We start from the raw sequence: 57,671 nt of genomic DNA, 5'->3' as shown, positions 1-57,671 counted from the left end.
CGCTGACCTCGGCACCGATGATCGGCGTCAGACGCTCCACGGTAATGCTGTGGTAAGGCGCACGCACGGCGCCGGCGATTTTCTCGATAGCCTTGAGAGCCAGTTGATCCATGTCCCCTCACCTTCCTGTTATTGGCATGGCTTTTCTTCACCATGACCGTTGTTCGATAGCGGGCTGGCGCGCCCATGAAAAGCGCGCTTGAGACGCCTTCAGCCCAGTCCCGATTCAAAGTCCGAATTGATCATCTCAGCCATCACGTGCGCCCAGGGCGCTGCGACAATGCCGTAGTGGTCGGTGTCCAGTGGCTGCCAGCTCAGCGAGTGCGGCAACAGTTGTTGCCAGGCACGCCGCAGGTCCGCCAGTTGCCAGGCGGTGCCGATACCATAAGGGTTGGGGCGCGTGGCAATGAACAGCCGTGCCTTGGTGTCAGGCAGTTGCGCGGGCCGATACTCGACCATGCTCGCCATGTTGTTTCGGCAGCAGACGGTCAGGCTGTGCAGATAACGTGACGTATCGTTGACCAGGCCAGCAGTTGGCACATCGGGTCGCCGCGCAGAAAACTCCCGCTTGAACACCTGCTGAATCTGGTCTTCGTCAATCTGCGCAAGCTCCAGACCGGCGTCCGGCGCAGGCGGATCGATCAGATACAACAGCGGTTGCCGGTGGTCCGTCGGTACGAGGCTGCACATGGCCTGCGCCACCCAGGCACCGAATGACCAGCCCGCGAGGCGCCAGACGCTGCCCTGCGGACAATGCGCCTGTAGCGCCTGCAGATACAGGCGCGCACGCTCGACAAGGCTGATATTCGGCAACTCCGGCAGACGCAGGGCCGGATCGGCGATGACCCACACACCGAGATCAGGATGCAGTGCCGCGACCATCTCGCGGTACGCCTGAACATCGCCACCCACAGGGTGAATCAGGTACAGGCGTTCACGGCCTGCGCCTGCGTGCCACGGGTCGATACGTACGGCGACATCCCATTCATCGTCAGCTTTTGCCTCATCTGTTTCACTCGACTGCACCAGCATCAGTACTTCACGCAGACTGACCGTGGGGCTGAATTGCGAAAGCTGCAGCACCTCGCCGGTCGCGGCCTGCAACTCATCGATCAGGTCCAGCAAGGTCAGCGAATCGGCGCCCAGTTCATACAGGGAAGCCTCCTCGTCCAGCGACGGAACACCCAGCCACTTGCACAGGCAATCCTGTAAACGTTCGCGAAGATCGGTGTCCGATTGCCCGGCAAGCTTGATGTCGGTCGGGGAAGAAGCGGCGCCGTGACGAAGTGGGTAAAACTGCCGTGCGGTTTCGAGTCGGGTGGTCGAAATCAGCAGCTGCGGCAACTGGGCGCCCAGCGCGGCGTCGAACACCTGACCGCCCTCCTGCGCCGTCAGGCCGACTGCCAGATGCTGCTGGTGAGCCGCATCGCCGACGCCTTCGGCCGCAGCCATGCCGATGTCTCGCCAGATGTCCCAGTTGATGCTCAGGCGCACACACGTATCGGCGGAATCGGCGCGGTAGTGGGCGAAACCATCGAGCACCGCGCTGGCCGCTGCATAATCCACATGACCGGCGCCGCCAAACAGCGCCGACATCGACGAGCAATACAGCACGAAGCCCGGCGTCATCTGCTTGACCAACTCTTCAACCGCCAGCATACCGAGGGTCTTGCTGGCCATGGACGCTGCCAGCGTCTGCGCATCACGCTGACGAATCAGGCTGCCTGCACCGGTTCCGGCAGCATGAATCACGCCGTCGAAACGCCCGTAACGCTGGCGCAACGAGTCGAGAACGGCGGGCCAGCGCGCCAAGTCAGCGATATCCGCTGCGATCAGGTCGATGCGTGAGCGGTAGCCGAGCAGGTTGTCCGGGCAATTGCCGCTGCGCGACAGCACCACCAGACGGCGTTGGCTGGATTGCAACAGGTGTTCGCCTAACGTGCGACCGATACCGCCAGTGCCGCCGAGCAGCAGAAACGTGCCGTCGACGGGCAACAGATTCGAAACGGTTGCAGGGGCCACAAGCGGACTGGCCTGGAGCCTGGTTTGCCACAGATAGTCGTCACGAATGGCCATACGCCGAGGCAGCAAAGCCGGATCGGCCAGCAACGCCGCCAGCGGCCGCGCATAAAGACTTAGCCGTGGCTCGGGAAGGTCAAGCCAGTGGCAGCGGATCGGGTATTCCTGCGGTGCAACCTCAGTGATCCCTGCCAGCGCGGCCAGCTCGGGGCGCTGTACGTCACCATTGACCGGGCAGGCTTGCCAGGACAACAGCCAGAGGCGCAAAACCATCGTTCGCGGAGTCTGGCCCCAGGCCTGCAACAGCGCGCAAACGGTATCCAGACACGCCCATTGCCCCGCCGCCAGACTTTGTTCGTTGACGGCCCCGCTGACCGACAATGGCAGGGCGTGCAGCCAGTCGAGTTCGGTCAGCGGGGCTCTTTGCGTCAGTTCGGCGATCAGCCGTGAGAATGCCGAACTGTCCAGCGGGTCCAGCTCGTAGCGGTCCGGTCCGAGCCGCTGGTAGCCATTGCCGGCGCACACTTCAATGACCTGCCGATACACTTCACTCAAACAACCGAGCACTGTGCTGTCCAGGCGCTCCTGGCTGCACACCACCAGCATGTCCCGGCGCAGGCCGGGCATATTCTGATTCAAGCGGCGCACACGCTGCCATTGGCGCTGATGGAACCAGTCGGCAACGGGCTGTCGCTCGGCCGTCTGCACCGCAGTCGCCGGCGGCTCGACTCTCGCAGAGGTCTGAAAGCGGAACGTTTGTAGGTCAAAAGTCGAGGGTGGCAAGTCCCAGGGCGGCGGCGCAGAGCGAGCCGGCCAGTTGATATCGACGCCTTCATACCAGGCGTCCAGCAGTACCTGCGGCGTCTGTTCGCGACCATCGATGCGCGCCCCTGTCGGGCTGACTCGTTTGATGGCATCAGGTTGCATGCGCAGGGCCTGACCCGGCTGACAGATCGTCGCGAAACGCCAGGGCAAGGCCCGTCGACCACGTTGCAGATGGCGCAGCAGCGCAGGCTGCTGTTGCGGATGAGCGCCGAGCCACGCCTCGATGGCCGCCATGTCGCGCTGCAATGCCGACCGGCTGTGCGCCGAGAGCAACAGGCATGGGGCGACGTCTTCGGCGATGGCTGCCTGCGCCGGTGGCGCAGCGACAATCACATGCGCGTTGGTGCCGCCGATGCCAAAACTGCTGACACCGGCCAGTCGCCGACGGCCCTCGGGCCACGGGCGCGAGGTGGTGGGTATGTAGAACGGCGAGTGCTCAAGGTTAATCTGCGGGTTGATACGACCGAAGCCGAGATTGGGCGGGATCACGCCATGAAACACTGCCAGCGATGCCCGAATCAGACCGACGACACCGGCCGCCGCACCGAGGTGGCCTATCTGGCTTTTCACCGACGCCAGTGCGCAGCTCGCCGCAGGTGCATCACCGAACGCCTTGTTCAGGGCCGCGACTTCAATCGGGTCGCCCAGCAGGGTACCGGTGCCGTGAGCCTCGATGTAACCCATATCGGCACCGCAGATACCGGCCTTGCGCAGCGCCTCGCTGATCACTGCGCTCTGCCCCGCCACCGACGGCGCGGTATAGCTCATTTTCGTCCGGCCATCGTTATTCAGTGCAGAGGCTTCGACCAACGCGTAGATACGATCGCCATCGGCCTGGGCACGGGCCAGCGGTTTGAGCACTACCACGCCATACCCACTGGCACCGATGGTGCCGCTGGCGTCGTCACTGAACGGACGACACAACCCGTCACGAGAAAATATGTGTTGCGGCCGATACCGGTAGCCGTCGGTCAGGATCGGATCGATCAGTACACCTGCCGCCAGCATCACGTCGCTGTCGCCCTGCCGGAGCATGCCGGCGGCAAGATGCACCGCAATCAGCGAACTGCCACAGGCGGCCTGAACACTTAGCGCCGGACCGCTGAGGTCCAGATGATAGGCGGCCTTGGTGGCCAGAAAATCCTTGTCGTGATGCAGTGCCATCTGGAAACCGTCCGGCAGGTCGCCGTCAGCACTTTCGCGCAGCATTTGCTGGAAATAGGTAGTTTCGCCGCAACTGGCAATCAGGCCGATACGTGGCCCCTCGGCATGCGGTGTGATCGCCGCATGCTGCAACGCCTGCACACAGGCCATCAGCAGATGCCGCTGTTGCGGGTCCATCAGCCGCGCTTCCTGCAGGCTGATGCCGAAGTATTCGGGATCGAAATCCAGCATCCCGTCCATCTGGCTGCGAGCGCCGACCAACCCATCGGCGGCATCAAACAGCTCGATACCCCGTTCGTTGCCCTGCACCATCGCCCAGAACCCGGCGAGATCGCTGGCCCCCGCGACATTCACCGACATGCCAATGATTGCCATGGGCTGTTCGCTGACTTCGGCTTGCCGCGCACGCTCGGTCGGCACCGACGGCGCGGCAGACAGGTGCTGCGCAAGGCGGCGCACAGTCACATGTTCGAACATTTCCGACATGGCCACCGGGTACGCCAGCGTCTCGTTGTAGCGCGCATGCAGGCGCATCAGGCCAAGGCTGGTGGCGCCGGCTTCGAAAAAGGTCTGCTCCGGTTCGATCTCGCGCCCGATCACCGCGACGAACAGTTCACTCAGTTGCTGTTCAAGCGGGGTCAGAGTGATCGCCGTGACCGACGCGCGAGGCCGCTGCAAGGGCTCGCCCAGTTCGGCCAAGGCCTTGCGATCGATTTTGCCACTGGGCGTGCGCGGCCAGCGGTCCAGACGCCGATATTGATCAATGCGCACATGAGCGGGCACGTGCAGCGCAACCTGACGATCCAGGCCCCGGATATCGGGCGTAGCCCCCTCGATCTGCAGCCATGCGCACAGGCGCGGCGGTTCGCCTTGCATGGCAACCACCGCATTGCTGACCGACTCGACCTGCATCAGCGCAGCTTCGATCTGTCCGAGTTCGAGGCGCTGGCCACTGATCTTGACCTGCTGATCATCACGACCGATGTAGTGCAGGCAGCCCTGCGCATCGGCACGGACCAGATCTGCGGTGCGATAGAACAGTGTTGTTCCGCGTTCGGGCATCTCAAGCTCGACGAAGCGCGAAGCATTCAAGGCCTGATCAGCGAGATAGCAGCGTGAAATCATCGGCCCCGCTACCAGCAGATAACCCTGGCAGCCATGTGGCAGCGGTCGATCATGCTCGTCGACCACCAGCAGGCATGCATTGCTGACGGCATGGCCGATGGGGGCGCGCAATGGCCATTCTTGCACATCAGCCGGCAAGCGCCAGGCGCTGACAACGTGGGTTTCGGTCGGACCGTAATGGTTGAACAGGCGGGCCTGCGGCATACCGGCAAACCAGTTGTTCAACGCGTCGGTACACAGCAATTGCTCGCCCGCCGTCACCACCTCGCGCAGCGCCTGTGGGTAGATCCGATGGCTGACAGCGGTCTGTGCCAAGTGCTGCAGAGCCACGCAGGGCAGAAACAGCCGTTCGATACGCGCCTGCACCAAGTAACTCAACAACGCCGAGGCGTCCTGTCGCCAGCGGGGGTTGATCAGGTGGAAGCAACCGCCGCCGCACAGGGTGCTGAAAATCTCCTGAAAGGAAACGTCGAACGACAGCATGGAAAACTGCAGAGTCACCGATTTTGCCGGTAAGTGTCCCTCGGTGCGCTGCCAGTGCAGCAGGTTGCAGAGGGTCCGGTCCGGGACTTGTACGCCCTTTGGCGTGCCGGTCGAACCCGAGGTGAACAGCGTATACAGCGGTCGTTCACCTGCATGACGGCGACGCTCGAACGATTTATCCGGAGCACCCAGATCAACCCTGTGGCGAGGCACCTCACCACCGTCCAGCGCCGCCAGTGCGGTCTCGGTCGCCGAGCTGTACAGAAGGCAGCAAGGCCGGGCCTGTTGCAGAATCTGCCGTTGCACCGCCAGTGGATAGCCAGGGTCAAGCGGCACCGCGGTGACATTGAGTCGGCTCAGCGCCAGCAACGCCACGATATGCTCGACGGAAGCATCAAGGTACAGCACCACCTGTAACGGCGTATTTTGCCGATCGGGCAGCAGCTCGCTCAGGGTGGCCGCCAGCGTTTCGGCCAGCGCATTCAATCGGGCGTAACTGATGCAGCGCTGATCGGCGACCAGTGCCGGGGCATCCGGCGTGCAGTGCACCTGATGCTCGAACCAGTCGGCCAGCGTGTTGAACGGCGGCTCATCGCTAACGCCCTGACTGGCAGCAGGCAGGCTGAAACGCCAAGGCCTGAGCACATCATGCAGGGTCGCTGCAGGGTTGCTCGTTGCAGGGCTGTCCAGCAGCAAATCGATGCCACGCTGGAACACCTCGTGAATGGCCTGCATCTGCGGTGCATCGAAATAGCTGCACTGGTATTCCCACCAGCATTCCAGTTGCGACCCGCCATCGACCACCAGCAAGGTCAGCGGACACTTGGCCTGCAGGCTGTCGGCAAACTCCAGAGTGGCATTCAAAGCGCTGTCGGACAGGCGCGCATAGTCGGTATTTTCCAGGACGAACATGAAATCGAACAGCGCACTGCCGGACGACAGGCGCAGGTCTTCGACCAGATCCGCCAACGCAACGTCCTGCAAGGCCAGCACTTCGCGCACCACGGCCGTCTGAGCGCGCAACTGATCGCTCAATGCCCTGCCGTTATCGAATGCAACCGGGATCAGCACGGTGTTGGCAAACATGCCCGGCGCATCCTCGAACTCGCGTAACGGACGGTTCGCTACCGGACTGGCGATTCGTGGACGCTCGCAGCCGGTCACGGCGTACAGGCTCCAGGCGAAGGCGCTGAACAGTACCTCGTAACGGGTCAGCCGCTGCTGACTGCAAAACCGGTCAAGCGCCCGGCTGCGTTCGGCGCCCAGCAGCTGACGGTCCAGCCTCGCCTGCGGGCTGGCCGGGCGGGACGGCAACAGCGCGGGCGATGGGGCTTCGAGCCGGCGGTGCAGTGCGGCCAACGCGCGACGCTGATCGCGGTAATGCGGATCGATACGCCATTGCCGTTGCCACAGGGCAAACACCAGCGTACTCAGCGCCGGCGCCGGCTGGTCGCTTGCCCGCCCCTGCAACGCGTCGGTGTACAACTGTGCCAGCTCATCGAACAGCAAGTTCATTGACCAGCCATCGACAACGATGTGGTGCAGATTGATCAGCAGTCGACAGCTGCCATCGGCGAATGGCAGCAGCCAGGCCTTGCACAAGGTAGCTGCCGACAGATCGAACGGTGTGTCGAACACCAGTGCCGCAAAGCTGCGCCAAGTGTCTTCGTCGAACGCTCCACGCGCAAATACCCGACATTCGGCGCCCTGCTCGGCAACCACCTGTTGCAACCCTTCAGCCCCAGACACGAAGGCCATGCGCAACCCGGGGTGCCGCGCTATCAGTCGTTTCACCGCCTCGGCCAGTTCGGCAACCTGAACACCTGCCGCCAGATGCAGAATGAGCGGCACGTTGTAGGCGGTCGATTCGGGGGCGCGTTGCTGTATCAGCCACAGGCGGCTTTGTTCGGCGCTGGCAGGTGATTGCTTGGGCGTGCTGATGGCCGGTGCGGGAGGATAGGCCAGCGCGTTGACCTGTTCGGCGCCAATACGCTCGGCCAGTGTCGCGAAAGGTTCGGCCAGTAAATCGGCAATCGCTATTTCCCGATGCCAGTGGTGGCGAATCGCAGAACGCAGGCGCATTGCTTTGAGCGAATCGCCACCGCTGGCAAGCCAGTCGTCCTGCCCGCCCAGTGCCGGTTGAGCCAACAGCGAGCGGGCCTGGGTCAGTAACCAGTCCAGAACGGGCGATTGCTCAGCGCCCGTGGTTGCCCCGTTGGCCGGCCGCCATGGCTCCAGCGGCTGCGCCAACAGCGCCTGTTGATCAATCTTGCCATTGGCGGTCAGCGGCAGGCGCGGCAGCAGAAACAGCTGGTGCGGCCGCATCCACGACGCCAGACGCTCACGCAGATGCTCCTCCAGGCTGCGATAGTCCAGCCCGTCGCGTGGCACGATGAAGGCAAGCAACTGGTGATCCTCGGCCGCCTGTCTGCGCGTGCAGACATGCACCTGGGCAACACCCGGATGCTCCAGCAGGCGTTGTTCGACCTCTCCCGGTTCAATCCGAAAACCGCGTACTTTTACCTGACGGTCCACCCGCCCCAGATATTCGATCAGTCCTTCGGCGTTGACCCTGACCAGATCGCCGGTTCGATAATGCAACGCTGTACCGCCGTCGAGCGCGGACAGACGGACGAAACTGCGGGCAGTCTCATCGGCCCGCTGCCGGTAGCCACAGGCCACCCCGCTGCCGCTCAGGTACAGCTCGCCTGTTTCTCCGGCTGCCACCGGGCTTTGTCTGGCGTCCAGTACGTGGGCGAAGGTGTCCGGCAATGGCCGGCCAATCGGTACTGCATCACCCGCGAAATCACGGGGAATTGGCCAGGACACGGCAAAGGTGGTGCATTCGGTGGGGCCGTAAACGTTGAAAATCCGGCAGCGGCTTTCGGGGTTGGCCTGATACCAGGCGCGGACGGCGGCGGCGCTGACTTGTTCACCGCCGATCAGTACCTGGCGCAGGGTCGAGAAACAGTCGGAGCACTCGGCGCTGAGGGTGTTGAACAGCGACACCGTCATGAACAGGGTATCGACCTGCTGCGCTTCCAGCACTGCGCCCAGACGTTGTGCGTCCTGCACATCGGCGTCCGCGATCATGACGCAGCAGCCGCCATTGAGCAGCGGCGCCCACAGTTCGAAATTGCAGGCATCGAACGCCGGGTTGGAAAGGCAGGCGAAGCGCTCCGCCTGCTGAATATCGATATAGCCGCCGGGCTGGGCAAGACGCAGCAGACCGCGTTCGCCGACTTCCACGGCTTTGGGCGTACCAGTGGTTCCCGAGGTGTAAAACAGGAACATCAGCTCGGCAAATATATCGCGGACCGGCTGCGGCGGCTGATCGGGGTTATCCAGCAACGTCTCGACAGATGCATGCCAGACTCCCGCCGCTACCGACATTTCAGGCTCATCGCTCAGGGTTACCAGCCCTGTACAACCGGCATCGGCCAGCATCAACTGGCGGCGTTGCAGCGGGCTCGCGCGATCCAGCGGCACCACCACACCCCCCACTTTCAATACGCCCAGAATGGTTGCCACCCATTGCCAGCAGCGCGGCAGGCACACGGCAACCGAGTCGCCGGGGTTGACGCCTTGCAGCAACAGCCCGCTGGCAATTCGCTCGCTGGCACTGGCCAGTTGCGCATAGTTCAGGCGAACCTGTTGATCCAGCACTGCAAGGGCCTGCGGGGTATGGCGCACCTGTTCGGCAAAGCGCGCGAGCAGCGTTGCCGGGGTCTGGTTCTGGGGCTCGCCATCGTAACGGCTCATCAGCGCGCCTCCTGCGAATCGAAACGTTGCAGCTCTTGCCTGAGTGTCTGCGAAACCCGATGCACCTCGGCGCTTTCCAGCATGTCCCAATGCCCGCCATGCACCAGCCTGGCTCGGTAACCGTCGCTGGCACGTAGCCGCCAGAACCGGCGCAATTCGTGCAACTGCTGACGACTGAACCCTTCACGCGCCTGGATCAGCACGATGCGCCCGGCCTGCGGCTCGCACTCGTAGGCCGCCATGGCCAGGCGGTTGTGGTTATACAGATGAAAGTAGCGCTCGACCTGAGCGTCTTCGATACCGGGATACATGCCATTGAAGCGCACCAGCTTGTCGCGGAACTCGGCCATGTCCACCGTACCGATCTGCTCCCGGAACCCAGCCTCCTCCGAGCCCTGCGTGTCGAGCAGCACAACCGTGACCTGCCGATGGCCTGCCGCAGTCAGGCGCCTGGCCATTTCATACGCCACCAGGCCGCCGAACGACAGCCCGGTGAGAATCAGCGGTTGCGTGATCAGCGCAGCGATACGTTGCAGGTAGGCCTCGGCCATGGCTTCGACAGTCGGCTCGGTGCTTTCCCCCGGGTTCAGCCCCGGTGACTGCACACCGTATACCCCGATGTGTTCAGGCAGCTCTTTGGCCAGCGACAAGTAGCAGAAGGCCGTGCCGCCCGCAGGGTGAATGCACACCACGTTGCGCTGTCCCGCACCACGGCGGAACTCGATCAGGTTGCTCTGCGCGGCAGCCAGACTGGCACCGGTACGCAACCAGCCGCCCAGCGCTTCGATGGTCGGGTGGGCGATGATGACCCGGACCGGCATCTTGACCGCGAACGTCTGACCAATCTGGTAAGCCATCTTGATCGCCGCGATCGACGTTCCGCCGACGTTGAAAAAATTGTCGCGAATACCGATTTGCGGCACCAGCAACAGGTCCTTCCAGATTTGATACAGCGCCAGCTCAATGTGGTCCCGCGGGCTGCCGAGATTGACCTGCCTGGCGACCAGATCCTGATCAGCCAGCGCGGTCAGCGCCTGGCGGTCGATCTTGCCATTGACTGTCAACGGCATGGCATCCAGCCATAAGTAGGCACTGGGCAATACCGCTGTGGACAAGGTGGTGGCCAGATGTGCCCGCACAGCCGACTCATCCGGCGCCTGATCCACCACGCAGCAGGCCACCAGCCGCTGGGTCTGCGCGCTGTCGCCAACCATCAACACCACGCTGGCGCGGACGCCCTGAAACAGATCGAGCCGCGCTTCGATTTCACTCAGCTCAAGACGCATACCGCGCAGCTTGACCTGAAAATCATTGCGACCGAGAAACTCCAGCTGGCCATCCGCACGGTAACGCGCCAGATCGCCGCTGCGATACAACCTGTCACCGACAATGAAAGGATTGTCGATGAAGCGCTCGGCGCTGAGTTCGGCCAGGCCCAGATAGCCGCGTGCAACGCCAAAGCCACCAATGTGCAACTGCCCGCTGACGCCGACCGGCACGGGTGAATCATGCTGATCAAGTACGTAAAAACGCGTATTGGCGATAGGTCGCCCGATCGGCAACTGGCGCTGCGGGACCTCGGCTCCGGGCTCCAGCGTCCAGATGCTGCTGATCACCGTGGTTTCGGTCGGGCCATAGACGTTGTGCAGACGGGCATGTGGCAGCCGCTCCTGAAACAGCCGCGCCAGTGCAGGCGACAGTTCGCCGCCCCCGCTGAAGACATCTTTCAGCCCTCGACAGTCGCGGACTTCGTCGGCTTCCAGAAACAACTGCAGCATGGCTGGTACGAAGACCATAGCCGTGACCTGCTGCTCGCGCACCACCTGCGCCAGATAGCCCGGCTCGAAATGCCCACCGGGCCGAGCGATGATCAGGCGCCCACCGGTGACCAGCGGCCAGAATGTCTCCCAGGCCGACGCATCGAAACCGAACGGGATCTTGTGCAGCATCGTCCCGGACTCGCCACAGAACTGCTGACACCACAGCAGCAGATTGCTCAGCCCGCGATGGGTCACCATGGCCCCTTTGGGCAGGCCGGTGGTGCCGGAGGTATAAAGCACATAGGCCAGGTGTTCGTCAGTCACGCCCACGTGTGCGGGTTGAGGATTGTCCGTCGGGCAATCGGCCCAGAGCACGGCGTCGGCCTGCAGGTCGACGATGGGTACCTCACGGTTTGCCCCTTGCAGCGCCTGACGCAGGATGGCTCGCGTGGCTCCCAAGGTCAGCACCGCCGCAGGACAGGCATCATCGAGAATGTGGCTCAGGCGGCCTTGCGGGTAATCCGGGTCCAGTGGCACGTAGGCACCGCCTGCCTTGAGTACCGCGAGCAGCGCCACCGGCAGCTCCAGCGAGCGCTCGATGCAGACAGCCACGCGCACATCCGGGCCGACGCCCAGTTGACGCAGGTGATGAGCAAGCCGGTTGGCCTGGCAATTCAGTTCACGGTAACTCAACGACTGACCTTCGAAGACCACCGCGCAATCGTCGGGCCGGCGTGCGACACGCGCTTCGATCAGACGGTGCACGCATTCGATGGGCTGTGCCAGCGGTGCCGGGCAGTTCCACTGGTGCAGCATTTGCTCGCGCTCGGCGTCCGCCATCAGCGCCAGTGCACCGATCGGTTGCTTGGCATCGGCAGCAACCTGCTCGAGCAAGTGCCGGTAATGCCCGCTCAGACGCTCGATGGTCGACCGGTCGAAAAGATCGGTGTTGTACTCCACCAACAGGTGCAGCAAGCCGTCGCGCTCGACCCACTCGAAGGCCAGGTCGAACTTGGCCGTGGCGCTGCCCGTGCCATATGGCGTCATGCTCAGCCCCGGCATCTGCAACGTCGCACCCGGCGTGTTCTGCAGCACCATCATCACCTGGAACAACGGTGAATAGGCGCTGTCACGCGGCGGGTTGAGCGCCTCCACCACCCGGTCGAACGGCACATCCTGATGGGCGTGCACCGCCAGCAGCGTGGCGCGAAGCTCGCGCAGCAATTGGGCGAATGTCTGCTGCGGATCAAGACGCTGACGGATGACCTGGGTATTGACGAAATGCCCGATAAGCGGCTCGATTTCGGGACGGCTGCGGTTGGCGAACGGCGTGCCGATGCACAGGTCCTGCTGCCCGCTGTGCCGCCATAACAGCACTGCCAGCGTACCCATCAGCACGTTGAACAGCGTGCCTTGGGTTTGTCTGCCCAGCGCACCGAGTGCACGCAGGGTGGCGCCGTCCAGCGATGAACTGAACGTTGCACCGACGTAGCGCTGTACAGCAGGACGCGGTCGGTCAACGGGCATGTTCAGGCAGGCGGGCGCGTCGGCCAGGGTGTGCCGCCAAAAATCGAGTTGGGTCTCAAGCGCTGCGTCGCTCAGGCGCTGTTGCTGCCAGCAGGCGTAATCCGCGTATTGCACAGCCAGCGGCGCCAGGCTGGAGGGCTGCCGGAGCAGAAAGTCCGCGTACAAGGTAGCGATTTCCTGTGCGATCACGCCCATCGACCAGCCATCGGCAATGATGTGGTGCACGCTGTACAGCCACAGATATTCGTCGTCAGCCAGGCGCAGCAATGAAGCACGCAGCAAGGGGCCACTGGCCAGATCGAACGGTGTCCTGGCGTCCCGCTCGACCGCGTTGCCGACGTGCTCTTCGCGTTCTGCCGGAGTCAGGTGTCGCAGGTCGGTGACCGGCAGCAATAATGTAATGGCCGGGTGTATTACCTGGCGCGGCTCGCCATCAACGCTGCAAAACGTGGTGCGCAAAATCTCATGACGTACGATCAGCCCGTTCAGAGCCTTCTCCAGCGCGCCCACGTCAAGCGAGCCTCGCAATGTGACCGCCGATGGCACGTTATAAAACGCATTGCCCGGCTCCATCTGGTCGAGAAACCACAACTGGCGTTGCGAAAACGACAATGGGCAGGCGCTTTGATCGGCCGCACGGCGTGTGATGGCGGTCGGGTCCGTGTCGCTCAACAAGGCAATCAGTTCGGCCTTGTGCTGCTTGAGCGCTTGCAGCATTTCGTCGTCGAGAAACCCCTTGGGGGCCTTGCAGCGCAGCTTGTCACCGTCTGTTTCGAGAACCACGGCATGACGTCCGAACAGCTCCAGCAATTGATAGGCATTCATATCTCTATCTCCTCCATGTCGCTGTCGTCGTCCGCAAGTTCAACCGGTGCGCGTGCGAATGCTTCTACCTGAGCCCTATGTGCTTCATCGGCCGTGCGTAACCCGCCGACCATCGAGTAGATCAACAAGTGCTCCGCGCCCAGATCGAACAATGCAGGCAATTGTTGCTCTTCGAGAGAGCCCATGCCGCACAGACCAATGCCCTGCTCGACGGCGGTCATGGTCAGCAATTGCGCCATGCCCCCCGCTTCGATGTGACAGAAATCGCGACTGCGCTCGCCGTACAAAGGGCGGATCGCCGCCATGTCGGCCACGAAGAACAATGAGAACGCGGCGTTTTCGTAAACCGGGCGGTTGACGAAGTAGTCGTAGGTGTCGGGGTCCAGCGCGCCGCTGTCCAGCGCCAGCAACCGGTGCAGCAACGGGTCATAGTAATAGGCACCGCCGGGTACACTGCTGACCCGCTGGGGTTTGACGTACAGGTAGGCTTGAATCGGGTAGGCGCCGCCAGCCGACGGGAACTGATATTTCACTTCATCGTCCAGCGTTCCTTGCGCAAGCGCAGCCAGCAGCCCGGCAAAAGCATCGCTCGGGACTGGCCGCGAGGCATATTGGCGTACCGATCGGTAATCGCTGAACCGCCGGATAAACTCCGCATCGCCAGGGCGAGGCAGCTCTATCGCAGGCGTGCTTGCGTCGAAGCGCCGGCGGCCATGCTGATCGGCCTTGAAACGGGCGCGCTGCTGCGGGTCCTCCAGCACCTGTTCGGGCTTGTCGGCCTTTTGCCGGACGCTATCGAGCGCAGTGCCTTCGGCCCGATTCTGTCGATACAGCGACAGCAGATTGAGCAGCGTCGGCTGCGCCAGCAACTGCCCGACATTGGGCCGGAACTGCAACTGGCCGGACAACGCGTTGCTGATCCTGACGATATCAATCGAAGTCGCCCCCAGATTCAGCAGGTTGGCGTCGGCAGCAATTGCAGGACGTTTGAGCACGTCCTGCACAATGGTCACCAGTTGTTGCTCGTCTGCCCCCTGCACTTGCAGCGCCGGGCCGGATGCCTCAATAGCCGATGGCTCAGGCAGGCGCTTCTTGTCGACCTTGCCGTTTGACGACAACGGCCACTCCAGCACAAAGGCGAACGACGACGGCACCATGTAGGCAGGCAATTTGTCCGCCAGGTACTGCGTGAAATCAGTTGCCTGCAACGACGGATCGGCCTTGAGCACATACCCCGCCAGACGCTTCTCGCCCAGCGTGTCGCCCAGCACACGAACCACCGCGCTTTGCACGCCGGGATGGCGATTGAGCGCGGCCTCGATTTCGCCCAGTTCGATACGATGGCCCTGGACCTTGACCTGGGTATCCTCACGCCCCAGGAACTCGATATTGCCATCTGGCAGCAAACGTCCCAGATCGCCGGTACGGTAAAGTCGCTCGCCGGTCAACGGGTGACAAAAGAAGCTCCCTGCGCTGAGTGTTTCATCGCGCCAGTAACCTTTGGCCAGCCCGATACCTGCAATGTACAACTGCCCCGCAACCCAGGTCGGCCGCACCTGCAAGGCATTGTCGAGCACGTAAAAGCGTTGCTGATCGAGCGCCTTGCCATACGGAATGCTGCGCCACGCCGGGTCGATGGTTTGCAGCGGGTATTGAATCGACCAGATGGAGGCCTCGGTGGCGCCGCCCAGACTGATCAGTCGCAGTGCGGGCTGCAAGGCCCAGGCGCGCTCCGGCAACGTCAGGGGAATCCAGTCGCCCGAAAGCATCGCCACACGCATGCTCGATGGCAATGCGCCCTGCCCGCCTTCGACGTACTCCAGCAACATGCCGAACAGGGCAGGTACCGAATTCCACAGGCTGATACGATGCCGCTCGATCAGGCTCAGCCAGTGAGCCGGATCAAGGGCAAGTTGCGGTTCGAGCATCACGACCGCTGCCCCTGCCGCCAGGGTGCCGAAGAAATCGTAGACCGACAGATCGAAACTCAGTGAGGAAATGGCCAATACCCGATCCTGCGGGCCAACGGCAAAGCGGCGGTTGATGTCGAGCAAGGTATTGACTGCGCCGCGATGGTCGATGACCACGCCTTTGGGCATGCCGGTCGACCCCGAGGTGTAAATGACATAGGCGAGATCGTCCGGCTTGAGATCGACGCTGTGCAACTCGGGCGCAGCAGCAATGCCCTGGTCGCTGACGGTAATTGTTTCAACGTGCGACGGCCACTCGACGCGGGTCAGAAGTGCTGGCTGGGTGAGCACCAGACTCGCTTCGGCACGCTGCAGAATATGCTCCAGACGTTCCGTTGGCAGCGCGGGGTCGAGCGGCAGATAGGCACCGCCTGCGTATTGAATCGCCAGGGTTGCCAGCACCTGCTCCCAGCCTCGCTCCATGACCACTGCGACCAGACGATTGGGCAGCACACCTTTGGCCTGCAGAATCGCCGCCAGTTGCCGCGCTTCGTCGCGCAGTTGGCCGTAGCTCAACTGGCGCTGGGTGCCGATCACTGCCAGCGCTTCTGGTGTGGCAAGCGCCTGGTGGTCAAACAGCTCGTGCATCAACGCTGACTCGACAGGGCTCTCGGCAGGCACTGGCAAGCGCGCCATCGGCAGCAGTTGCGGGGTGTCTGCGCTCCAGGCAGCGGGTTCCAGCAAGCGATCCAGCAACGCGTTATAGGCAACGAACATCTGCTCGATCATGCCTGCCGGAAACAATTCGTCGATGCTGTCCCAGTTGAACAACAGACGTCCTTCCAGCTCCAGCAAGGTGTGATCAAGCCATACTTGCGGGGTCTGGGTGATGCTGTGCATGTGTTCGGCATTCAGCGCATCGGCCAGATTGAACTCGGCCAGTTCCGGTGCGGCTTCCGACAGCGTGCTGTTGAACACAATCGGCATGGCGGTCTGCTGAACGCCACGTGCCTGGGACAGCTCGCGCAGCACCCGCACGCCGCTGACCATAGAATGATCGATGTCCTGCCACAATCGGGCCTGCACCGCGCGGGCCTTTTCGGTGAAGCTTGCGGCGCCGTCGATACTGACTTCCAGCAAGACCAGCGAGGTGAAGTCGCCGATGATGTCATCGACATCCGGGTGCAGCGGCATGCGGTTGAACAGCGGCAGGCTCAAGGTGAAACACGGCTGTCGGCTCCACAACGCCAGCACTTCGCTGAACGCGGTCAGCAGCATGACTGAAGGCGTTACCGCGAATTGTCTGGCGAGGTCCTTGAGTCGCGACCATTGCGCAGCTGGAATATCGCGGTCACGGCGCGTGAAATGCGGCCGGACGATGCTTTCCGGCTGGCGCACCAGCGGCAGGTCCGGCGCAGGCGCCAGCGAGGTGACCTTCTCGCGCCAGTAGCCCAGCGCCTGCGCATAGCGGCCTTCATTGCGCAGCCGATGTTCGGCCAGCACATAATCGCGAAAGGTCAGGCCAGGGTCAGGTAGGTCGAGCTGCGGATCGGCATAAAACGCCATCAGTTCGCGCGCCAGGATCTGCGTGCTCGCCGCGTCAACAATTAATGCGTCGAGGCTGATGTGCAGATGGCTGATGTCATCGTCGAGCAACGACAGGCTGAACTCGAACAACGGCCAGCGACTGGCATCCAGCACTTGGTGAGACTGCCGTTCGCGCGTGTCATGCAACGCCTGTTGTACCGCCTCGCCCGCCAGGCCGCGCAGGTCGCTGCGTGGCATCTGATAAATCGGCACGCGTTGCAGGACTTGCTGCGTTCCATCATCGAGGAATATCACGCGCAACATGTCGTGGCGCTGAATCATGCGGTTCAGGGCATGCTCGAAACGCGACGCGTCCAGGCCGGGAATACGCAGCTCTTCGTAGCCGTGCGCACTGACGCCGCCGAGGCTGACCGAAGCTTCACGGCCAAACCAGTACGCTTGCTGAATGTCGGTCAGCGGGAATGGCGCATAGCGTGCCTCGCGGTCCGCTTCGATCAGGGCCAACGGAGTTTCGACCTTGCCACCTGCCTGCCATGAGTTCCTGACCTGCTCAGCCAGTTCAGACAGCACCGGGGTCTTGAACAGGCTGCTCAGCGACAGCTGCGCGCCCATGCGCTGATTGATCATGTAGATCATTCGAGTGGCCAGCAGCGAGTGCCCGCCCAAGTCAAAAAAGTTGTCTTCGACGCCGACCTGCCCGCACTTGAGCACCTTGGCCCAGATCGCCACCATTTGCCGTTCGACCTCATCACGCGGAGCCACATAAGTGGTTGTCGCATGTCGCTCCGGTACCGGCAGGGCCTGACGATCAAGTTTGCCGTTGCGGGTCAGCGGCAACTGCGCCAATGCCACCCAGGCGCTGGGGATCATGTGCTCCGGCAGGTGCTGACGCAGCTCGGTGCGCAGCGTCTCGACAGAGGCCGGGCCGACCACGTAGGCCACCAGACGCTTGTCGCCCGGGGTGTATTCGCGCAACAGCACAACGGCGTCTTGTACGCCGGGTTGCTGGTGCAGAAGGCTGTCGATCTCGCCGAGTTCGACGCGAAAACCGCGCAGCTTGACCTGCTGGTCGATACGCCCGAGGTATTGCACATTGCCGTCGGCCTGAAAGCGCGCCAGATCGCCACTGCGGTACATGCGTGCGCCGGGTTGCGGGTCGAACGGGTCTGGCGAAAAGCGCTCGGCACTCAGGGCCGGACGGTTCAGGTAACCACGCGCCAGACATGAGCCGGCGATGTACAGCTCCCCCGCTACACCGACCGGCAGCGGGTTCAGATCGTCATCAAGCACGTATAGCCGCGCATTATCGATAGGACGACCAATCGGCGGAGCGTCCGGCCACTGCGCGGCGTCGCTGCACGTCAGGCTGTACTGGCTAACGACGTGAGTCTCGGTCGGGCCATACTGGTTATGCAGGTGCGTGCCACCCAGGCCCAGAACGAAGGCGCGCAGCTCGTCATTGACGTGCAGCGCCTCGCCCGCGGTGATGATCTCGCAGCCGCCTGCCGGCATTGGCGCATCGGCCTCAGTGAGGCTGGCCAGCTGCTGAAGCACGGCGAACGGCAGAAACGCGCACTGGACTCCCTCGCTCACCAGCAGCGGACGCAGAGAAGCCAGCTCCTTGCGGCTGGTTTCACTCATCAACAACAGGCTGCCACCCTGACACAACGTGCTGCAGATTTCCTGAAATGACACGTCGAAATTAAGCGAGGCGAATTGCAGTACACGTGCTGGCGCTGGCGCCTGATCCAGTTGCCAGGCGATCAGATTGTCCAGCGCCGCACGGCTGTGTGCCACGCCCTTGGGTCGCCCGGTCGAGCCGGAGGTGTACAGCACGTAGGCAAGGTTGGCGGGGCTTACCGCGACCTGCGGCTCGCTGGCCGGATGGTGCTGCCACTGCTCGACATGCACATCCAGACAGCACACCGGCAAGGCCGCGCACTGTGCTGGCAGGCCATCGCGCAGCGAGCGTTGCGTCAACAACAGGGCCGGGGCGGCATCCTCGAACATGAACGCCAGACGCTCGGCCGGATACGCCGGGTCGAACGGCACGTAGGCCGCACCCGCCTTGAGGATGGCCAGCAAACCGATGACCATCTGCGGCGAGCGCTCAAGACACAGACCGACGCTCTGCTCGGGTCGCACGCCCTGTTCGATCAGATAGTGCGCAAGGCGATTGGCCGCCTGGTTCAGTTCGGCGTAGGTCAGTTTCTGTCCGTCGGCGAGCAATGCCACGGCGTCGGGCGCATGCTGCGCCTGAGCGGCAAAGCGCGCCATGCAATCGGGCATTGCCGAGGTGTCGCGCCGGGTGCGGTTCCAGTCATGCACCATCCGCCGCTGTTGCTCGGCATTCAACAGCTCGATGGCAGCCAGTGGTTTTTCGCTGCCCTCGACCATCTGTAGCAGAACATGACGCAGGTACTCACCGATCTGCGTAACGGTATCGCGCCTGAACAACCCCGAGGCGTACTCCAGCCCTCCGATGATCTCTCCGTCGCGTTCGCTGAGCGCCAGTTGCAGATCAAATTTGGCGACCTGCCGAGCGCTCGGCAGCTCGCTGACCTCAAGCCCCGAGAGCAGCAGGTCTGAATCCTGATTCTGCTCCCAGGCGAACAACACCTGGAAGACCGGGCTGTGGGCCAGGCTGCGCGGCGGGTTGAGCAACTCCACCACCTGATCAAACGGCAGGTCCTGATGCTCCTGCGCGGCAAGTGCGACATCGCGCGCCTGCTGCAGCCAGCTGGCCACTGTAGGGTCGCCATTGCGGGTCATGCGCAAGGCCAGAGTATTGACGAAGAAGCCGATCAGCCCTTCCAGTTCCTGCTGGCTGCGATTGGCCGAGGGAACGCCGATAACCACGTCGGCCTGCCCGGACAGACGCATCAGCAGCAGCGACCAGGCGGCCAGCAGGTTCATGAACAGTGTGGTGCCGTGCTCCGCTCCCAGCGCTCTCAGCTTTGCTGTAAGCGCCCTATCGATGACCAGCGGCACAAAGCCGCCCTGATAATCCTGCACTGCCGGACGCTTGTGATCGGCAGGCAATTCCAGCAGCAACGGCGCGCCGCTGAGGGCTTCATGCCAATAGCGACGCTGCGTTTCCAGCACCTCTCCACTGAGCCAGCGACGCTGCCAGACTGCGTAATCGACGTATTGCACCGGCAGCGGCGGCAATGGATCGGCGCGCCCTTGCAAGAACGCCTCGTACAGCAGGCCCAGTTCGCGGGTCAGCACGCCCATCGACCAGCCATCCGAAACAATGTGGTGCTGGGTCAGCAGCAACACATGCTCATCATCCGCCAGCTTTACCAGGCTGACGCGCATTAGCGGTCCGGTGGTCAGGTCGAAAGGCCTGGCGCCCTCTTCCTCCATCAACTCGCCGAGACGGGCCTCGGCATCGTGGTAGCCCTGAAGGTCGATAACGGGCAGCGGCAGGCGCTGACCGGCGACTGCAACACACTGCCGACCTTCGCCTTCAATATCCATGAACGTGGTGCGCAAGGCTTCGTGGCGGGTGACCAACTGATTGAAGCTGCTTTCCAGCGCCGACACCTGCAACGGCCCGCGCAGGCGCAGGTTGAGTGGCATGTGATAGGCCGCATTGCCACCTTCAAGTTGCGCCAGAAACCACAGGCGCTGTTGAGCGGACGACAACGGCTGAGCAGCCGAGCGCTCCACCGGCGTGATCGCCAGGCGCGCGTTGCCCTGCGCACTGACCAGCCGCTCGGCGAACTGTCGCAGCACCGGCGCTGCAAATAAGGCAGCCGGTGAAACATCTAGGTTCAATTGCTGACGGACCTGCGCCAGTACCCGCATCACCAACAAGGAATGGCCACCGAGCGCAAAAAAGTGATCCTGACGGCCGACCTGTTCAATACCCAGCACATCGGCCCAGATAGCTGCGATAGCCTTTTCCAGTGGACCTTCGGCAGCTTCGAAGTCGTGTTGATCGAAAGCATCGGCCTGCGGCTCGGGCAATGCACTGCGATCCAGTTTGCCGTTGGCCGTCAGCGGCATTGCGTCCATGCGCACGAATGCAGCGGGGATCATGTAGTCAGGCAGATTGGTTTGCAGTTGTTGACGCAGCGCACGCGGGGTCAGAGCTACCTGACCAGGTTCGCAATTGCCGAGTGCCTGAAAGTAGGCAACAAGCCTCGACACACCGCGGCGGTCTTCGCGAAGCAACACGACGCTTCCACGCACGCCAGGAATCTCGGCCAGGCGCGCCTCGATTTCTCCCAGTTCCAGGCGCAGACCGCGCAGCTTGGCCTGCGTGTCGTTGCGGCCGAGAAACTCGAAATTGCCATCGTCCCGCTGGCGAGCCATGTCACCACTGCGATACAGCCGCTCACCCGGCACAAACGGGCTGTCGATAAACCGTTCGGCGCTCAGTTGCGGCAGGTTCAGATAGCCGCGTGCAACACCCGCGCCGCCAATGTACAGCTCACCTGCAACGCCTTCGGGAACCGGTACACCTTGATCATCAAGCAGGTAAATCCGGGTATTGGCCAACGCCCTGCCAATCGGCAGAACGCCGTCGACCTGGCTGGCAGCATCGAACTCAAAACAGGTGCTGTCGATGCTGGCCTCGGTGACGCCGTAAGCCTGAACGATTTGCACGTGGTCACCACACAAGCTGCGCAGTTGACGGGCGCTGTGCGCGGTCCATATGTCCGAACCGCAGACCACGATGCGCATGAATGACAGATCGTGACCGGTCTCTTCCACCCAGGCCAGCAGCGAGTTGAGCACCGCCGGCACGAAATCTGCGAAGCCGATGGACGCCTCGCGCATCAGGCGGTAAAGCGCGGGCGGGTCCATCAGGGTGTCACGTGGGCACAGCACCAGGGTGCCGCCAAAACCCAGTGCGCGGATCAGATCGGCACTGAACACATCAAAGGAAAACCCGGCCATCTGCAGATGATTGACAGGCGTGCTCAGTGCGTAGAGTTGCTCCCAGGCTGCGCTGACCGCAATCAAACCGCGATGCTCGACCATAACGCCCTTCGGCACGCCGGTAGAGCCCGAGGTGTAGATCACATACGCCAGATGACGAGACGTCAGGCCGATGACATGCGGGTCGGTATTGTGGGCCGGCTGCCCGGCCCACAGGCAGGTATCTGCCATGTCGAGCAGCGTTGGCGTTTCAGCGCATCCTGCCAGTGCCGCCAGCATGGCTGGACGCGCCAGATCATGGGTCAGCAGCACCCGCGGCGCACTGTCCGTCAGCATATGCGCCAGCCGTGCCTGCGGGTAAGCGGGGTCAAGGGGCACATAGGCACCGCCTGCCTTGAGCACTGCCAGCACGCCAATCAGCATGTCCAGCGAGCGCTCCAGGCAAATGCCGACACGCACATCCGGACCGACGCCGAGCCCGCGCAGATGATGCGCCAGTCGATTGGCCTGAGTGTTCAGCGCCGCATAATCGAGCGATTGGTTGCCGAACCTGACGGCAACGGCTTGAGGCGCGCGCTGCACCTGAGCCTCGAACAGTCCATGCACTGACTGATTTTCGTCGAAATGCGGCTCAGTATCAGGACGAACGAAGCCCGTCCCGTGCGAGGAAAATATGTCGACCATCAACAACTACCGTCCATGAACAGATTGTTTTACGGGAAGGCAAAGCCATGGCATCCGCCCGCCAGGACCGACGTCGAGAACGCCGGCAAGCATGCATGAGGCTTAGGGAGAGGGTGCGGCGCGCGCTCTGGGGATCACGTCATTGCCAGACATGACAAGGCCAGGCACAAGGTTTTGAGAGTGGGCGCCGAGCGCGACAAGGCGCGACTCGCGAGTGGACGAGGGACTGGCTGGCTCGTTGACGAGACCCATTGCAGTGCCCATGGAGCTAAAGTTTGCAGACCGCGTGACCACTTGAAACCTCATCTTCCGCTTGAGGGTCAACGACGGGGAACGTCCTGTGCAGGGGTATCAGCGCCAGGGTGAACCCAATCGGCTGTGATTGCCGGAGCGGTAGCCCCAGGGCAATCAATGGCGCTGGGTTTTTGACCCTTGGCGCCGAGGGACAGTAATCATCAATTTTGCCAGCGAGGCAAACAAAAAGTTATAAACCGGGAAAATGTCCGTCAAACGGCACGCTTTTCAGTGCGAGACTCCCCTTCAGAAAACAGCGGATACCGGCCATGCCCCTCACCTTTCGCCGACTTGCTCCAGACGATGCCGTCGCCTATCGGGCGCTGATGCTCGAGGCCTACACGCTGCACCCGGATGCGTTCACATCGGATGTGGCAGAGCGTGAAGCGTTGCCGATCTCGTGGTGGCAAAACAGGCTCGATAACGCACCCTCGGCCAGCGATGCCGTGTTCGCGGCGCTGGAGGATGGCCGCTTGCTCGGCACCGTGGGGCTGTCGATGGAAACCCGAAAAAAGGCCCATCACAAATGCACCCTGTTCGGCATGTACGTGCCCCTTGCGCACAGGGCACGAGGCATCGGTCAGCAGTTGATGAACAACGTGCTGGCGTATGCAACATCGCAAACGCAGCTGCTGGTCGTCCAGCTCACCGTGACCCAAGGCAACGCCGGGGCTCAGGCATTGTACGAGCGAATGGGCTTTGTGCCATTCGGCCTGGAACCCCTTGCAGTGTCGGTGGGTGGCGGGTTCGTTTCGAAGGTGCATATGTGGAAGGATTTGCGGGACTAATCACCCATACCGGGCGACGTCCCTGAAGCCGCCCCGCAGGCATCAGCAACCCAGCGCTTGTGCTGCTTCAGTCAGTGAATCGACTACGACATCCCAGTCCTGCTCCGCAGCCAGATCAGAGGTCTGGCCAGGCCCGTGTTCGGATGGCCTTCGGACGAAAACGGTCTTGAAGCCATTGGCGCGAGCTGCTGCCAGATCGGAATTGTGCGCGGCGACCATCGCCATCGACTCCGGGGCCAACCCCACTGCCCTGGCAGACTTCAGGTAGGTCTGAGGGTTGGGCTTATAGGTGCCTGCGATCTCCGCACCGACAATCACATCCCATGGCAACCCACCGAACTTTGCAAGGTTGAGCATTCCTGCAATGTGCCCGTTTGACAGCGTACCGATCGAAAACCTGCGCTTTAGCCGGGTGAGGCCGGCAACGGAATCAGGCCAGGGGTCCAGTTTTTCCCAGGCTTTGTTCAGCTCCGCCAGCTCAGCATCGTGGATACTGCCAAAGTCTGCATTGAGCCTGGCCAGTACGGTTTCCAGATTCTCCCGGTTCAAGACGTCGAGCGTCACGAAGGGCCGTTCGCCTGAACGTACGCGCTGCATGGACGGCTGGTAGAGCCCTCGCCACTGATCGGCAAAGTCGAGTGGATCGATCTGTATGGCGTGCTGTTCGAGGAAAGGCGCCGCGGCTCTGGCCACACCGTTTCGCCAGTCCACGACAGTGCCGAATACGTCAAAACCCAGAAAACCTGCGTGTTCCAGCTTGGTCATGATTGCTGCTCCCAGAGGACGTTTCATCACTTGAAGATGCTTGCAAGATACATTTCTTCAACGGATGAGTTCACGAGCGGTCTGATAAATGGCAAGGCCGGATCGATACCCTTCGGGCGTTGATACTCGACAGGTAACGGGCCTATCAAATGATTGATGGAGGATTCCATGAAGTACGTGAAGCTTGGCAGTACGGGGCTGGATATCTCCAGACTGTGCCTCGGGTGCATGACGTTCGGTGAGCCTGATGCCGGCACACATCCCTGGACACTGGACGAGCAAGCAAGCCGGCCCATCATCAGGCACGCGGTGGAGCAAGGCATCAACTTTTTCGACACAGCCAACAGCTATTCGGCGGGCACGTCGGAAACCATCGTAGGGAAACTCCTCAAGGAGTTCACCCGCCGCGAAGAAACCGTCATTGCAACAAAAGTGTTCTTCCCGGCGAACATGTGGGAAGGCTCCACCAGGCCCAACGACAAGGGACTGTCCCGCAAAGCGATCATGGCCAACATCGATGCGAGCCTGCAACGATTGGGCACCGATTATATCGACCTGTACCAGATCCACCGCTGGGACTACGACACGCCCATCGAAGAAACCATGGAAGCCTTGCACGACGTGGTCAAGGCAGGCAAAGCCAGGTACATCGGAGCGTCGTCCATGTATGCCTGGCAGTTCGCCAAGGCGCAACAGGTTGCGTTGGCAAACGGCTGGAGCAGGTTTGTTTCCATGCAGAATTATCTGAACCTGGTGTACCGGGAAGAAGAGCGCGAGATGATCCCGCTGTGTCTCGATCAGGGCGTCGGTCTTATGCCCTGGAGCCCGATGGCGCGTGGCCGGTTGACACGGCCTCATGGTCAACAGACAGAACGCACCAGGACCGATATTTCCGGGCAGTCTTTTTATGAAGCCACTGAGCAGGAAGACGGTCGCGTCATTGATGCAGTGGAAAAGCTGGCCGGCGAGCGAGGCGTCCCGATGGCGCAGATAGCCTTGGCCTGGGTGCTTGCCAAGCGCGGTGTGTCAGCACCGATCGTCGGCGCTTCCAAAGCATCGCAACTGGACGATGCCATCGCAGCACTCGACCTGGTGCTGAGTGACGAGGACATCAGCCAACTTGAAGCCCCGTATGTGCCTCATGCAGTGACCGGTTTTGCCTGACACGTTCGAACGCTCGGTCGGCAGCAGACGCTGCTGGCCCGCGCCCGGAAGCATGATGGATGACATTTGTCCGGTCGTGGCTGACCCGAAATTCTGCAATAACAACTGTCTATCCGATTGCGTGTAAATATCTATTTGGCGCCTGTGCGACTCAAGCATACTGTCTGGCCATTCGCTATTAGCTGGCGCCACGATTATGGCGACCAACCGACCTTTCCTTTACGAGCTTTTCTCATGAAAAAACCGGTTTCTCTGGCGACGCGTATCGGCTTGGGTTTTGCCGCAATCGTGTCGCTGCTCATATTGATCACTGCGGTGGGTATCCAGCGGGTGGGGTTTATCGACACTACGCTTGAGGACGTCGGAGAAAACGCAGCAAAAGTGCAGCGCTACGCGATCAACTTTCGCGGCAGCGTACACAACCGGGCAATCGCCCTGCGGGATGCCGTACTGGTCAGCAACGACCAGGATCTGGCCACTCATTTGGCAGAGATGACCCGTTTGGAAAAAGACTACGTCGACTCGGCTGTGCCAATGGATCAGCTGTATACCAGACCCAGCGTAACGGGCGAAGAGCGTCAGTTGCTGAGCGCCATCAAGGAAATCGAACAGCAGACACTCGCCTCTACCAAGAGCGTGATTGCGCTGCGTCGTGCAGGTGATATTGCCGGCGCCCAAGCGCTTTTATTGCGCCAGGTTTCCGGTGATTACAGCGAATGGCTGAAACGCGTCAACGCGCTTATCGACCACGAGGAAGCCTCAATCAGGTCACAACTCGACAGCGTGCAGGCAACGGCCGGCCAGTTTCGCGGGTTGATGCTCATGGCAACGGCGTTCGCCGTGCTGCTCAGCATTGTGCTGTCGATGGTCATCATCCGCTTTGTCAAAAGAACGCTAGGCGCAGAGCCGGTAGACGTCGCGCAGGCCATCAGGCGGCTGGCCGACGGTGATCTGCAGCAGAACATTTCCACCGAACACCCCGAGAGCGTGATGGGCGTGCTGAAAACCGCGCTGAGTCGCCTCTCCGAGACGATCACTCAAGTACGACAGGCCGCTCAGGAAGTAAGCCAGTCATCGACCGTGCTGTCGGCTGCGTCCTCCACCAACAATGCTCAGGTCATGGTGCAGACTCGCGAAGCCGAACAGGTGGCAACCGCTATCAGTGAGATGGCTGCCACAGTCAACGAAGTTGCCGGCTATGCGGCACAGGCAGCAGATGCAGCGCGTCTGGCGGACACCGAAGTGGAAACCGGCAACAGTCTGGTAGAAGGGACTACCGCGGCCATTGAACAACTGGCTGCAACGCTGGTGGAAACGACCAGCACTGTAGAGCAGGTATCCAGGCACGGTGAACAGATCGAAACAGTCATCGAAGTGATCAACTCGATCGCCTCCCAGACCAACCTGCTGGCCCTTAATGCTGCCATCGAAGCCGCTCGTGCGGGCGAACATGGGCGAGGGTTTGCAGTGGTGGCGGATGAAGTGCGCTCGCTGGCGACACGCACCCAGCAGTCGACGCAGGAAATTCAGGCAATGATCAGCACGTTGCAAGGCGGCACAGAAACCGCCGCGCAGAACATGCGTGACAGCTGCGAGCTGGTCAACAAGGCAGTTGCACAGACCCGCAATGCACAGAGCGCGCTGTCGAAAATCAGCAAAGAGGTAGGCGCAATCAATCACATGAACGCGCAAATCGCCAGTGCGTCAACTCAGCAAAGCGCGGTGGCCGAAGAGGTCGCGATGAATATCAACAGTATTCACGACTCGACACTCAAGTCCGCCAGCGGCTCCCAGCAAGTGGCAACCGCCAGTGAGGATCTGGCGTTGCTAGCGGACCGCCTGACGCAAAAGGTGGCGTTTTTCAAAGCTGGCTGAAAACAGGCCGTATCAGTCCGCGCAGGTTACCGCTGGTGACCTGCGCAGCGACCACGCCACTGTTGCCATAGACAGCGCGGCGCATACCGCGCCGGTCACGATCGCAGCCGTAAAGCCCGCGCTTTCGGACACCAGCCCGCCTATAAATGCCCCGCCGCCAATCGACAGATTGACCACACAGACCAGCAGCGCCTGAACGCCTTCCACACGCCCGTTCGAGGCGTCGAAGCACCATATCTGCGTGGTGATCGGGATCATTCCGAAGGCAAATCCCCAGACCAGAGTGACCGGCCATAGCAGCCACGGGTTGCCGACAAACATGAGTAATGCGCTCAGTGAGCCCAGCATCAGCAGGGTCATGATCAATACCGAGGACGGCGCATTTCTGGCCGCCAACGCACCACCAGCCAGATTGCCCGCTACCGCTGCCAGACCGAAGGCAAAGAGCAACACGCCTAGCGCCTGGCCTTTAATGTTGGCGGACTCCATGACGAAGGGTGCGAGGTAGGTGTAGGCCGCGAAGTGGCCGACATAGATCAACAGCGCGGCAGCAAACATCCGGCGAATTTTTTGCTCACCCGCCAACGAAAGCATCTGCCCGATACCGGCAGAGCGCTCACCCGGCAATGCAGGCAGAAGCGTGGCGATCAACAGGCCTACAGCAACGGTAACAACCGCCGCGGTTTCAAACGCAGCCCGCCAGCCAAATGCTTCGCCGATCACTGTACCCGCAGGTATGCCGGCTACTGTGCCAATCGAAACGCCCGCCAGCACATACGCGGTCGCCTTCACGCCCTCCTTGCCCGGCCTCAGCCGAGGCCCCAAAGACCCGGCGATGGTCCAGAATCCCCCTAGGGCGAAGCCGAGCAATACTCTGCCGGTGAGGGTCAGCCAGAACTGTTCCGATAATGCGACGATCAGGTTGGACACCAGCAATATCGACAGCAGGCAGAGCAGCAGACGCTTACGGTCGACATGACTGAACAGCGCAATGCAGGACGGTGCGGAAATCGCCGCGAGGACACCGGGGACGGCCATCATCAGGCCAGCGTGACTGACACTGGTGCCAAGGTCACGGGCGATATCGGGTAACAGCCCTACAGGGAGAAATTCCGTGGTAACGGTAGCAAACGATCCAAGGGATACGCTGCCGACGGCCCACCATGAAGCAGGTTGTGTTTCGAGGTTTCCAGCGGTTTCAAAGCGACTCACAGCGGTTCCAGAATTCAGTTTTTTTCGCGACTGGCCCTTCTGGCCAGCGCATGTAAGCGCACAACCCTAACGTGTAAGGCGTTATTGAATCTACCCCGAATGCAGGTCTCGACGCCCTGCGTCGCACGAGAGGACGCAGGGCATCAATGGATGATGAGGCTAACGAAACGGGGCGAATGAATTCGCCCCGTGGTCGTCAGCTTATTTGTTGCGGGTCACTCTCCAGACCGTGTTGGCCAGGTCGTCGGCAATGATGAGCGCGCCTTTGGGATCAACGGTTACCCCCACTGGCCGGCCGCGAGTCTTGCCGTCTTCACCCCGGAAACCTGTCGCGAAGTCCACGGGCTCGCCCGCAGGACGGCCATTGGCGAACGGCACGAAGATCACCTTGTAGCCAACCGGATTATCGCGGTTCCAACTGCCATGCTCGCCGACGAACACGCCGTCCGCGAACTTGTCACCCATGGCCGGGATGGAGAACGACACGCCCAGAGCGGCGACGTGCGAGCCCAAGCTGTAATCAGGTTTGATCGCAGCAGCGACCTTGGCCGGGTTTTGCGGTTGAGCACGCGGATCGACGTTCTGGCCCCAATAGCTGTAAGGCCAGCCATAAAAGGCGCCCTCTTTCACCGAAGTCAGGTAATCCGGAACCAGGTCAGGCCCCAGTTCGTCGCGTTCGTTGACCACCGTCCACAACTGCCCCGTACCCGGCTGGATCGCCAGCGCGGTCGGGTTACGCAGACCGGTCGCGTACGGCTTGTGAGCGCCCGTCGCGGCGTCGATTTGCCAGACCATTGCACGGTCGATCTCGACCTCCATGCCGCGCTCGGTCACGTTGCTGTTCGAACCAATACCGACGTACAGGAAGCGACCGTCAGGGCTGGCGGTCAGCGCTTTGGTCCAATGGTGATTGATCGCTGAAGGCAGGTCCGTCACCTTAACCGGTTCGCCGCCCGCCTTGGTCTGACCGTCCTGATAGTCGAAACTGACCAGAGCGTCCTGATTGGCGACATACAGTTTGCCATTCGCGAAAGCCAAGCCGTATGGCGCATTGAGGTTTTCGGCGAACACCGTCTTCAATTCGTACTTGCCGTCGCCATCGGCATCACGCAACAGCGTCAGACGATTACCGCCTTTGACTTTGGTATTGCCCTGCGCCTTGATGACACTGGCGATCACATCCTTGGGTTTGAGTTTGGCAGCACTGCCGCCGCGCCCCTCGGCAATGATGATGTCGCCATTGGGCAGAACCACTGATTGACGCGGAATGCTCAGGTCAGTGGCAATCGCCGTGATGCTGAAACCCTCCGGTACGGTCGGCTTCTGATCACCCCATGCAACAGGTTCGGCAATCTTCATGCTCGGCAGCAGGCCGCGTTGCGGTTCTGGCAGTTTAGGGTCCGGACCACGAGCCTGGGTGCTGTCAGCCTCGCCACCACAGGCGCTCAGCAACAACGCCATACTCAATGCAGTCAGTGCGTGGATATTTCTCATTTTGCACCTCCGGAGCGCAGGCTCGTCAGCCCTGTCCACGTCGCGACGCAGGCCAGCAGGGTGACAATCACCGACAGGATCAGGCCCGACGGCATGACCGCCCAGGCATCTTTGGCATGTTCAAAAGCGTTGACCAGGCCAAGCACCCAAGTCACCAGCAATAGCAGAAAATACGCCACAGGACGTCCAGCCTTGTGATCCGCACGGATCAGGTTCACCAGTGCAAACAACAGCGCCAACCCGCAAAACAGCAAGCCGCCGGCAATCAGCCAGGCAGCAAAGTTGCTCCATTGGATCTGGAACGTCTGGTAGTAGGCGATATCACTCAGCAATCCACCGAGGAATAGTGGAACGGTGCCAGCAAGCAGGGTCGCGTGTAGCGGGCCTGGCGTGCAGCGGTAGACGGGATGGGGGGTAACGGTCATGACGGCTCCTTATCGTTCGGCGACCCTGGATCAAGGCTCAATGCGGATTGCACTCGCCTGTCGGGGTCGCGCTGACTGCTCATAAGGAAGGATCACGTTGCGGAACGGATAGTTCAGCGCATTTCATTTCGAAATATTTTGAAAGCTTTACGGGCGGGTTAATGCCTTGTTGCGACGGCAGCGCTCGGAGCAATAGCGAACCTCGTCCCAGCAGCGCGCCCACTTCTTGCGCCATGTAAACGGCAGGCCGCAGACCACGCAGTTTTTTACCGGCAGCTCGGTCTTTTTCAAAGTGCTTCTCCGGCGTCCAGTCTGGCCAGCAAATGCTCGCCCCGCGCCCATAATGCCTGCTGCTTGGGTGCGGCCATACGATCAAGGTTTTTGTAAATCATGCCCATGCGCTGGTTGCGGCGTAAAAGGTCGCTGTGACGCATCAGAAAATGCCAGTAAAGCGCGTTGAACGGACAGGCATCGTCGGTCGTGCTTTCAGTCACTTTGTACGCGCAGCCACGGCAGTAATCAGACATGCGTTTGATGTACTGACCGCTTGCGCAATAAGGCTTGGAGCCCAGATAACCGCCATCGGCGTGCATCACCATACCCAGCGTGTTGGGTAGCTCGACCCAGTCGAACGCGTCCATGTAAATCGCCAGATACCATTCGCAGATCTGCTCCGGCACGATGCCGGCGAGCAGCGCAAAGTTTCCGGTGACCATCAGGCGCTGAATATGGTGAGCATAGGCATGTTTCAGGCTTTGGCCTATCGCCTGGCTCATGCAGTTCATCTTTGTTTCACCAGTCCAGTAAAACTCCGGAAGCGGCCTGCTGTTGCCAAACAGATTACCGCTGGCGTAGTCAGGCATCTTCAACCAATAGACGCCGCGCACATATTCGCGCCAGCCAATCAACTGACGGATAAAACCTTCGGCAGCGTTCAGCGCCACCTTGCCCGACCAATAAGCAGACTCAACATCGCTGCAGATCTGTCGCAGGTCCAGCAGACCGATATTCAGCGCCGCGCTAATTCGCGCATGAAACAGAAAAGGCTCATCTGTCGCCATCGCGTCCTGATAATCGCCAAAACCCGCCAGGCCAAAATCCAGAAAATACTCCCACAGCGCCTGAGCATCTGCATGCGTCACTGGATAGTCGAAAGCCTCCAGCGAGCCATAATGGTTGGCGAAACGTTCCGCCACCAGCGCCAGCACATCGCGGGTAATCGCATCGGCGGAAAAGCGCATCGGGTACGGTGCAGCCACGCCCTTGGGCAGCGCCTTGCGGTTTTCGGCATCAAAGTTCCAGGCGCCACCGACCGGCGTACCGTCGCCATTCAACAACAGCCCACTCTTGCGCCGCATCTCGCGATAAAAAAACTCCATGCGCAGTTGCTTCTTGCCCTGCGCCCATGCCGAGAACTCGTCACGGGAACACAGAAAGCGCGTGTCGGCATGCCACCGAATCGGCAGCCCGCAGTCCTTGATCGACTGCTCCAGGCGCCAGTCGCCGCACTCGGTCACGTGCAACTCCTGCGCCTCCAACAGAGCCTGCCAGCGACAAAGCTCGCCCGGTATCGAGCCGGAGTTCTCCGGGTCATCCAGCGTGACGTACTGCACCCGAACCCCACGCTCACGCAACGCTTGGGCGAAATGACGCATGGCACTGAAGATCAGCGCAATTTTCTGCGGATGATGCGGCACATGACTCGCCTCCTCCATGACCTCGACCAGCACGACTGTGTCGTGCTCGGGATGCATGTCCTGCAGGGACGCCAGGTCGAAAGAGAGCTGGTCGCCGAGGACAAGATGGAGTCGGTGAGTAGTCGACATGAGTGGCTTCCGCGACAAAAAAAGTTGTACCAATGTAGGTTTTTGTACAAGTTTTTCATAGCGGTTTTTTGCGCATGTCGTATGCGTCCAGACACCTGCTAAGCGTAACCGCGCCGATTCACGCCTGCTAGCGTCAGAACAGGCTTTGCCTGTCTCGCAAAACTCCGTTGGCCATTCCAGCCATCTTCCCGCCCGCGAATGTGAAAATTTTGTTAAGTATTTGGCCGAAGCGTCTTCTTCTGGCAGAAACAACCTGTCACACTAATGCGAACCGTTATCAACATTATTATCATCCAGCCACGGACGGCTTCAGGGAGTGTCGGATTCATGCCGGGGCAACATTCGCAAAGCCGTAATCGTTTTACACCTTGCCTGTTGGCGATGGGCATCTGGGCAGCAGCGACACAGCCCGCCTTTTCCGCAGACGCGCAGCCGCCTGTGACGATGGAACTGGGCGCAACGGAAATCAGCAGTGACCAACTCGGTTCGACCACCGAGGGCAGCCGGTCTTACACCACTGGCGCCATGCAGACAGCCACAAAATTGCCGCTTACCATGCGTGAAACCCCTCAGGCCGTTACTGTCGTCACCCGTCAGCGCATGGACGATCAGGCCATGACCAGCATCAACGATGTGGTCAGGTACACGCCCGGTCTATTTCTCGACCAGTCCAGCGGGCCTGGCCGTCAAACCTATACATCACGCGGCTTTGATATCGACAACATCATGTACGACGGCCTGCCCGCCTCGTACTCGGGTTACACGGCCGGCGTGCAGCCCAACCTGGCCATGTTTGACCATGTCGAAGTGATCAGAGGCGCTACCGGTCTGACGACAGGCTCAGGCAATCCTTCGGCAGCGATCAACATGGTGCGCAAGCGCCCTACCGCCGATCCGCAGGTAAGCCTCACCGGCACCGTCGGCAGCTGGGACGATTACCGTGGCGTATTCGATGCCTCTGGCCCTCTGAACGACAGCCGCACTGTGCGCGGCCGGATAGTCGGCTCCTACCAGGATGCGAACAGCTTCCGTGACAAGGAAAAAAGCGATCACGGCGTTTTCTATGGCGTGCTCGAAGCCGACCTGAGCGATGCAACGACAGCGACCTTCGGCTTGTCTCGTCAGGAAGATCAAACCAACTTTTTCTGGGGCGGCCTGCCGCTTGGCAGCGATGGCCACCATCTGAACCTGTCCCGCTCGACCTACCCCGGTACGGACTGGGAAAACAAGAAGATCCAGATCGACACTGTGTTCGGTGAACTTGAACATCGCTTCGACAACGACTGGAAACTGCGCGTTGCGGGCTCGAGTTCTACTCTGGACGGCGTGTTCTCGGGCACCTACCTCTCGCGCTACAACGGCCCGCTGGAGACCACGGCCTATCAGTCGAAGCCGGATGAAAAGCAGGCAGCACTCGATGTCTATGCCAGTGGACCGGTCGAAGCGTTTGGCCGCACCCACGAAGTAGTGATCGGCAGCAGCAGGCGCGTCTACGACAAGACCAGCAAGGAATACAGCCCCTACGACACCGGGCTGCCTATCGGCGCGCCAAAACCGAACTTTGTGCGGGACGGTAAAACCCACAATATTGCTACCCAGGACGCCATCTACCTCACCACGCGCCTGAGCCTGGCCGACCCGCTGACTCTGATTCTCGGTGGTCGTCTGGACTGGTACGACTACGACGACCGTTCAGGCGACGAGGACTTCAAGGTCACCCGCAACCTGACGCGTTATGCGGGCCTGATCTACAAGCTGGATGACCATTACTCCCTGTACGCCAGCTACACCGATATCTTCAACCCGCAGAACTATCAGGACCTGTCCGGCAAAGTGCTCGACCCGGTGGTGGGCAAGAACTATGAAGTCGGTATCAAAGGCGAGTATTTCAACGGCGCTCTCAACGCCAGCCTGGCGGTGTTCCAGATCGATCAGGAAAACCTCAAGACCGAAGCGCCGACTCAGGCAGGCTGTGCAGTGCTCACGTGCTACGACGCAGCCGGGCTGGTGCGCAGTCAGGGTATCGACCTGGAGCTGCAGGGCGCGCTGACCGAGAACTGGCAAGTCGGCGCGGGGTACACCTACGCCCGCACCCACTACCTAAAGGATTTCGATCCGGCGAAAGAGAATCAGCGCTTCGACACCGATACGCCCGAGCACCTGTTCAAGTTCTCGACGGTCTACCGCCTGCAGGGCGCACTGGAAAAAATGCGTGTCGGCGGCAACGTCTACTGGCAGAGCCGCATGTACAACGACATTGCCCTCACCGACGGCAGCTATCGGCTGGAACAAGGCAGTTACGCGGTGGCGGACTTGATGGCAGGCTATCAGGTCAACAAACACCTGGACCTGCAGTTGAATGCCAACAATATCTTCGACCGTACCTACTACACCGCGATTGGCGCCAGTTCGGTATGGGGCTCTACCGACGTCTACGGCAACCCGCGCAGCTATGCACTGACAGCCAAATACAGTTTCTGACCAACGAGCACGTCGCTACCGGGCAAGCTCGGTAGCGACGCAAATATCGCACGGCCCTACCACCCAAATGCTTTCGCCATACCGCCCAACCCTTTGGACGTCAGATCCAGCGCTCTGGAATCAAGGTGCCGGCTTACCCAGCCCCGCTTGAGCATCAGCTCCAGCAAAGCTGCGCCCAATGCACCGCCGATGTGCGGGGAACGCTCGCTCCAGTCCAGGCAGGCGTAGGCAAGACGCCTTCGCTGAACAAGCATTGCTTCGACGTCAATGCCCAACGCGTTCAACGATCCGATACCTTTCCCACTGACCTGATAATCCTTGCCCTGCTCGATCAGCCAACCCGCCTTGAGCAAGGCGTCGTGCAGCCTGACGGCAATTTCGCCGGCGCAATGGTCGTAACAGGTCCGGGCCTGCCTTAACGCAGAAGGCGTGTTGGGCTGGAATGGCGCAGCACTGTGCTGAGTCAGCGCCAGCAAGGCTTCCAGCGCTCGCGCCACCTGCGCATTGGCCAGTCGATAGTAACGATGTCGCCCCTGCACCAGCATTTCCACCAGACCCTGCTCGCGCAAACGAACAAAGTGGCCGCTGGCGCTTGATGCGCCAATATCGGCAAGCGCCGCCAGCTCGGTCGCCGTCCGTGCGTGCCCGTCCAATAACGCACAGAGCATTCGGGACCTGGCCGGATCGGCAATGGCACCCGCAACTGCTGCCAGCGAAAGATCGGCCGTTTCGACTTCCATAGTTCAGCCCTCTCCGAAGTGCTCTCGTAGGCAGTCATCATACTGATGCCAAACCACTTGGAGGGATTCACCAAATGCATAAATCGAGTTTTTTTGGCAGAAAAGTCGTCGCGGCAACGTTTGTGATGGCTGTTTTTGGCTGGGGCATCGGCTTCTACGGTCCACCGATATTCATGTACGCCGTAATTCAAAAAACCGGCTGGTCGGCTGCCCTTTGCTCGGCGGCGGTCACTGTGCATTTTCTGGCGGGGACCCTGGTAGTCATCAACCTGCCCGCACTCTACAAACGCGTCGGTTTTCCCTGGACCACTGTGTCAGGTTCAGGAATTCTTGCTGTCGGCACTTTCGGATGGACGATTGCCACGCAGCCCTATCAATTGTTTCTTGCCGCGGTCCTCAGCGGGTTCGGTTGGGTGACGATGGGCGCTGCAGCGGTCAATACAGCCATCTCGCCCTGGTTTGTCAGCAAGCGTCCCGGAGCGATGGCAATGGCTTACAACGGCGCGAGCATTGGCGGCGTGATCTTTTCGTCGGGCTGGTTGTACCTGATCGGCCGGTTCGGGTTCAGCCTCGCTGCAATCGTGGTAGGCGTGGTTTCCATCGCCATCATTGCCCTCCTCGCTTTGACCGTGTTCAGGTTCAGGCCTGAACATCTGGGTCAGCAACCCGATGGTATTCACCACCCAGCAGATGATTTGGCTCAACCACAAGACGCAACGCCCATAACGCTGCGAGGTAACCGGCAGTTCATCACGCTGGCCGCTGCCATGTCGCTAGGGCTTTTTGCACAGATCGGCTTGATCAGCCAGCTATTCATGCTGCTGGTAGATCACGTCGCTGAACAGCGTGCAGGACTGGCAATGGGCATCGCCACTGTCAGCGCCATCGCTGGAAGGTTGCTGTCAGCCAGACTGATGCAGACAAGCCTCAACCGCCGCAATGTGGCCTGCCTGAGTTATGGCTGTCAGTTGCTGGGCTGCATGGTATTGATGCTCATCAATATCGATGCTGCCTGGCTATGGGTCGGGATGGTTCTTTTTGGCTTGGGCATCGGCAATGCGACGTCCTTGCCGCCGCTGATTGCCCAAGCCGAATTTCCCCGCCAGCAAGTAACGCGGGTGGTGACGTTGATTGTTGCCATTGCACAAGGCTGTTATGCATTTGCACCGGTATTTTTTGGCAGCGTTCAAGCGCTTTACGATGGACCCCGCAATGAGCTGTTGACCTTGACCCTGGCTTTGGCTGCAAGTATTCAAGCGCTGGCGATGATGGCACTTAGCAATGACACCTGTGAATTTAAAAAGTTGCAAAACACCAAAAACAGAGCGATCACTCTGCTTTCGAAAAAGAGTAATTATTCTTCATAAACAACAATAAATCATATTTTATTGCTTAAATATTCTAATTAATAACGATAAAAACCATAAAAAGTCAGATTTTAAATACAAGAAAAACAATACTTTAGATTATTTAAAAACGCACTCGTGTATTTTTATCGACGGTGCTTCTTGATCAATCAAAACTTTTGAAACTGCCTGCCAGCGGCGTTGGACTGCTGGCAGATGTGCTCCCTTGCCTTACGCCTCTATTTGGAGATTCTCCCGATGGCCAGACACTTGCTGCCTGCTGCTGCCGCTTTACTGACCTGCCTAGCCGCGCTTTCAGTCTCAGCCGCTGACACGGAAAACCCGCTGCCTCAAACCTCCAGCGAACGCCGCGTTGCGGTTGATGCCAAGCGCCAACACATCACCGGCGCCGACCTTGCTGCACAAAAAACATCCGGCGGAGCGCAAACGATTGTCGACGCGCCGATCGACACCACAGACGCGCCTGCTGGCGATGAAAAACATTGAGCCGGCCGATGACACACAACACCTCCCCAAGGCATTACGTAAGGAATAGCTCCGTGTCCATTATCAAACAAGGCCTTGGCCTGAGCCTGTTGGCGCTCGGTATCGCCCAGGCAGGCAGCGCTTTTGCTGTTACGCCGATGACTGGCAATGAAGTCGAGGCGCGAGTAGGCGCCATGCTCGACAACATGACTCAGTCGGAGAAGATCAACTTCTCGCGCGTCGACGACGGGCGAATGATCCCCAAACTCGATAAATTCAATCTCCAGGGCACAGTCGCCTACGACTCGGCGATGGGCGTGCTGGTCGGCGGCAAGACGTTCGGCGCGCAGTACCCTTCCCCGTCCGCGCTCGCAGCCACCTGGAGCATCAACCGGGCCAAGGAATTCGGTCTGGCTATCGGCTATGAAACGCGCATCGCGGGCGGTCAGCAGATGCTTTCGCCCGCCATCAACCTGTACCGGACGCCTTTCAACGGCCGGGCAGCCGAGTACATGAGTGGTGAGGACCCATTCCTCGGCGCGGTATTGGCGCCGGCGGTCACCAACGGTATTCAGGTTCAAGGCGTACAAGCAGCGGCCAAGCATTACCTGATGAACGAGCAGGAAGCGAATCGTCACTATCTGGATGTGAAGATCGACGAGCGCGCGATGCAGGAATTGTATCTGCCCGGCTTCGAATCGTTGGTCAAGAACGCCAACATCGCTTCGATCATGTGCGGTTACAACAAGATCAACGGCGAATACGCATGTGAAAACCATCACCTCATCACAGACATTCTGAAAGGCCAATGGGGCTTTCAAGGCAACGTCATGAGCGACTTCAACTCGGTTCAGGACGCCTTCAAGGGTGCCTGGGCAGGGACCGATATCGACATGCCGAGCGGGCTTCAGTTTACCGAGGCCAAGCTGCTGCCTTATGTCTGGAACGGCCAGTTGCACCAAAATGTGATCGACGACAAGGTCCGTAGAAACCTGCGTGCGCTGGTGAGCTACGGCTTTGACAAAGGCATCAACAAGGCGCAGCCACTCGAGCATCGTGAATACGGCCAGTTGGCTGCACTGAACGTCGCGCGGGAAGCTATCGTGCTGCTGCGCAATGAACCCGTAGACGGGCAAAAGCCTCTGCTGCCGCTGCCTCGGAACGCCAAAATTGCCGTGATTGGTGATATGGCCGTGCAGCCTCCAACGGCACCTTTTGGTACCGCGTACTCGGCACCGGCCAGCTACGTCACTGAATTAAGCGGGCTGAAGCAACTGGCATCGAATGCATCGAATGTCGATTATCTGCCGCAGATGAGCCTGAATCCGAAGTCGTCCGTTTGGTATCAGCCAGGCACAGAAAAACAGCCGATCAGCAACGCAGGCGTGAAAGCCGAGTATTACTCCAACACTTCGCTGTCGGGCGATCCGGTGGCGACCCGTGTAGAGCCCGGCGTCAACCTGGACTGGATCACCAACACCAACCTCACTGATAACGGTGCCGGCACGGTCAGCGGCTACACCCCTTCGGCAGGTTCGTTCTCCGCCCGTTTCACCGGCAAGATCAAGCCGACGATCACTGGCGCCCATGTGTTCAAGGTCCGCGCCGACGGTGCCTACAAGCTCTGGGTCAACGACCAGTTGGTGCTGGAAGACGAAGGCTCGCAAGTCTCGTTTGACCTGATCCCGGTGGTTCCGCGCACCGTCAAGGTACCGGACCTCAAAGCCGGCACCGAGTACAACGTGCGTCTGGAATATCGCCGCATGAAGGGCAACTTCACTCCGGTTCTAGGTGGCATGAACGGTGTGCAGATGAGCTGGGCGTCGTTGCGTCCACCGAAGAATCTGGCCGACTACGATGCTGTTGTGGTCGCGGCTGGCAGCAACTTCGAATACGAAGGCGAATCTCTCGATCACCCGTTCGAACTGCCGCAGTTCCAGTCCGAGCTGATCGGTTTCATTCAGAAAGCCAACCCCAAGACCATCGTTGTCATGCATGGCGGTGGCGGTATGGACATGCAGCCGTGGGCCAACAAGGTAGCAGCCTCTCTGCATGCCTGGTTCCCGGGCCAGCAAGGCGGTCAGGCGCTGGCCGAGATTCTGTACGGCCAGGTCAACCCGTCGGGCAAACTGCCTATCACGCTTGACAAGAAAGCGCAGGACAACCCGAGCTACGCGTCGTTTTCGAACCCGGTGCCGTACTATTTCAGCAGCCCTAACCCGCCCACTGAGATGACCTACAGCGAAGGTCTGTACCTGGGCTACCGCGGTTACGACAAGAAACACACCAAGCCGCTGTACCCGTTCGGCTTCGGGCTTTCCTACACCACTTACGCGTACAGCGATCTGAAGCTGTCGAGCAATGTGCTGGCTCCCGGCGCAACGATTCAAGCCAGCTTCACCGTCACCAACACAGGCGACAAGGCCGGTTTTGAAGTGGCTCAGCTGTACGTCCAGCCTTCCAAGCCTCAGGTTGATCGCCCGGAGAAAGAACTGAAGGGCTTTACCAAGGTTTACCTGAAGCCTGGCGAAAGCAAGACAGTCACGATAGCGCTGGATTCACGCTCATTCGCTTACTACTCGCCGGACTCGGTGAGCTGGAACGTTGACCCTGGCAAATTCAAGGTCCTCGTCGGGAAGGATTCGGAAAACCTGGCGCTTGATCGCACCGTGGTTGCGCTCTATCCGGAACGCTTGACCACCCGCGATTCCAACCCTCTGCCAATCCCGCTGCGCAACGCAGTGCAGGTCAAGCCGGAACAGGCTTACTAGGTAGCAGCAATCGGTGGTCGAGAGACCACCGATTGCACTTTCACGTACACCCCCGCCGTTCAACGCCCCGCCAGATCCCCAGCCAACCGCTCCAGAAACCTTGCAAACGCCTGTTCTATTTGAACGTCACCCGGCGACCTGAGCCATTGAATCTGCATACCGTCCATCATCGAAGCGATCTCGAGGCTGATCTGCTTCACATCGACGTCTGGCCGAATGTCACCTGCCTCAACCAGCGAACTCAGTTGAACCTGAAGATGATGATGAATGATCCCGGAACGTTCGCTGAACCAGCGGTGTGCCGGATGAGTGACCGAAAGACTTTCCGTGTTGATGATCATCAACGCCTGGCTGACAGCCACATCTTCGATACTGAAACTCATGACATGCTTCAGAAATGACATGAAGCCTTGCAGAGAACCGTCCTGATGGGCGTCTTGCAATCGGGAGGCAACATACTGGTCTCGATGTTCAAGAACCGCCTGCAACAGGGCAAGCTTGTTCGGGAAGTGGTGCAGCAAACCGACTTGAGAGAGACCGGCAACCTTGGCGATATTCGTCAACGAGGCGCCAGCGTATCCATCGCGAGCAAAAATGATCATCGCCGCCTGAATGATCTCGCCCTTGCGCATCTCGCCTTTGGGAAGTCGGCGGCGCCCGGCGGTCTTGGTTGCAGCGGATTCGCCGGATTTCACAGGCATGGGGATAGCACTTTTCGCATCACGGTCTCCGCTCCTTCTTGCCCGTCATCCGAATTGAAATACTGGATCACTGACAGCCCAAGATGCTCTGCCGCACCTATTTAAAAGCGAAATCCTAGCACGCAGCCAGAAGGAAATCGGAAAATACCTGCTGACGGCCTCATGATTGCAGTCAAGCGATCCAGGCCCGGTCACGCATAACGTCGGCCGCCCTAAAGAAACATTTTCGCAGGCCGATGCTTTCAGGGTTTGAATACGTTTCAATGCTTGGCGAATGCAACGAGCTCCGGTCAATCCGAATAACTTTTCCGGATTGCCATAGCTGAATACTGTTGCGCTATATTGCGATCGCCATAAAAACGCAGATGCCGATATTTTTTGATTCCATTGCGCAACGCAGGCCGCGGAGACTCTCGAGGGCGCTGCCAAACAAGTCTTTATGTGAGCCGGAGGCACCCTGAAAGAACTGACAAGAGAAGAGCTGGAGGCGCAGGTGCTGCACCTGCGCAGTTTGCTTGAACAAGCCCGGATAGAACCCGAGCCGAGTGACGCTCCAGCCGCGGTGACCAGCCGTGAAGCACGCCAGCGCGCCGTTTTTGTCAGTGCGATGGACTTTGCCATGATTCTGACCGACACGGACGGGGTCATTACTGACTGGAACCCGGGTGCCGAGCAGGTACTCGGCTGGACTGCCGAGGAAATGTCGGGACAGAGTGCCGAGCGTTTTTTTACGCCCCAGGATCGGGCCAGCGGTCAGATCGATTATGAAATGCACCTCGCCCTGCGTCAGGGTCGGGCCTCCGACGAGCGTTGGCACGTGCGCAAGGATGGCCAGTTGTTCTGGGCGTCAGGCGAGATGATGCCGTTGCGCGGAGCCAAAGGCGCTCACATCGGTTTTGTGAAAATTCTGCGCGACCGTACCGACGAGCACCTGGCGGGCCGAGCGATTGAAGAAGCTCAGGAGCGTTACCGATTAGCCGCCAAGGCAACCAACGATGCCATTTGGGACTGGGACCTGAAAGCCGATTACATTCTCTGGAATGACGCGCTGGAACAGGCTTATGGCCATCCACTTGCTACGCTGGACACCTCGAGTGACTGGTGGATCGCCCAGATCCACCCGGATGACCGTGCGCGTATCTACGCGTCCATCCATGCAGTGATTGACGGCAATGGCACCGCCTGGACTGATGAATACCGTTTTCGTCGCCTGGACGGGTCCTATGCCGATATCCTCGACCGTGGTCATGTGATCCGCGACGCAGAAGGCAGCGCTGCACGCATGATCGGCGCGATGCTAGACATGTCCCAGATGCGCAAAGCCGAGATGGCGTTGCGTCGCAGCGAAGAACGCTCAAGAACCATGCTGGAAACCATCGAAGCCGCTTTTGCCATCATCGAAGTCAGGTTCGATGCCGACGACAGCCCGGTGGACTATCGCTTCATTGAGGCCAACCCTGCCTTTGAACGCCAGGCGGGTGTGGACCTGCGTGGGAAATGGGTGACCGAGTTCGCTCCGGACCTGGAGCGTTTCTGGTTCGAAGCCTATGGTCACGTCGCGAAAACCGGAGAGCCCGCCAGCTTCGAGAACTATGCCAAGGCCTTTGAACGCTGGTTTGAAGTAAAGGCTGTGCGTGTCGGTGAACCAGCTGATCGGCAAATCGCAGTCATGTTCAGTGACGTGACCGCACGCCGGGATGCCGAGGAGCGTCTGCGCACCAGCGAAGCAATCTCGCGCGAAAACGTCGAGCGTGTTCAGCTCGCGCTGGCCGCTGGAGCGATCATCGGCACCTGGCACTGGGACCTGCTCTCCGACCGTTTCGCGGTTGACGAAGCCTTCTCCAGGGCCTTTGGCCTTGAGCCAGCCCTGGGCCATGAAGGCCTGAGCCTGGAACAGGTCATTGCCACTGTTCACCCCGAAGACCGGCCAGGTCTGATCGAAGCAATCAACGCGGTCATTACTGAAGGGAGTCTTTACGCGCATCAGTACCGGGTTCGCCGTGCCGACGGCATCTACTACTGGATCGAGGCAAATGGCCGTGTCGACCGTGCCGAGGACGGCACGCCATTGAGTTTCCCTGGTGTTCTCATCAACGTCGATGAACGACGCACCGTCGCTGCAGAACGCGACCGTGCTACAGCAGCGCTGCGTTCACTCAACGACACCCTTGAACAGCGTGTCGCGGCGCGTACCACCGAACTCATGCAAGCTGAAGAAAAACTGCGTCAGTCGCAGAAAATGGAAGCCGTGGGGCAACTGACCGGCGGTCTGGCCCATGACTTCAATAATTTGCTGGCAGGCATTTCCGGCGCACTGGAATTGATGAGTACCCGGATCGAGCAAGGGCGCTGGAGCGATGTCGACAAATACATTGTCACCGCACAGGGTGCGGCAAAACGGGCGGCTGCCCTGACGCACCGGCTTCTTGCCTTCTCGCGACGCCAGACGCTGGACCCGCAACCTACCGATGTGAACCGGCTGATGAAGGGCATGACCGATCTGATCCAGCGCACGGTCGGTCCGAGCATTTTGGTCGAAACCATCGGCACGCCTGGGCTATGGCCAACATTGGTGGATGCCAGCCAACTCGAAAATGCGCTGCTGAACCTGTGCATCAATGCCCGTGATGCGATGCCGGATGGCGGGCGCATCACCATCGATGCTAGCAACCGCTGGGTGGAAGATGGCGCAACGCAGGTACACGACCTGCCTGAAGGGCAGTATCTGTCGTTGTGTGTCACCGATACCGGCACCGGCATGACCCCGGAGGTCATGGCCAAGGCATTCGACCCTTTCTTCACCACCAAGCCGATCGGTCAGGGCACGGGCCTTGGCCTGTCGATGATCTACGGGTTCGCCAATCAGTCCGGCGGTCAGGTGCGCATTCAGTCAGAAGTCGGCAAGGGAACCTCGATATTCATTTACCTGCCTCGTTACGACGGTGCTGCGGTCAGGGACGAGAGCGATGCACTCATCCCACCCGTCGAGTTCACGCAGTCCGGAGAAACGATTCTGATCGTGGATGATGAGCCGACCGTGCGCATGCTGCTTACCGACTCCCTCGGTGATCTCGGCTATACGCTGATCGAGGCAGCGGACAGCCTGGCCGGCCTTAAACTGCTGCGTTCGGACGTGCATATCGATCTGCTCATCACCGACGTGGGCCTGCCGGGAGGCATGAACGGGCGGCAGATGGCCGACGCCGGGCGAGAAGTTCGTCCACAGCTAAAAACCCTGTTCATCACCGGCTACGCAGAAAATGCGGCCATCGGTGATGAGCAACTCGGGCCGGGAATGCGGGTGCTGACCAAGCCGTTCGCCATCGATGCGCTGACCTCTCGTGTTCAGGAACTGATGAACGCCTGATTCGGTCAGGCGCTCACGCATGAGCGGTGCGAGCGCTGGCCGGACGGCGAGAAGACCCGCCTGAATCTGCCCGCGATGCACTGCATCGCGCCAATATTGAGCGCTGCGCAAACCCGGTGCTACCATGCGCGACCGCCATGCAGGCAAGGGAATAACCGGGTCATGAGCAGCATTCGCGAGCGCAACAAAGAACTTATCCTGCGCGCTGCCAGCGAGGAATTCGCCGACAAGGGCTTCGCCGCCAGCAAGACCAGCGATATCGCAGCCAGGGCCGGCGTTCCAAAACCGAATGTCTACTACTACTTCAAATCCAAGGACAACCTTTACCGCGAGGTATTGGAAAGCATCATCGCGCCCATTCTGCAAGCGTCGACGCCGTTCAACCCCGAGGGTGTTCCGGCCGAAGTGCTCAGCCGCTACATACGTTCGAAAATCCAGATTTCCCGGGACCTGCCCTTCGCTTCGAAAGTATTTGCCAGCGAAATCATGCACGGCGCCCCACATCTGACGCCGGAGCAGATCGAACAGCTCAACGGCCAGGCCCGGCATAACATCGAATGTATTCAGGCATGGATAGACCGCGGGCAGATTGCAGCGCTGGACCCTCACCACTTGATGTTTACCATCTGGGCTGCAACCCAGACATACGCCGATTTTGACTGGCAGATCGCAATGGTCACCGGCAAAACGAAACTGCAAGACGCTGATTACGAGGCCGCCACGCAGACCATTCTCAGGCTGGTGCTAAAAGGATGTGAGCCGGATCGCTGACCTGATACTCGTGCCACCGCTGATCGTTCACATCTGACTGACTATCGTGCCAATGCGCGTTGGCATGCACTTCGTGACGCTACGCGTCAAAAAGTCTGCGCCGCACCGCACAATCAAGGCCGGAAGCCGAGCAGCGACTTTCGTGCAGACACAAAAAACCCGCCGAAGCGGGTGGTTTTGCAACATGACCATTCCGACATCCTGTCAGTAGCCTCCTGGCAATGGTCGATCTTCCCTGATCACTGCGGCGTTCCTTCGCTGCAGCTGTTGAATTGGATCCTACATGGACCCGATGTCAGTCGATAGAGCCAATGGCGTCTCTTGATGTAAGCCTTTCGCCATATCTGCTTGCATTCGAGAAAAATGTGACTGACGTCTCATGTTTACCGGGCAGGCGCCGAGATGCTTGAAAGGCTCGGCTTTCGGGCTTTGCGTTACTCAGCTCGCAACAAGAAAAATAATCTTAGGGATGAAGATCATGAATATGCGCAGTGTGTCCATCAGCCGCCGCTTGTGGCTGATCCTTGTGGTTTCTGTGCTGATGTTTCTGATTCTCGCAGCCACCCTGCTCAAACAGACACATGATGACCTGTACCGCGCGAAGGCTGAAAAAACCATGCACGTGGTGCAGACAGCGAGCGGCATACTCGGTTACTACCAGGGCCTTGAAGCGGCTGGCAGCCTGACGCGTGAGGCTGCACAGCAGCAGGCGCTGAAACAGATCAAAGGGCTGCGCTACAGCCAGAGCGACTATTTCTGGATCAATGATCTGCAGCCCGTGATGATCATGCACCCCACCAACCCCAAGCTCGATGGGCAAAACCTTTCGGCCATCCGGGACCCGGATGGCTTTGCGGTGTTCAATGAAATGGTCACCCTGGTCAAAAGCCAGGGCGCCGGCATGGTCAACTATCGCTGGCCGAAACCGGGCGCCAGCGAACCGGTGAAAAAGACCTCTTATGTGCAACTGTTCCAGCCGTGGGGCTGGATTCTCGGCTCCGGCGTTTACGTGGACGACGTAGCCGCCGAGTTCGAGGCCCAGCTGCTGAGCACCGGACTATTCATTGCAGGTATCGTGCTGGTCATGGTGCTGCTGCTGACCCTGATCGTACGCAGCATCGTTCGTCCGCTGAAAGCCGCTGTGGGCGCCATGGCCGATATTGCCAGCGGTGAAAGCGACCTGACCCGCACCTTGGAAACCCACGGCAAGGACGAGATCACCGAACTGGGTACGCACTTCAACGCTTTCGTCGCCAAACTGCGTAACGTTGTAAGCCTGCTGCAGAACTCTTCGATGGCTCTGGGCAAGGCTGCCAGCGAGTCGGGCAGCAATGCCGAGCAGGCGCAGAACCGCAGCCTGCAGCAATCGCAGCAGATGGACCTGGTAGCAACTGCTGTCAATGAAGTGACCTATGGCGTCCAGGACGTTGCCAAAAACGCCGAGCATGCGGCCAGCGAAATGCGCGACGCCGAATCGCGGGCGCAGCAGGGGCAGATCAACATCGACAACAGCCTGCGTCAGATCGAGCACCTCTCCGGCACTATCGGTCAGGCCGTTGACGTGATGCACAACCTGTCGAGCGAAAGCACAAAGATCGGCAGCGTACTGGAGGTGATCAGTTCGATTGCCGATCAGACCAACCTGCTTGCGCTGAACGCTGCCATCGAAGCAGCACGCGCAGGTGAACAGGGCCGCGGCTTTGCCGTGGTAGCCGATGAGGTGCGCCTGCTGGCCCAGCGCACGCAGAAATCCACCGCAGAAATCCAGGCCATAATCGAACGCCTGCAAACGTATTCCGATGCCGCCGTCAAGGTGATCGGCGATAGCAGTCGCTCCTCGCAACTGACCATCGAACAGGCCAATCAGGCCGGTCAGAGCCTGACCTCCATAAGCCAGGCCCTGCGCAGCCTAAACAGCCTGAATGCGTCCATCGCCAGTGCCACATTGCAGCAAACGCACGTGGTGGACGACATCAACCAAAACGTCACGCAGGCGGCGCAGCTATCCCAGAGCACTGCAATGGCTGCCGAGCAGTCCACCTCGGCCAGCCAGCATCTGCGAGAGTTGAGTGAAGAATTGAGCGCGCTGCTGAAACAGTTCAAGGTTTAAATCTTCATCAGGCGGTGGCGCACGGAACCTCATGCGTGATGTGTTGCCTGAGACCTGCTTACTTTACAGCTCACTTATAGCGGGGGTCACATGCGCACACTGGAATTGGCAGGCAGTACCGTACCAGTGCTGGGTCAGGGCACTTGGCACATGGGTGAAAAAGGCCATCTGCGCTCGGCAGAAATAGCCGGGCTGTGCCTGGGCATCGAACAGGGCCTGACCCTGATCGACACTGCCGAGATGTATGCCGATGGCGCGGCGGAAGAAATCGTCGGGCAAGCCATTGCCGGACAGCGCGACAAGGTTTTCGTGGTCAGCAAGGTGTACCCGCACAATGCCAGCCGCAGCGGCATTCCGGCCGCGTGCGAAGCCAGCCTGCGCCGGATGAATACCGACTACATCGACCTTTATCTGCTGCATTGGCGGGGCCAGTACCCGCTGACCGAGACAGTCGAAGCTTTCGAGCGTCTGCGTGAAGCCGGCAAGATCGGCGCGTGGGGGGTGTCCAATTTCGATGTGCCGGACATGATCGAATTGAACAACCCGCGCTGTGCGACCAATCAGGTGCTGTACAACCCTGAGCAACGCGGCATTGAGTTTGATCTCATGCTGTGGAGTGCGGATCGTCATTTGCCGTTGATGGCGTACTGCCCGATCGGCCAGGCTGGCGACCTGCTTTATCACCCTGCCCTGCATGAAATCGCCAAACGCCATGAAGCAACTCCGGCGCAGATCTCGCTGGCATGGGTGCTTCGTCAGGAGAACCTGATTGCCATTCCCAAAGCGACCAATCCGGAGCATATCCGGCTGAACATCGCAGCCGAGCAGATCCGTTTGACGGAACGGGATTTGGCAGACATTGATCTGGCCTGGCCCGCCCCAACCCGGAAAGTGGCTCTGGCGATAGTTTGATGCCCAAGCAACAGCGGCAAAAAACCGGTCGGCTGAATGAGTGCTGAACGCGACCGGCGATGGGCTTGATAAAGAAACACTCGGCAACAAGCTGTCACAAATATGAAATAACGCCTTGTCATCATGCGGCCTTCGCCTCCCCCGCCCGGGCCAGGCCGCATGTGGACAGCCATGAACCACAGTATCGTAAACCATCAGGATTCCGACCTTTTCGGCCTGCTCTACGGCTTCCGTTTTCGCCACGGCGAAAGCGGTCAGGAGATAGACTCGGCTGCAGCGCTGGATTACCTGCAAAATCCGCCTGATGAAAACGACTTCATCTGGTTGCACCTGAACCTGTCGCATGCGGCCTGCGAGCGCTGGATGAAAACCACGCTCGACCTTCCGGAAGAGTTTTTCGAAGCCCTGCACGAAGGTTCCCGCTCGACCCGCATCGAACACGTCGACGCCACGCTGCTGGCGGTAGTCAACGACGTGGTGTTCGATTTCAACAGGCTGTCGACTGACATCTCGACTTTATGGGTGTGTGCGCGCCAGCGTTTGCTGATCACCGCACGGCTGCAACCGCTGCGCTCGGTGGACAAACTGCGTTCGGCGGTCAAGCGTGGCGAGCAATTCGATTCACCTCTGGAGCTGTTGGCTCACCTGCTCAGCGATCAGGGTGAAGTACTCACTCAGTTCCTGCGCAAGACCAGCGTCAATGTTGACCGTATCGAAGATCAGTTGCTGTCACAGCGGCTGAGTAACAACCGCTCCGAACTCGGCGCCATGCGCCGGGTGCTGGTGCGCCTGCAACGCCTGCTGGCACTCGAACCAGGCTCGCTGATGCGCCTGCTGCATCGCCCGCCGCAATGGCTGCGCGAGCAGGATGCGCAAGCTTTGCGCCAGTCCATAGAAGAATCGTCACTGGTGATCAACGACCTAACGGCGCTGGGCGAACGCATCAAGCTGCTGCAGGAAGAAATTGCTGCCAACCTCAATGAACAAAGCAGCCGAACCCTGTTTACCCTGACCGTGGTAACGGTGCTGGCGCTGCCGATCAACATCGTCGCAGGCTTCTTTGGCATGAACGTGGGCGGCGTGCCGCTGGCTTCCGACCCGGAGGGTTTCTGGATTTTGGTGGCGCTGGTGGCAACCTTTACGTTGGTCGCAGGGCGTTGGGCGTTTCGCAAACGCGGCGACTACTGAATATGCATCTCGACCCGCCGGTTGTCAGAAAACCGGCGCAAAAGCGCAATCAATTGTTACATGTCTCACCGCTGTCACATTTTGCAATGACCATGTCAATATTCTTTCAATCCAGGATTGTGAACATGGCTACAAACGCAATGTCACCCGACGCTCTCGGCAAGGCGAGCCTGTCAGTGAGTCAATTCGGTCGCAAGCCCAGCCGAATGACCATTATTCTTTTTTTCACGATACTCATCGCAGGCTTGCTGTTCACTGGCTACAGCCTCAAACAGGACGTCGACGACATGGGTACGGTGGTTACCACCTGGACCCCTTTCGTACTGTTGGGCGTAGCGTTGTTGATCGCGCTGGGGTTCGAGTTCGTCAACGGCTTTCATGACACCGCCAACGCGGTCGCGACGGTGATCTACACCCACTCCCTGCCGCCCGGCTTTGCAGTGGTCTGGTCGGGGTTCTTCAATTTTCTCGGTGTGATGGTTTCCAGCGGCGCAGTGGCATTCGGCATCATCGCCTTGCTGCCGGTAGAACTGATCCTGCAAACCGGTTCCTCGGCCGGTTTCGCCATGATATTCGCCCTGCTGATTGCTGCAATCATCTGGAACCTGGGCACATGGTGGCTGGGTTTGCCGGCATCTTCGTCGCACACCTTGATTGGCTCGATCATCGGCGTCGGTGTTGCCAACGCGCTGATGCACGGCCGTGACGGCACAAGCGGCGTGGATTGGTCCCAAGCCACTAAAATCGGTTATTCACTGCTGCTCTCGCCGCTGGTCGGGTTCGGCTGTGCTGCATTGCTGCTGATCGCCATGCGCATGTTCATCAAGAACCGTGCGCTGTACAAGGCACCGGAAGGTAACGCGCCACCACCTTTGTGGATTCGCGCGATGCTCATCGTTACCTGCACCGGCGTGTCGTTCGCGCATGGCTCCAACGACGGGCAGAAAGGCATGGGCTTGATCATGCTGATTCTGGTCGGAACCCTGCCAATGGCTTACGCGCTGAACCGCACCATGCCTGCCGAACAGGCTACCCAGTTCGCTGCAGTGGCTGAAGTAACCCAGCAGGCGTTGATCCGCAGTGTGCCTCAACCGGCCCCTGGCGATGCACGCAAGACCCTGTCGGATTACCTGGTCAGCAAGGAAGCCAGCCCGGACCTGATCCCCGCGCTGGCGGTCATGGCTGGCAAGATCGGCGATCAGGTCGCCAGTTACGGTTCGCTGTCGAAGGTGCCTGCCGAAGCCGTGACCAACGTGCGTAACGACATGTATCTGACATCGGAAACCATCCGCGTCATGGAAAAAAACCAGGTAGGCAATTTCGACGCAGAGACCAAAACCAAACTCGAAGCCTTCAAGGGGCAGATCGACAGTGCCACACGCTTCATTCCGACCTGGGTCAAGATTGTCGTGGCCATCGCCTTGGGGCTGGGCACTATGGTGGGCTGGAAGCGTATTGTCGTGACCGTCGGCGAGCGTATCGGCAAGACTCACATGACCTACGCCCAAGGCGCGTCAGCTGAGGTCGTGGCCATGTTCACCATCGGTGCGGCGGATATGTACGGCTTGCCGGTGTCCACCACACACGTGCTGTCCTCGGGCGTGGCGGGTTCGATGGTTGCCAACGGCTCGGGGCTGCAGATGCGCACCCTGCGCAACCTGGCGACCGCCTGGGTGCTAACCCTGCCAGCAGCCATTTTGCTCTCGGGCTCTCTGTACTGGGTGTTCAGCAAGCTGTTCTGACGCTCTTGGCTCTGCGCTTTTGTAAGCAAGCTCCCGCAACTGCGATTCATCAGCGATCGCCAAGCCATGAGTAACCGGCGTTTGCGGGAGCGAGCTTGCTCGCTAAATCTGTTTCCCGGCCACACCCCCCGCAACTGCTGTGCCTCAATGATCCCGAGTCTCATCCCCCTCGGCGCTGGTATCGATACTCACGACCACTGACATGCCCGGACGCAGATGCTCAAGCATCGGTTGATCGGCATCGACCACGATACGCACCGGAATGCGCTGGGAAATCTTCACGAAGTTGCCGGTCGCGTTATCGGCAGGCAGCAAGCTGAATTCCGAACCTGCGGCAGGCGAAATTCGCTGCACATGACCGTGCATTTCGCGATCGTCGAGCGCATCGACAGTAAAGCTCACTGGCTGACCGAGACGCACATGAGCCATTTGGGTCTCTTTCATGTTGGCCACGATCCAGCGCTGCTCGGGCACCAGCGCCATTAATTGCGCACCCGAGTTGACGTAGGCACCAAGACGCACGCCGATCTGCCCCAACTGCCCGTCACGCGGGGCAACAATACGGGTGTTGTCCAGATCGATGCGCGCCAGCTCGATGGCGGCTTGCGCATTGGCAACCGAGGCTTCCAGCGAGCCACGGTTGACGATCACGGTTTGCAGGTCTTCGCGGGCTATCTGCAATACCGCCTTGGCTTCTGCAACAGAGGCGTTGGCCTGGGCGTCGGCAGCGCGGGTAACGTCCAGCTCGCTTTTCGACACCGAACCATCGGTCACCAGCGCCTGATTGCGACGCAGATCGGCAGCACTCTTGCGACTCTGCGCAATGCTGTTCTGCAGCTCGGCCTGACGCTGACCGATCGTGGCTTCGGCACTGCGACGCTGTTGCAGGTTGTTGGCCAGCGAAGCCTTCTGCATCGCCAGTTGCGCAACGGCTTGCTCCAGACGCTGACGATAGATACGGTCATCAAGGCGCACCAACAGGTCGCCCGCCTTGACGAACTGAAAGTCCTGAACCGCCACTTCGTACACATAGCCGCTCAACTGTGGCCCGATCAACGTGGTCTGGCCTTTCACCTGCGCGTTCTCGGTACTTTCTATGGGGCTGCCGAACGGCGGCAATTCCCAGGCATACAACACCACCAGCACACCGACCAACGCCACAGCACCGAAAATCAATGAAGAGACGATACGCTTGCGGGCCGGGCGCGGTCGGCTGGTGATCGGGGACTTCAACGGTGCCGGGGCCGGTGACGGCGAACTGCGTGGGGCTTCGTTATCGGTGGTGGTTGATTCGGTCATGAAGGTCTAACGCCGGAAGAAGGTACGGAAGGCGAAGCGGCAGGTGCAATAGGGGCCAGCGCCAGAGGTTGGGTGGTCATTTTCAGCCACAGCATGCGCAGCGATATCCAGATCATGGTCAGCACGGCAATCAGTGCGATCAGCATGAATACATCGTTGTAGGCCAGCACATTGGCTTCTCGTGTCGCCGCAGTGGCCATCGCGCGGATGCCCTGGATGTTGCGCAATGAAGGGTCGGCGATGACCGAGCTGTAACTGGCGCTGTAGCCTAGCAGCCGCGCCTGAACCAGCGGGTCGATCAGGGTCAGATGTTCAACGATATGGCTGGAGTGAAACTTCTCGCGCACGACCTGAAAGGTCCCCAGGGCGGCAGCTCCGATCAGGCCACCGATGTTCTGGGTTATCCCGAACAGCACGGAGAAACTTACCATGTTGCGCGGGTTGGCCAGCACACCGCTGATACCCAGCACCAGCGTGGGGCCGAGAAAGAACGTGCCACCGAAGGCCAGCAGAAACTGGCTCAGGTACATGTTCGACTGACGCGTCAGGTTGGTCGAATGACTGTCCATCCAGGCGCCCATCGCCATCATCGCCAAAGAAATCAGCAACGGCTTGATCAAATGCGCGGGGTTGATCGTCAGCGCGCTGACCGCCAGCCCGGCCACACTGCCCAGCAGCATCACCAGATACAAGGTATGCAGCTGCTGACTGCCCATGTTCAATGCCTGGAGAAAACCGACAGCGCCGACGGACTGTTCGGAAAGCACAACGCGAAACAGAATGACGGCCAGGCCGAGACGCAAAATCGCACCACTGCCGAGCCATCGAGTAATCAACAGCGGATTGCAGCGGTTGTGCTCAATGGCCAGGCCCGCGCAGATCAGCGCAATCGACGCTGCAGAAGCAACGCCTACCCAGGACTCCTCCAGCCACCATTCGATCCGCCCCAGCGACAAGACCGCGCACAGCAGCGCAAAGCCGGTGGACAACAGGCCGAACGTCAGGAAATCCAGCTTCTCGAAGGCCTTGAAACGATCGCCGGGTGGCAATTTGAGCATCAGTACGCAGCCCAGCGAGAGCAGTGCCATGCCCAGTTCGAACAGGTAGAGGCCGCGCCACTGAGCAATCTGCAGCAAATCTTCGGACACCATCCTGGCCAGTGGCGTGGCCAGCTGGGCAGTGCCAATCCCTAGCACCAGCGCCTTGAGCCGCCACTTCTGCGGGAAGGCCTGAATCATGTAATACAGCCCGAGTGTGCTGAGCGCCGCGCCGACCATACCGTGTGCCGCACGCACTGCAATCGCCGAGTCGATATCGTTGACGAACAGGTGCGCCAGGGTCACTAGTGCATAAAGCACCAGAAACAACTCGGTAAACGCCCGCAGGCCAAATTGCTGGCGAAATTTCACCAACAGCAGGTTCATCGACACGTTGGTCATGATGTAGGCCGCGGGCAGCCAGGCGATGTCCTGCGACGTTGCGCCGAGGGCACCCTGCAGATAAGGCAGGTTGGCGATCACCAGCGCGTTGCCGAGGCCACCGGTCAGCGCGACGATGACGCCTACAAGCGCAAATGCCCAGCGGCGGGCATCGGAATGCAGCGGCGTCGAAGGCGAGCCCGGCATGGTCGGGCGTTCGTGGGCGGCCCAATCACGCGGAGCATACTTGTCAGTCATGGCAGAGACCGGGCATGAAACATACTTTTCATAAGCGCTACTTTTTTATGGCCGCTGCGTGAGGAATTCTTTTGTGTGACATTAACGACAGCCACAATACTCAAGAAGCCGAGCATGTTTCGTCCGGTCTGTCCCATAACATAGTGTTCAAGGGCCGGAAGACGCTTGAATGAGGGGTATTTGAAACTTCAGGCTATGCTTAAACGCAGTTTTGCTTTGCACATTTGCACTGATAGGATCTTCTGCGACGCTCTAACAAGAAGAAAGCGCAGTAGAACAAGGAGTTCAGAATGAGTTCACAGGTTTCCCACATCCACCCGGTCAGGCCGCCTGCCAGCCGCAATGCGATTGTTGTCAACGTGCGTAACCACATCGGCCACTTGACCCTCAATCGTCCGGAGGGCCTGAACGCAATCGATCTGGACATGGTCCGCACCCTCAAGCGTCAACTGGACAACTGGGCTGATGACGACTCCGTTCATGCCGTGGTCCTGCGCGGCGCCGGCGAGAAAGCGTTCTGTGCCGGGGGCGACATCCGCTCCCTCTATGAAAGCCACCAGAGCGGTCAGGATCTGCACTACACCTTTTTCGCCGAAGAATACGAGCTCGATCTAACCATTCACCGCTACCGCAAGCCTGTGCTGGCCCTCATGGACGGTCTGGTACTGGGCGGCGGCATGGGGCTGGTTCAGGGGGCCGACCTGCGCGTAGTGACCGAGCGTACCCGGCTTGGCATGCCGGAAGTCGGTATCGGTTACTTTCCGGACGTGGGAGGCAGCTACTTTCTGTCGCGGCTGCCTGGCGAAATCGGCACCTGGCTGGGCGTCACCGGATCGCAGATAGGCGCTGCCGACGCGCTCTACTGCGGCCTTGCAAACTGGTCGATGAACAGCGCAATGCTGCCGCGCCTCGACCATATGCTCGACCACCTGAAATGGAAATCGACCCCGCTCAAGGACCTGCAGGGTGCGCTGGCGAAGCTGGCCACCCAGCGCCTGCCCTCCCCACCTCTGGAGGCATTGCGCCCGGCCATCGATTACTTTTTTGGCCGTCAGGACATCCCCGGCATCATCGAACAGTTACAGGAAGTGGCAATCGCCGACACCCGCCAATGGGCGCTGGAGACGGCAAGCCGCATGCAACAGCACTCGCCGCTGGCCATGGCCGTGACACTGGAAATGCTGCGCCGCGGCCGTCACCTGTCATTGCAGACCTGCTTTGCAATGGAGCTTCACCTGGACCGGCAATGGTTCGAACGTGGCGACCTGATCGAAGGCATACGCGCGCTGATCATTGATAAAGACAAGAAACCGCAATGGAAACACAGCAGCGTGCAGGATATCAGTGCCGGGCATGTGCAGAGTTTCTTCAGCGGCTTGGAGAACTGAGTCATGCATGATCTTGAATTGAGTGAAGAGCAGGTGATGATCCGCGACATGGCGCGAGACTTTGCCCGTAATGAAATCGCCCCCTACGCCCAGGCCTGGGAAAAAGCTGGCTGGATCGACGATGCGCTGGTCGCCAGACTCGGTGAGCTGGGCTTGCTGGGTATGGTGGTGCCTGAGCAATGGGGCGGCACTTACGTCGACTATGTCGCGTATGCACTGGCGGTCGAGGAGATCTCCGCTGCCGACGCAGCCACCGGTACGCTGATGAGTGTGCATAGTTCGGTGGGCTGCGGGCCGGTCCTCAACTTCGGGACCGATGAGCAGAAACACACTTGGCTGGAAAAGCTCGCCACTGGTCGCGTGATCGGCTGTTTCTGCCTGACCGAACCGCACGCCGGCTCTGAAGCGCACAACCTGCGCACCCGCGCAGAATTGCAGGGCGACGAGTGGGTCATCAATGGTGCCAAGCAGTTCGTCAGCAACGGCAAGCGCGCCGAGCTGGCCATCGTGTTCGCTGTGACCGACCCGGAGCTTGGCAAGAAAGGCCTGTCCGCGTTCTTGGTGCCGACGATAAACCCGGGCTTTGTGGTAGACCGAAGCGAGCACAAGATGGGGATACGGGCCTCCGACACTTGTGCAGTCACGCTGAGTGACTGCCGCATTCCTGCCGCCAACCTGCTGGGCGAGCGCGGTAAGGGCCTGGCGATTGCCCTGTCAAACCTGGAGGGCGGCCGGATCGGAATCGCAGCACAGGCCCTCGGGATAGCTCGCGCCGCCTTCGAAGCCGCACTGGCATACGCCCGCGAACGCGTGCAGTTCGACAAGCCCATCATCGAGCACCAGAGCATCGCTAATTTGCTGGCCGATATGCACACCCGGATCAACGCCGCCCGCCTGCTCACCCTGCACGCCGCACGTTTGCGCAGCGCCGGGCAGCCATGCCTGTCGGAAGCGTCTCAGGCCAAGCTGTTCGCATCAGAAATGGCCGAGTGGGTATGCTCCAAGGCAATCCAGATTCATGGCGGGTACGGCTATCTCGAAGATTACCCCGTCGAGCGCTATTACCGTGACGCCCGCATTACCCAGATATACGAAGGTTCCAGTGAGATCCAGCGCCTGCTGATAGCGCGCGAACTGCGCCATTATCTGGTCTGACAGTGCAAGTGCCCCGGCGCCACACGTCGCCGGGGTTTGCAGTCAGCGTCTCACGAACCGCTCGCGCCCCAGCAGTGTCACCAGCAGCGCGACTGAATCAGCATTTTTAAGCATGATATCGACACGCTTGTGAACATTTTCGTAAAACACGTCACGGGCCTCGTCGAGTGTACGCTTGCCGCTAACCCGCAGAATCGTCTGCTTTTCATTACCATCCGCTCGTTTCAGGTCACGCCAAGTGTCTTCATCCAGCTGCCGGAATAGCTTGTCGCGGTCAGTCAGGTAAGACAGGGTTCTCTGTTGCTGAAATATCAGTTCGTTCTTGATGCGCATCCGATAAGTCGACGTATCCTCGATAAGGTCTACGAACGGTGCCTGAGAATCGACATAAGCGATATCGTCCGTATTGAGCACCATATGAGACAACTCGTGAATCAGGATAGCCGCTCGATAATGCGGGCCATGCTTGAACTCGCCCGAGCGAATGGCGCTGAGTTTGAAGCGGTAAGTAGGCAGGCGAAAGAACTGTTCAGTGAGAAAAACCCGTTTCCACGGATCAGCTTCAAAGATAAATGCACTGGAGGCCTCATTACCTGCCCGGTTGAAGCCCACCACGTAGCGTGAGGAATCGATGGGCGACAGCGAAGGGGTCATCAACTCCTGATAAATGTCGGTCACCGCTTTTCGGGTGACCTCATACAGTCGATCATCCGGTTTTTTTTGCCCAAAGAACTCAGCGAGTATCTTTTCCGCACGGGGTTCGACCTCCACTTCGGGCAACGGCCTTGTCAGGTTGGCCAGGCAGTTTTCCAGATAGCACTGTGCCTGCGCATGTGCGTCCTCGATGGACTGGGCCATCTCGCGGTATGAACGTCGTATCTCGGGCATACCGCGAGCACTGACAACAATTATCTCGTTGACCAGATCGTCTACCAGGCTGCCTTCCATGTGGGTCAGTGCACCACCCCCACCCTTCAAGCCACCCTGGATATCAAGCGTCCATTGCTGATCCTTGTCGAGACTGACCGGAGGTCCGACTCTTTCCCTCGAAACGATGAACCAGCCGTCCCCATCAAAGCGTAATTCGTAAGTCTTGCCACCAATGGCGGCATACGTGCTGCCAGTGACCGGGTCGCGGTAGGTGTTCAACAGCTCGTCTTTTTGCAGGGT

30 protein-coding genes and 2 pseudogenes (2 of these 32 only partly in view) are annotated in these 57,671 nt (G+C 60.0%); 17 read left to right on the top strand and 15 right to left on the bottom strand.

The genetic code is table 11. The features are described from left to right. The 4 genes from ALO43_RS06145 to ALO43_RS06130 form a co-directional block, all read right to left on the bottom strand. Window positions 1–112, bottom strand: partial view of a TauD/TfdA dioxygenase family protein gene (locus ALO43_RS06145; protein ID WP_024668855.1) — the 5' end (the start) only. The gene continues 758 nt to the left of window position 1, outside the view; 112 of the gene's 870 nt are visible here — the first part of the coding sequence; it begins with the start codon at window positions 110–112; its stop codon lies off the left edge, out of view. A 98-nt stretch (window positions 113–210) separates the two neighbouring features. After that, window positions 211–9,378: a hybrid non-ribosomal peptide synthetase/type I polyketide synthase gene (locus ALO43_RS06140; protein ID WP_054997250.1), complete on the bottom strand. Its 9,168-nt coding sequence runs from the start codon at window positions 9,376–9,378 to the stop codon at window positions 211–213. Beyond that, entirely contained in the window at window positions 9,378–13,490 is a 4,113-nt protein-coding gene (locus ALO43_RS06135; RefSeq protein WP_054997249.1) for a non-ribosomal peptide synthetase, read from the bottom strand. The genes ALO43_RS06140 and ALO43_RS06135 overlap by 1 nt, the downstream gene beginning before the upstream one ends. Further along, complete coding sequence (locus tag ALO43_RS06130) at window positions 13,487–22,525, bottom strand: non-ribosomal peptide synthetase (RefSeq protein WP_054997248.1); 9,039 nt, start codon at window positions 22,523–22,525, stop codon at window positions 13,487–13,489. Before ALO43_RS06130 ends, ALO43_RS06135 begins: the two co-directional genes overlap by 4 nt. A 563-nt stretch (window positions 22,526–23,088) precedes the next feature. Between ALO43_RS06130 and ALO43_RS06125 the strand changes: the two genes are divergently transcribed. Next, a complete protein-coding gene (locus ALO43_RS06125; RefSeq protein WP_054997247.1) occupies window positions 23,089–23,607 on the top strand; it encodes a GNAT family N-acetyltransferase in 519 nt (172 codons plus the stop codon). A gap of 42 nt (window positions 23,608–23,649) precedes the next feature. On the opposite strand, the gene ALO43_RS06120 is transcribed toward ALO43_RS06125, so the two are convergent. Continuing rightward, window positions 23,650–24,372, bottom strand: a complete 723-nt coding sequence (locus ALO43_RS06120; RefSeq protein ID WP_053479701.1) for a haloacid dehalogenase type II — start codon at window positions 24,370–24,372, stop codon at window positions 23,650–23,652. A 168-nt stretch (window positions 24,373–24,540) separates the two neighbouring features. Here ALO43_RS06120 and ALO43_RS06115 point away from each other — a divergent pair, with 168 nt between their 5' ends. The 3 genes and pseudogenes from ALO43_RS06115 (at window position 24,541) to ALO43_RS32040 (ending at window position 27,411) form a co-directional block, all read left to right on the top strand. Further along, complete coding sequence (locus tag ALO43_RS06115) at window positions 24,541–25,536, top strand: aldo/keto reductase (protein WP_005897197.1); 996 nt, start codon at window positions 24,541–24,543, stop codon at window positions 25,534–25,536. Window positions 25,537–25,770: 234 nt separating this feature from the next. Continuing rightward, window positions 25,771–26,280, top strand: a pseudogene (locus ALO43_RS32045) (MCP four helix bundle domain-containing protein); the annotation flags it as partial. 72 nt (window positions 26,281–26,352) lie between these two features. Then, window positions 26,353–27,411 (top strand): methyl-accepting chemotaxis protein, encoded by a 1,059-nt coding sequence (locus ALO43_RS32040; protein ID WP_412778913.1) that lies wholly within the window; start codon window positions 26,353–26,355, stop codon window positions 27,409–27,411. 12 nt (window positions 27,412–27,423) lie between these two features. Here ALO43_RS32040 and ALO43_RS06105 read toward each other — a convergent pair whose 3' ends face one another. From ALO43_RS06105 to ALO43_RS06090, 5 genes are all read right to left on the bottom strand, one after another. After that, window positions 27,424–28,623 carry an MFS transporter gene (locus ALO43_RS06105; protein WP_024668861.1) on the bottom strand — a complete coding sequence of 400 codons (1,200 nt, stop codon included), beginning with the start codon at window positions 28,621–28,623 and terminating at the stop codon, window positions 27,424–27,426. A gap of 201 nt (window positions 28,624–28,824) precedes the next feature. Continuing rightward, the gene (locus ALO43_RS06100; protein ID WP_024668862.1) at window positions 28,825–30,117 is read right to left on the bottom strand and encodes a PQQ-dependent sugar dehydrogenase; all 1,293 of its coding nucleotides are present in this window, start codon (window positions 30,115–30,117) and stop codon (window positions 28,825–28,827) included. Beyond that, a complete protein-coding gene (locus ALO43_RS06095; protein WP_005897210.1) occupies window positions 30,114–30,542 on the bottom strand; it encodes a DUF2231 domain-containing protein in 429 nt (142 codons plus the stop codon). Before ALO43_RS06095 ends, ALO43_RS06100 begins: the two co-directional genes overlap by 4 nt. A 147-nt stretch (window positions 30,543–30,689) precedes the next feature. Continuing rightward, window positions 30,690–30,833, bottom strand: a complete 144-nt coding sequence (locus tag ALO43_RS28375; RefSeq protein ID WP_005897214.1) for a DUF2256 domain-containing protein — start codon at window positions 30,831–30,833, stop codon at window positions 30,690–30,692. Beyond that, a complete protein-coding gene (locus ALO43_RS06090; protein ID WP_054997246.1) occupies window positions 30,830–32,368 on the bottom strand; it encodes a cryptochrome/photolyase family protein in 1,539 nt (512 codons plus the stop codon). The genes ALO43_RS28375 and ALO43_RS06090 overlap by 4 nt, the downstream gene beginning before the upstream one ends. A gap of 327 nt (window positions 32,369–32,695) precedes the next feature. Between ALO43_RS06090 and ALO43_RS06085 the strand changes: the two genes are divergently transcribed. Then, on the top strand, window positions 32,696–34,849 hold the full coding sequence (locus tag ALO43_RS06085) for a TonB-dependent siderophore receptor (protein WP_005897221.1): 2,154 nt from the start codon (window positions 32,696–32,698) through the stop codon (window positions 34,847–34,849). 56 nt (window positions 34,850–34,905) lie between these two features. Here ALO43_RS06085 and ALO43_RS06080 read toward each other — a convergent pair whose 3' ends face one another. Continuing rightward, window positions 34,906–35,589 carry an ArsR/SmtB family transcription factor gene (locus tag ALO43_RS06080; RefSeq protein ID WP_005897224.1) on the bottom strand — a complete coding sequence of 228 codons (684 nt, stop codon included), beginning with the start codon at window positions 35,587–35,589 and terminating at the stop codon, window positions 34,906–34,908. Window positions 35,590–35,663: 74 nt separating this feature from the next. On the opposite strand from ALO43_RS06080, the gene ALO43_RS06075 reads away from it, so the two are divergent. From ALO43_RS06075 to ALO43_RS06065, 3 genes are all read left to right on the top strand, one after another. Further along, complete coding sequence (locus ALO43_RS06075) at window positions 35,664–36,956, top strand: MFS transporter (protein ID WP_083492116.1); 1,293 nt, start codon at window positions 35,664–35,666, stop codon at window positions 36,954–36,956. Between the two features lie 237 nt (window positions 36,957–37,193). Further along, complete coding sequence (locus ALO43_RS06070) at window positions 37,194–37,442, top strand: hypothetical protein (protein ID WP_054997245.1); 249 nt, start codon at window positions 37,194–37,196, stop codon at window positions 37,440–37,442. Window positions 37,443–37,450: 8 nt separating this feature from the next. Beyond that, window positions 37,451–40,192 carry a beta-glucosidase gene (locus tag ALO43_RS06065; protein WP_080267821.1) on the top strand — a complete coding sequence of 914 codons (2,742 nt, stop codon included), beginning with the start codon at window positions 37,451–37,453 and terminating at the stop codon, window positions 40,190–40,192. A 59-nt stretch (window positions 40,193–40,251) separates the two neighbouring features. On the opposite strand, the gene ALO43_RS06060 is transcribed toward ALO43_RS06065, so the two are convergent. Continuing rightward, on the bottom strand, window positions 40,252–40,893 hold the full coding sequence (locus tag ALO43_RS06060; RefSeq protein WP_024689812.1) for a TetR/AcrR family transcriptional regulator: 642 nt from the start codon (window positions 40,891–40,893) through the stop codon (window positions 40,252–40,254). A gap of 496 nt (window positions 40,894–41,389) precedes the next feature. Between ALO43_RS06060 and ALO43_RS06055 the strand changes: the two genes are divergently transcribed. From ALO43_RS06055 to ALO43_RS06030, 7 genes and pseudogenes are all read left to right on the top strand, one after another. Continuing rightward, window positions 41,390–44,260, top strand: coding sequence for a PAS domain-containing hybrid sensor histidine kinase/response regulator (locus ALO43_RS06055; protein WP_024668867.1), 2,871 nt, complete (start codon window positions 41,390–41,392; stop codon window positions 44,258–44,260). A 162-nt stretch (window positions 44,261–44,422) separates the two neighbouring features. Continuing rightward, window positions 44,423–45,031 carry a TetR/AcrR family transcriptional regulator gene (locus ALO43_RS06050; protein ID WP_005897237.1) on the top strand — a complete coding sequence of 203 codons (609 nt, stop codon included), beginning with the start codon at window positions 44,423–44,425 and terminating at the stop codon, window positions 45,029–45,031. A 379-nt stretch (window positions 45,032–45,410) separates the two neighbouring features. Beyond that, window positions 45,411–46,283 (top strand): annotated as a pseudogene (locus ALO43_RS32035) (cache domain-containing protein); the annotation flags it as partial. Between the two features lie 42 nt (window positions 46,284–46,325). Further along, entirely contained in the window at window positions 46,326–47,141 is an 816-nt protein-coding gene (locus ALO43_RS32030; protein ID WP_412778912.1) for a methyl-accepting chemotaxis protein, read from the top strand. 90 nt (window positions 47,142–47,231) lie between these two features. Beyond that, window positions 47,232–48,053: an aldo/keto reductase gene (locus ALO43_RS06040; protein ID WP_054997244.1), complete on the top strand. Its 822-nt coding sequence runs from the start codon at window positions 47,232–47,234 to the stop codon at window positions 48,051–48,053. A 171-nt stretch (window positions 48,054–48,224) separates the two neighbouring features. Then, complete coding sequence (locus ALO43_RS06035) at window positions 48,225–49,241, top strand: transporter (RefSeq protein WP_005897243.1); 1,017 nt, start codon at window positions 48,225–48,227, stop codon at window positions 49,239–49,241. Window positions 49,242–49,366: 125 nt separating this feature from the next. Further along, the gene (locus tag ALO43_RS06030) at window positions 49,367–50,983 is read left to right on the top strand and encodes an inorganic phosphate transporter (RefSeq protein WP_053932487.1); all 1,617 of its coding nucleotides are present in this window, start codon (window positions 49,367–49,369) and stop codon (window positions 50,981–50,983) included. Window positions 50,984–51,127: 144 nt separating this feature from the next. On the opposite strand, the gene ALO43_RS06025 is transcribed toward ALO43_RS06030, so the two are convergent. Beyond that, on the bottom strand, window positions 51,128–52,282 hold the full coding sequence (locus ALO43_RS06025) for an HlyD family secretion protein (RefSeq protein ID WP_054997243.1): 1,155 nt from the start codon (window positions 52,280–52,282) through the stop codon (window positions 51,128–51,130). Further along, a complete protein-coding gene (locus tag ALO43_RS06020) occupies window positions 52,279–53,958 on the bottom strand; it encodes an MFS transporter (RefSeq protein WP_054997242.1) in 1,680 nt (559 codons plus the stop codon). The genes ALO43_RS06025 and ALO43_RS06020 overlap by 4 nt, the downstream gene beginning before the upstream one ends. Before the next feature lie 290 nt (window positions 53,959–54,248). On the opposite strand from ALO43_RS06020, the gene ALO43_RS06015 reads away from it, so the two are divergent. Further along, entirely contained in the window at window positions 54,249–55,346 is a 1,098-nt protein-coding gene (locus tag ALO43_RS06015) for an enoyl-CoA hydratase/isomerase family protein (RefSeq protein WP_024668873.1), read from the top strand. 3 nt (window positions 55,347–55,349) lie between these two features. Further along, window positions 55,350–56,501 carry an acyl-CoA dehydrogenase family protein gene (locus ALO43_RS06010; protein ID WP_005897254.1) on the top strand — a complete coding sequence of 384 codons (1,152 nt, stop codon included), beginning with the start codon at window positions 55,350–55,352 and terminating at the stop codon, window positions 56,499–56,501. Window positions 56,502–56,543: 42 nt separating this feature from the next. Here the strand turns inward: ALO43_RS06010 and ALO43_RS06005 are convergent, their stop codons facing one another. Next, window positions 56,544–57,671, bottom strand: the 3' end of a protein-coding gene (locus tag ALO43_RS06005) for a dermonecrotic toxin domain-containing protein (protein WP_054997241.1). It continues 4,095 nt past the right edge of the window; 1,128 of the gene's 5,223 nt are visible here — the last part of the coding sequence; its start codon lies off the right edge, out of view; it ends in the stop codon at window positions 56,544–56,546.

The organism is Pseudomonas tremae, assembly GCF_001401155.1.
In the GTDB taxonomy this organism is placed as follows: domain Bacteria; phylum Pseudomonadota; class Gammaproteobacteria; order Pseudomonadales; family Pseudomonadaceae; genus Aquipseudomonas; species Aquipseudomonas tremae.
The sequence above is the reverse complement of the archived record's forward strand: the minus strand, read 5'-3'. Positions and strand labels throughout refer to the sequence as shown.

Bases quoted from the DNA above. Each gene is read 5' to 3' on its own strand.
- ALO43_RS06140 (WP_054997250.1), bottom strand. From the start codon at position 9,378: ATGAGCCGTTACGATGGCGAGCCCCAGAACCAGACCCCGGCAACGCTG.
- ALO43_RS06135 (WP_054997249.1), bottom strand. From the start codon at position 13,490: ATGAATGCCTATCAATTGCTGGAGCTGTTCGGACGTCATGCCGTGGTT.
- ALO43_RS06130 (WP_054997248.1), bottom strand. From the start codon at position 22,525: ATGGTCGACATATTTTCCTCGCACGGGACGGGCTTCGTTCGTCCTGAT.
- ALO43_RS06125 (WP_054997247.1), top strand. From the start codon at position 23,089: ATGCCCCTCACCTTTCGCCGACTTGCTCCAGACGATGCCGTCGCCTAT.
- ALO43_RS06120 (WP_053479701.1), bottom strand. From the start codon at position 24,372: ATGACCAAGCTGGAACACGCAGGTTTTCTGGGTTTTGACGTATTCGGC.
- ALO43_RS06115 (WP_005897197.1), top strand. From the start codon at position 24,541: ATGAAGTACGTGAAGCTTGGCAGTACGGGGCTGGATATCTCCAGACTG.
- ALO43_RS32040 (WP_412778913.1), top strand. From the start codon at position 26,353: ATGCTCATGGCAACGGCGTTCGCCGTGCTGCTCAGCATTGTGCTGTCG.
- ALO43_RS06100 (WP_024668862.1), bottom strand. From the start codon at position 30,117: ATGAGAAATATCCACGCACTGACTGCATTGAGTATGGCGTTGTTGCTG.
- ALO43_RS06095 (WP_005897210.1), bottom strand. From the start codon at position 30,542: ATGACCGTTACCCCCCATCCCGTCTACCGCTGCACGCCAGGCCCGCTA.
- ALO43_RS06090 (WP_054997246.1), bottom strand. From the start codon at position 32,368: ATGTCGACTACTCACCGACTCCATCTTGTCCTCGGCGACCAGCTCTCT.
- ALO43_RS06085 (WP_005897221.1), top strand. From the start codon at position 32,696: ATGCCGGGGCAACATTCGCAAAGCCGTAATCGTTTTACACCTTGCCTG.
- ALO43_RS06080 (WP_005897224.1), bottom strand. From the start codon at position 35,589: ATGGAAGTCGAAACGGCCGATCTTTCGCTGGCAGCAGTTGCGGGTGCC.
- ALO43_RS06075 (WP_083492116.1), top strand. From the start codon at position 35,664: ATGCATAAATCGAGTTTTTTTGGCAGAAAAGTCGTCGCGGCAACGTTT.
- ALO43_RS06070 (WP_054997245.1), top strand. From the start codon at position 37,194: ATGGCCAGACACTTGCTGCCTGCTGCTGCCGCTTTACTGACCTGCCTA.
- ALO43_RS06065 (WP_080267821.1), top strand. From the start codon at position 37,451: ATGACACACAACACCTCCCCAAGGCATTACGTAAGGAATAGCTCCGTG.
- ALO43_RS06060 (WP_024689812.1), bottom strand. From the start codon at position 40,893: ATGCCTGTGAAATCCGGCGAATCCGCTGCAACCAAGACCGCCGGGCGC.
- ALO43_RS06050 (WP_005897237.1), top strand. From the start codon at position 44,423: ATGAGCAGCATTCGCGAGCGCAACAAAGAACTTATCCTGCGCGCTGCC.
- ALO43_RS32030 (WP_412778912.1), top strand. From the start codon at position 46,326: ATGGCTCTGGGCAAGGCTGCCAGCGAGTCGGGCAGCAATGCCGAGCAG.
- ALO43_RS06040 (WP_054997244.1), top strand. From the start codon at position 47,232: ATGCGCACACTGGAATTGGCAGGCAGTACCGTACCAGTGCTGGGTCAG.
- ALO43_RS06035 (WP_005897243.1), top strand. From the start codon at position 48,225: ATGAACCACAGTATCGTAAACCATCAGGATTCCGACCTTTTCGGCCTG.
- ALO43_RS06030 (WP_053932487.1), top strand. From the start codon at position 49,367: ATGGCTACAAACGCAATGTCACCCGACGCTCTCGGCAAGGCGAGCCTG.
- ALO43_RS06025 (WP_054997243.1), bottom strand. From the start codon at position 52,282: ATGACCGAATCAACCACCACCGATAACGAAGCCCCACGCAGTTCGCCG.
- ALO43_RS06020 (WP_054997242.1), bottom strand. From the start codon at position 53,958: ATGACTGACAAGTATGCTCCGCGTGATTGGGCCGCCCACGAACGCCCG.
- ALO43_RS06015 (WP_024668873.1), top strand. From the start codon at position 54,249: ATGAGTTCACAGGTTTCCCACATCCACCCGGTCAGGCCGCCTGCCAGC.
- ALO43_RS06010 (WP_005897254.1), top strand. From the start codon at position 55,350: ATGCATGATCTTGAATTGAGTGAAGAGCAGGTGATGATCCGCGACATG.